General features: G+C 69.5%; 47 protein-coding genes and 1 riboswitch (2 of these 48 cut by a window edge). Of the genes, 28 read left to right on the top strand and 19 right to left on the bottom strand.

The window, feature by feature from the left end; translation table 11 throughout:
* On the top strand, positions 1-647 hold the 3' portion of the coding sequence (locus E1161_RS02500; protein ID WP_132619094.1) for an amino acid permease. It extends 865 nt beyond the left edge of the window; the window shows 647 of its 1512 coding nt (coding positions 866-1512); its start codon lies beyond the left edge, outside the window; it ends in the stop codon at positions 645-647.
* Positions 648-808: 161 nt separating this feature from the next.
* Here the strand turns inward: E1161_RS02500 and E1161_RS02495 are convergent, their stop codons facing one another.
* The gene (locus E1161_RS02495; RefSeq protein ID WP_132619092.1) at positions 809-3520 is read right to left on the bottom strand and encodes a lipase family protein; all 2712 of its coding nucleotides are present in this window, start codon (positions 3518-3520) and stop codon (positions 809-811) included.
* A 199-nt stretch (positions 3521-3719) separates the two neighbouring features.
* Here E1161_RS02495 and E1161_RS02490 point away from each other — a divergent pair, with 199 nt between their 5' ends.
* From E1161_RS02490 to secA, 7 genes are all read left to right on the top strand, one after another.
* The gene (locus E1161_RS02490) at positions 3720-4364 is read left to right on the top strand and encodes a dTMP kinase (protein WP_132619090.1); all 645 of its coding nucleotides are present in this window, start codon (positions 3720-3722) and stop codon (positions 4362-4364) included.
* 139 nt (positions 4365-4503) lie between these two features.
* Positions 4504-5181, top strand: a complete 678-nt coding sequence (gene mtrA / locus E1161_RS02485; protein ID WP_093413767.1) for an MtrAB system response regulator MtrA — start codon at positions 4504-4506, stop codon at positions 5179-5181.
* Between the two features lie 236 nt (positions 5182-5417).
* Positions 5418-7160, top strand: coding sequence for an MtrAB system histidine kinase MtrB (mtrB, locus tag E1161_RS02480; RefSeq protein ID WP_132619088.1), 1743 nt, complete (start codon positions 5418-5420; stop codon positions 7158-7160).
* Entirely contained in the window at positions 7160-8881 is a 1722-nt protein-coding gene (locus E1161_RS02475) for an LpqB family beta-propeller domain-containing protein (RefSeq protein ID WP_132619086.1), read from the top strand. The genes mtrB and E1161_RS02475 overlap by 1 nt, the downstream gene beginning before the upstream one ends.
* Positions 8882-9116: 235 nt before the next feature.
* Positions 9117-9800, top strand: coding sequence for a ComF family protein (locus tag E1161_RS02470; RefSeq protein ID WP_132619084.1), 684 nt, complete (start codon positions 9117-9119; stop codon positions 9798-9800).
* A 417-nt stretch (positions 9801-10217) separates the two neighbouring features.
* Positions 10218-10901 (top strand): ribosome hibernation-promoting factor, HPF/YfiA family, encoded by a 684-nt coding sequence (hpf, locus tag E1161_RS02465; RefSeq protein ID WP_132619082.1) that lies wholly within the window; start codon positions 10218-10220, stop codon positions 10899-10901.
* Positions 10902-11244: 343 nt separating this feature from the next.
* Positions 11245-14124, top strand: a complete 2880-nt coding sequence (gene secA, locus E1161_RS02460) for a preprotein translocase subunit SecA (RefSeq protein ID WP_132619080.1) — start codon at positions 11245-11247, stop codon at positions 14122-14124.
* A gap of 78 nt (positions 14125-14202) precedes the next feature.
* Here secA and E1161_RS28610 read toward each other — a convergent pair whose 3' ends face one another.
* Positions 14203-14277 carry a 50S ribosomal protein bL37 gene (locus tag E1161_RS28610; protein WP_372448851.1) on the bottom strand — a complete coding sequence of 25 codons (75 nt, stop codon included), beginning with the start codon at positions 14275-14277 and terminating at the stop codon, positions 14203-14205.
* Between the two features lie 184 nt (positions 14278-14461).
* Between E1161_RS28610 and E1161_RS02455 the strand changes: the two genes are divergently transcribed.
* Complete coding sequence (locus E1161_RS02455) at positions 14462-14677, top strand: biotin/lipoyl-binding carrier protein (protein WP_132619078.1); 216 nt, start codon at positions 14462-14464, stop codon at positions 14675-14677.
* A gap of 40 nt (positions 14678-14717) precedes the next feature.
* Complete coding sequence (locus E1161_RS02450) at positions 14718-16211, top strand: PAS domain-containing sensor histidine kinase (protein WP_132619076.1); 1494 nt, start codon at positions 14718-14720, stop codon at positions 16209-16211.
* 286 nt (positions 16212-16497) lie between these two features.
* On the opposite strand, the gene E1161_RS02445 is transcribed toward E1161_RS02450, so the two are convergent.
* Positions 16498-16752: a WhiB family transcriptional regulator gene (locus E1161_RS02445; RefSeq protein WP_093413759.1), complete on the bottom strand. Its 255-nt coding sequence runs from the start codon at positions 16750-16752 to the stop codon at positions 16498-16500.
* Between the two features lie 247 nt (positions 16753-16999).
* A complete protein-coding gene (locus E1161_RS02440) occupies positions 17000-17926 on the bottom strand; it encodes a diacylglycerol/lipid kinase family protein (RefSeq protein WP_132619074.1) in 927 nt (308 codons plus the stop codon).
* Between the two features lie 432 nt (positions 17927-18358).
* On the opposite strand from E1161_RS02440, the gene E1161_RS02435 reads away from it, so the two are divergent.
* Positions 18359-18787 (top strand): hypothetical protein, encoded by a 429-nt coding sequence (locus E1161_RS02435; RefSeq protein ID WP_132619072.1) that lies wholly within the window; start codon positions 18359-18361, stop codon positions 18785-18787.
* A gap of 4 nt (positions 18788-18791) precedes the next feature.
* Here E1161_RS02435 and E1161_RS02430 read toward each other — a convergent pair whose 3' ends face one another.
* The 4 genes from E1161_RS02430 to sodN form a co-directional block, all read right to left on the bottom strand.
* The gene (locus tag E1161_RS02430; RefSeq protein ID WP_132619216.1) at positions 18792-19259 is read right to left on the bottom strand and encodes a GNAT family N-acetyltransferase; all 468 of its coding nucleotides are present in this window, start codon (positions 19257-19259) and stop codon (positions 18792-18794) included.
* Between the two features lie 82 nt (positions 19260-19341).
* Entirely contained in the window at positions 19342-19929 is a 588-nt protein-coding gene (locus E1161_RS02425) for a histidine phosphatase family protein (RefSeq protein WP_132619070.1), read from the bottom strand.
* Between the two features lie 69 nt (positions 19930-19998).
* Complete coding sequence (locus E1161_RS02420; RefSeq protein ID WP_132619068.1) at positions 19999-20295, bottom strand: hypothetical protein; 297 nt, start codon at positions 20293-20295, stop codon at positions 19999-20001.
* Between the two features lie 322 nt (positions 20296-20617).
* Complete coding sequence (gene sodN, locus E1161_RS02415) at positions 20618-21025, bottom strand: superoxide dismutase, Ni (protein WP_132619066.1); 408 nt, start codon at positions 21023-21025, stop codon at positions 20618-20620.
* A gap of 79 nt (positions 21026-21104) precedes the next feature.
* On the opposite strand from sodN, the gene E1161_RS02410 reads away from it, so the two are divergent.
* Complete coding sequence (locus tag E1161_RS02410) at positions 21105-21419, top strand: S26 family signal peptidase (RefSeq protein WP_132619064.1); 315 nt, start codon at positions 21105-21107, stop codon at positions 21417-21419.
* Positions 21420-21471: 52 nt separating this feature from the next.
* Here the strand turns inward: E1161_RS02410 and E1161_RS02405 are convergent, their stop codons facing one another.
* A complete protein-coding gene (locus E1161_RS02405; RefSeq protein WP_132619062.1) occupies positions 21472-22083 on the bottom strand; it encodes a dTDP-4-dehydrorhamnose 3,5-epimerase family protein in 612 nt (203 codons plus the stop codon).
* 486 nt (positions 22084-22569) lie between these two features.
* Here E1161_RS02405 and E1161_RS02400 point away from each other — a divergent pair, with 486 nt between their 5' ends.
* Both E1161_RS02400 and E1161_RS02395 read left to right on the top strand, forming a co-directional pair.
* Positions 22570-23769 (top strand): NAD(P)-dependent malic enzyme, encoded by a 1200-nt coding sequence (locus E1161_RS02400; protein ID WP_132619060.1) that lies wholly within the window; start codon positions 22570-22572, stop codon positions 23767-23769.
* A 327-nt stretch (positions 23770-24096) separates the two neighbouring features.
* The gene (locus tag E1161_RS02395) at positions 24097-26919 is read left to right on the top strand and encodes a bifunctional diguanylate cyclase/phosphodiesterase (protein ID WP_235874722.1); all 2823 of its coding nucleotides are present in this window, start codon (positions 24097-24099) and stop codon (positions 26917-26919) included.
* Here E1161_RS02395 and E1161_RS02390 read toward each other — a convergent pair.
* Positions 26906-28444: a bis-aminopropyl spermidine synthase family protein gene (locus E1161_RS02390; protein WP_132619058.1), complete on the bottom strand. Its 1539-nt coding sequence runs from the start codon at positions 28442-28444 to the stop codon at positions 26906-26908. The genes E1161_RS02395 and E1161_RS02390 overlap by 14 nt on opposite strands.
* Positions 28445-28629: 185 nt before the next feature.
* Here E1161_RS02390 and E1161_RS02385 point away from each other — a divergent pair, with 185 nt between their 5' ends.
* From E1161_RS02385 to E1161_RS02370, 4 genes are read left to right on the top strand one after another with little or no spacing between them, the layout of a single operon-like run.
* Entirely contained in the window at positions 28630-29712 is a 1083-nt protein-coding gene (locus E1161_RS02385; RefSeq protein WP_132619056.1) for an ABC transporter ATP-binding protein, read from the top strand.
* On the top strand, positions 29709-30350 hold the full coding sequence (locus E1161_RS02380; protein ID WP_132619054.1) for an ABC transporter permease: 642 nt from the start codon (positions 29709-29711) through the stop codon (positions 30348-30350). Before E1161_RS02385 ends, E1161_RS02380 begins: the two co-directional genes overlap by 4 nt.
* Entirely contained in the window at positions 30347-31030 is a 684-nt protein-coding gene (locus E1161_RS02375; RefSeq protein ID WP_132619052.1) for an ABC transporter permease, read from the top strand. Before E1161_RS02380 ends, E1161_RS02375 begins: the two co-directional genes overlap by 4 nt.
* Positions 31027-31902 (top strand): ABC transporter substrate-binding protein, encoded by an 876-nt coding sequence (locus E1161_RS02370; RefSeq protein ID WP_132619050.1) that lies wholly within the window; start codon positions 31027-31029, stop codon positions 31900-31902. Before E1161_RS02375 ends, E1161_RS02370 begins: the two co-directional genes overlap by 4 nt.
* Before the next feature lie 32 nt (positions 31903-31934).
* Here the strand turns inward: E1161_RS02370 and E1161_RS02365 are convergent, their stop codons facing one another.
* Complete coding sequence (locus E1161_RS02365) at positions 31935-32717, bottom strand: IclR family transcriptional regulator (RefSeq protein WP_132619048.1); 783 nt, start codon at positions 32715-32717, stop codon at positions 31935-31937.
* A gap of 77 nt (positions 32718-32794) precedes the next feature.
* Here E1161_RS02365 and hutH point away from each other — a divergent pair, with 77 nt between their 5' ends.
* The 9 genes from hutH (at position 32795) to E1161_RS02320 (ending at position 42662) form a co-directional block, all read left to right on the top strand.
* Positions 32795-34330 carry a histidine ammonia-lyase gene (gene hutH / locus E1161_RS02360; RefSeq protein WP_132619046.1) on the top strand — a complete coding sequence of 512 codons (1536 nt, stop codon included), beginning with the start codon at positions 32795-32797 and terminating at the stop codon, positions 34328-34330.
* Positions 34327-35973, top strand: a complete 1647-nt coding sequence (gene hutU, locus E1161_RS02355; protein WP_132619044.1) for a urocanate hydratase — start codon at positions 34327-34329, stop codon at positions 35971-35973. Before hutH ends, hutU begins: the two co-directional genes overlap by 4 nt.
* Positions 35970-37154 carry an allantoate amidohydrolase gene (locus E1161_RS02350; protein ID WP_132619042.1) on the top strand — a complete coding sequence of 395 codons (1185 nt, stop codon included), beginning with the start codon at positions 35970-35972 and terminating at the stop codon, positions 37152-37154. Before hutU ends, E1161_RS02350 begins: the two co-directional genes overlap by 4 nt.
* A 4-nt stretch (positions 37155-37158) precedes the next feature.
* A complete protein-coding gene (locus E1161_RS02345) occupies positions 37159-38448 on the top strand; it encodes a formimidoylglutamate deiminase (protein WP_132619040.1) in 1290 nt (429 codons plus the stop codon).
* A 14-nt stretch (positions 38449-38462) separates the two neighbouring features.
* Entirely contained in the window at positions 38463-39623 is a 1161-nt protein-coding gene (gene hutI, locus E1161_RS02340) for an imidazolonepropionase (RefSeq protein WP_132619038.1), read from the top strand.
* 263 nt (positions 39624-39886) lie between these two features.
* Positions 39887-40537 carry a class I SAM-dependent methyltransferase gene (locus tag E1161_RS02335; RefSeq protein WP_268951361.1) on the top strand — a complete coding sequence of 217 codons (651 nt, stop codon included), beginning with the start codon at positions 39887-39889 and terminating at the stop codon, positions 40535-40537.
* Positions 40538-40573: 36 nt separating this feature from the next.
* On the top strand, positions 40574-40930 hold the full coding sequence (locus E1161_RS02330) for an ArsR/SmtB family transcription factor (protein ID WP_132619036.1): 357 nt from the start codon (positions 40574-40576) through the stop codon (positions 40928-40930).
* A complete protein-coding gene (locus E1161_RS02325; RefSeq protein WP_132619034.1) occupies positions 40923-41618 on the top strand; it encodes a cation transporter in 696 nt (231 codons plus the stop codon). The genes E1161_RS02330 and E1161_RS02325 overlap by 8 nt, the downstream gene beginning before the upstream one ends.
* 78 nt (positions 41619-41696) lie before the next feature.
* Positions 41697-42662, top strand: coding sequence for a zinc-binding dehydrogenase (locus tag E1161_RS02320; RefSeq protein WP_132619031.1), 966 nt, complete (start codon positions 41697-41699; stop codon positions 42660-42662).
* A 45-nt stretch (positions 42663-42707) separates the two neighbouring features.
* Here E1161_RS02320 and E1161_RS26990 read toward each other — a convergent pair whose 3' ends face one another.
* The 8 genes from E1161_RS26990 to E1161_RS02285 all read right to left on the bottom strand — a co-directional run bounded on the left by E1161_RS26990 (position 42708) and on the right by E1161_RS02285 (position 57048).
* On the bottom strand, positions 42708-42884 hold the full coding sequence (locus tag E1161_RS26990; protein ID WP_093413728.1) for a DUF6104 family protein: 177 nt from the start codon (positions 42882-42884) through the stop codon (positions 42708-42710).
* 200 nt (positions 42885-43084) lie between these two features.
* Positions 43085-46714 (bottom strand): multifunctional oxoglutarate decarboxylase/oxoglutarate dehydrogenase thiamine pyrophosphate-binding subunit/dihydrolipoyllysine-residue succinyltransferase subunit, encoded by a 3630-nt coding sequence (locus E1161_RS02315; RefSeq protein WP_235874735.1) that lies wholly within the window; start codon positions 46712-46714, stop codon positions 43085-43087.
* Positions 46715-47309: 595 nt separating this feature from the next.
* Positions 47310-51077, bottom strand: coding sequence for an ABC transporter ATP-binding protein (locus E1161_RS02310; protein ID WP_132619027.1), 3768 nt, complete (start codon positions 51075-51077; stop codon positions 47310-47312).
* A gap of 133 nt (positions 51078-51210) precedes the next feature.
* A complete protein-coding gene (locus E1161_RS02305) occupies positions 51211-52065 on the bottom strand; it encodes an ABC-2 transporter permease (protein WP_132619025.1) in 855 nt (284 codons plus the stop codon).
* A complete protein-coding gene (locus tag E1161_RS02300; protein WP_132619023.1) occupies positions 52065-53045 on the bottom strand; it encodes an ABC transporter ATP-binding protein in 981 nt (326 codons plus the stop codon). The genes E1161_RS02305 and E1161_RS02300 overlap by 1 nt, the downstream gene beginning before the upstream one ends.
* Before the next feature lie 134 nt (positions 53046-53179).
* A complete protein-coding gene (locus E1161_RS02295) occupies positions 53180-53695 on the bottom strand; it encodes a hypothetical protein (protein ID WP_132619021.1) in 516 nt (171 codons plus the stop codon).
* Between the two features lie 508 nt (positions 53696-54203).
* Positions 54204-55319 carry an alanine dehydrogenase gene (gene ald / locus E1161_RS02290; protein WP_132619019.1) on the bottom strand — a complete coding sequence of 372 codons (1116 nt, stop codon included), beginning with the start codon at positions 55317-55319 and terminating at the stop codon, positions 54204-54206.
* Positions 55320-55494: 175 nt separating this feature from the next.
* The gene (locus E1161_RS02285; protein ID WP_132619017.1) at positions 55495-57048 is read right to left on the bottom strand and encodes a helix-turn-helix domain-containing protein; all 1554 of its coding nucleotides are present in this window, start codon (positions 57046-57048) and stop codon (positions 55495-55497) included.
* 110 nt (positions 57049-57158) lie between these two features.
* Positions 57159-57254, top strand: a riboswitch (glycine riboswitch).
* Between the two features lie 149 nt (positions 57255-57403).
* On the opposite strand from E1161_RS02285, the gene gcvH reads away from it, so the two are divergent.
* A protein-coding gene (gcvH, locus tag E1161_RS02280) for a glycine cleavage system protein GcvH (protein WP_132619015.1) crosses the window boundary here: on the top strand, positions 57404-57671 show its 5' portion. 104 nt of this gene lie beyond the right edge of the window; only the first 268 of its 372 coding nucleotides appear in the window; its start codon is at positions 57404-57406; the stop codon falls past the right edge of the window.

The raw sequence follows: 57671 nt of genomic DNA, 5'->3' as shown, positions 1-57671 counted from the left end.
TCACGGTCCTCTACGTCGCGGTCGCGCTGGTCGTCACCGGCATGGTGCCCTACACCGACCTGGCGACCACTGAGGACGGCACCCGGGCGACGCTGGCCACCGCGTTCGCGCAGCACGGCGTGACCTGGGCGGCGGCGATCATCTCCTTCGGCGCGCTGGCCGGTCTGACCACTGTGGTCATGGTGCTGCTGCTGGGCCAGACCCGCGTGCTGTTCGCGATGTCCCGTGACGGCCTGATGCCGAAGAGCTTGGCCAAGACCTCCACCGCCGGAACCCCGGTGCGCGCGACGGTCCTGGTCGGCGTCGTGGTCGTCCTGGCGGCGGCCTTCTTCCCGGCGGACAAGCTGGAGGAGATGGTCAACGTCGGCACGCTGTTCGCGTTCATCCTGGTCTCGCTGGGTGTGATCGTGCTCCGGCGGACCCGTCCGGACCTGCCGCGCGGCTTCCGCGCCCCGCTGGTGCCGCTCGTGCCGATCCTGGCGATCCTGTCCTGCCTGTGGCTGATGCTGAACCTGACCGCCCTGACCTGGGTCCGGTTCCTGATCTGGATGATCGCCGGTGTGGTGATCTACTTCCTCTACGGCCGGTCGCACTCGCGCCTGGGCAAGGAGGGCGACGTCGCCAACGGCGGCTCCGTCACCAGCTAGCCCGAGCAACACCAGACAGCGGCGTCATCCTCAGGGATGGCGCCGCTGCTGCGTTCCCGCGCATCGGTCTCAGCCCAGGGACACCGGAGCTGCGGTCCTACCGGTGGAGCGATCCGGCAGCTCCCGGCGACCATGCCTCCGGGCGTGACCGCGCCGGGGTGTCAGCTGTCGGTGGAGCGGAGGGAGGCGCCGCGCTCCCAGGGCGCGATGCGACCCCGGGGCTCGGTGATCTCCGGGAGGACCGAAGGTTCCGAGCGTGCCTCGGAGCCCTGCTGCGCGGGCGGCTCCGGGACGTCCTCGGCGGGCTCCGGGGCCGGCTCCTCGTGGGACTGCTGCTCCGGGACCTCGGTCTCCGACCTCTCGCGGAACGGGATGACCGGCTTGGAGCGCTTGGTCCTGGCGGCCTCCGCCGTCTCACCCGGAGTGCGCCGGGGCAGGTCCTCGACCGGATCGGTGATCGATCCGCCGTCGTCACCCTGCGGGGACAGCGATGCGCCGAAGGCGTGCGGAACCGGAGCGGACGGGATCTGCTGGGCCTCGGGCGTCGACAGCGGCAGCGCGGCACCGCGAACCGGCCGCTCCAGGCCCGCGGCCATCGCCACGGCGCGATCCCACTCCGGATCGCCGCGGTAATCGGAATGCCCCAGCACGCCGGGAACCCAACGGCGGCAGGAGAACGGGCCCCGCTGCGGGTCCGGCAACCAGTGATCGCCGCCGAGCACCAGCGCACCGGTCGGCCCGCGCGTCGCCGCGGGCAGAGGCCCCTCGGTGCCGTCGCCGCGAAGGCCGACGCCGATCAGCATCCCGTTGTAGACCTGCCGGTTCCAGGTGGTCACAGCGCCGCCCAGCGGGTCGGTGCCGCGGCACAGCGACCGCCACCGGTCGCCCATCGAACCCGCCAGGTCCCGCAGCGCCGAATGCGGCACCACACCCGGGAAGGCGCGCGGATAGGCCCACTGCAACTGCGACCCGGCCGTCACCAGACCGACTCGCTCGCGGTCCTGCTCCGGCAGCTTCTCGAGCAGCCGCGCGGCTGCGACGGCGGCGAGCAGGCTGCCCTGGCTGTGCCCGACCAGCACCACGCGCGTGTCCGGATCGGCCAGGTGCTCGGCGGCCCGGTCGGCCAGCTCGGGGATCACCTTCAGCGCGTAGCACGGCGGCACCACCGGGTGCGCCTCGCGCGGCCAGAACAGCGCCAGGTCGCCCAGCACGCCCAGCACGCGCGCGGTGTCCCGCTTCGTCGCCGCCAGGAACACCGTGCGCAGCAACCCGACCGCCAGACCCGCCAGCGTCACCACGCCGATCGCGCTCAACCAGCCGACGCTGGCCATCCCGGCGAACCGGGCCGCCAGGCTCGCCGCGGTGCTGACCGTCAAGACCCCGGCGATCACCAGGAAGAGCTGGTGCGAGTACCGGCGCTGCACATCGGCGAGCTTCCAGGCGCTGGCGGCCTTGCGCTGGTCCTCCTTGCGGCCCGCGTGCAGCAGCGCGACCTCGTCCGGGATGGGGTCGCCGTCCTCGCTGCGCCGGAACCGGCGGACCAGCAGCCACGGCAGCGCCAGCAGCAGCGACGCGACCAGCAGCACCACGGCGCTGCCCCAGAAGAACGTCACGTCGTCGAACGCGGCGGGCAGCAGCAGCGGTGCGGCCCCGGGCGACTGCGGCACGCTCAGCGTTTCCCGGACGCTGAGCGCCAAGCCCGCGCCGAACCCGTTGCCGAGCATCGCCGCCAGCATCAGCACCGGCGCGCTCATCCACCCGCCCGCCCACGGCCGCAGCTGCTTCGGCGAGGACTTCCACTCGGGCCGCGCCAGCAGCGACGCCGGAACCAGCAGCACGGCGACCGCAACGCATGTCAGCACCAGCAGCGCGGTGATCGTGTCGATCGTCGAACCCGAACCGGGCAGGGGACCCCTGAGCTCACCCGGGAGCAGTGCGACGGAAGCGAACAGCACGCCGCCGACCGACATCAGCACCTGCCGCGTCCGCCGCCCCAGCAGCGCCCGGAAGACCATGCTGGTCTCCCGCATCCCGGCCGGATCGTCCAGCCCGGCGGTGCCCACGACGGAGAGGGCCAGCAGCGCGGCGGCGACCAGCCAGCGCGGATCGATACTCGGCGACAGCGGTCCGCCCAGCGCAACGAGCGCCACAGTGGACAGAGCGGCCATCACGTGCAGCGCCCGCAGGGCCGGGGTGTCCGGATCGGACACCACGTTCTCGCCCGGCAGCATGGGCGCCAGCGCGGAGTGCTGCGGGCTGTCCTTCTTGGGCGCGGACACCCGCCAGGACACGGTGGACAGCCGGTGCATGAGCAGCACCACCAGAGCCACCGGCACCAGCAGCACGGCCGACCGCAGCACGTCGACACCGCGCAGCGCGTCCGGCACGGAACCCATGCACTGAGCGCCGGGTGCGAGGCACTGCGCCGCCACCAGGTCCAGGGTGATCACGGTCAGCTGCGCGACCAGCAGCATCGTCAGCAGCAGCGCGGACAGCCGCAGCAGCCCGCGCAACACCGAGCCCAGCATCCGGCTCACCGGGTTCGCGGTGCGAGTCGGCGGCAACATCCAGTGCGCCATGTTGGCCAGCGCGAACGGGAACAGCAGGGCCCAGGTCGCCTTCGCCAGACCACCGGAGGTCATCGCGCCCCACACGTAGCCCTCGACGATCCGGGGCACCGAGCGGTCGCCGGCGTTGAGCATCGGACCCGGAACGGGGCGGCGCAGCCGGTCGGCCGGCCGCATGATGCGACCCACCCCGTCGCCGGCCACGTCCACCGACGCCACCGAATCGGTCAGCTCGTCGCCGGTGGTGCCGAGAATTCCGTGCACGCGCAGCTCAACGACGCGGGTGTCGGGCCCGGGTACTTGCACAGGATCCTCCCGAGCAGGTCGTGATCATCGAACGCCGAGGTGATTCTCCATCGTGGATGCACACATGGCGACCTCTACGATCATGATTGTGATCGTCCCGGCAGGGGGTGTCATGCATTCGAACTTTTTGCCACCGCGCTGCCGATGAGGGAGGACGGCGCCCGGCACCCGCGGACACCGTTCCGCTACCGTTTCCGACGTGGGACGACTCATCGTCATCGAGGGGCTGGACGGCGCGGGCAAGCGGACCCTGGCCCGGGGGATCACGGCCGAGCTGAACGCGCGCGGGTGCAGCGTGGCGAGCGCGGCGTTCCCGCGCTACGCCGAAGACGTGCACGCCGAACTCGTCGCTGAGGCGCTGCGGGGTGAGCACGGCGACCTCGGATCCTCCGTGCACGGCATGGCGGTCCTCTACGCCCTCGACCGCAGGGCAGCGGCCGACGCGCTGCGCGCCGACCTCGCCGCCCACGACGTCGTCCTGCTGGACCGCTACGTCGCCTCCAACGCCGCCTACGCCGCCGCACGGCTGCACCAGCACGCCGACGGTGAGGTCGTGTCCTGGATCCGCGACCTGGAGATCACCCGCTTCGGGCTGCCCGAACCGGACCTGCAGATCCTGCTCCGGGTGCCCGCCGAGGTCGCCACCGGTCGTGCCGAGCACCGCGAGCGGACCGAGTCCGACCGCCGCCGCGACCGCTTCGAATCCGACACCCCGCTCCAGTTGCGATGCGCCGAGGTCTACGCCGAGCTCGCCGACGCGGACTGGTGGACCCCGTGGGTGGTCGTCGACGGCGCCACCGACGTCGATTTCGCGGTCCTCGTCGACAAGCACGTCCTGGCGTGAAGGTTGGAACCGACACCACACGGAGGCTGCTCCATTCGGTGGTACCGGTTGCGCTGAACCGGCGTCGAGTTCGCTACCTGCGACGACACCCGGCGGGTGGATGCACGGACTCCAAGTGACAAGTGCAACGATGTGGCGCATGAAGGCACGCGTGCTCGTGGTGGACGATGATCCGGCCCTGGCCGAAATGCTGACCATCGTGCTCCGGGGAGAGGGGTTCGAGACCGCCGTCGTCAGCGACGGCACCAAGGCGATGCCCGCCTTGCGCGAGCTCAAACCCGACCTGGTACTGCTGGACCTGATGCTGCCCGGCATGAACGGCATCGACGTATGCAAGGCGATCCGGACCGAGTCCGTGGTGCCCATCGTCATGCTCACCGCCAAGAGCGACACGGTCGACGTCGTCCTCGGCCTGGAGTCCGGTGCCGACGACTACATGGTGAAACCCTTCAAGCCGAAGGAGCTCGTCGCTAGGTTGCGCGCCCGGTTGCGCCGCACCGACGCCGAGCCCGCCGAGGTGCTCACCATCGGCGACGTGATCATCGACGTGCCCGGGCACGAGGTCACCCGCGACGGCCAGCCGATCGCGCTGACCCCGCTGGAGTTCGACCTGCTGGTCGCCCTCGCCCGCAAGCCGCGCCAGGTCTTCACCCGGGAAGTGCTGCTGGAGCAGGTGTGGGGATACCGGCACGCGGCCGACACCCGCCTGGTCAACGTGCACGTGCAGCGACTCCGCTCCAAGGTCGAGCGCGATCCGGAACGCCCAGAGGTCGTGCTCACGGTCCGAGGCGTCGGGTACAAGGCCGGGCCCCCGTGATGTGCTGGGAGCTCTTCATCGAAGTCACCTCGAGCGGCGTTGCGGACAGCGGGACCTGAGACGCCGTCTGGACTCCGGCCGCCCATGGTGCATGCCACTGCACGGCGTCGGGGCGTCTTCGCCAGACGACCTCTCACAACCCGCGGCGGTGCGAGCTGCGAGGGTGGGGTGCGGAGGAAGCGGCTCTGCCGCTTGCACGCAGTGTCGGAACAGGTGCTGCCCGAAGGACGGTCACCGTGAGTGTGTGGACGCGCCAGAGCCGCTGGGTGCGGTTGTTGAGCAGTCGTGTCCGCGAGGAGACGCGCGCTCGCTGGCACCGATTCGAAGCGCTGTGGCGGCGGTCGATGCAGCTGCGCGTCGTCGTCAGCACCCTCGCGCTGTCGCTGGCCGTGGTGATCGTGCTGGGAATGGTGCTGCAGTGGCAGATCACCTCGCAGCTGCTGGAGTCCAAGGAGCAGGGTGCGATCTCGCAGGCCGAGGTGAGCCTGCCGATCCTGGAGCGCGAGCTCACCGCCGTCGACCCCAACTCCGACAGCGTCTCCGAGCAGCTGCAGGCCGCCCTGAACCGGCTGACGACCTCCTCCTCCGGCCAGTCCACCAGCGATGTCGCCGGCGCGTTCACCGCCGTGCTGGTGGACGGTCGAGCGCCCGGTGCGCGCAGCGCTCAGCCCGCCGCCGGCCCCATCGAGGACGTGCCCGAGGACCTGCGCGTGTTCGTCGAACGCGGCCAGCTCGCCACCAAGATCCACACGGTGCAGCGGGAGAGCACACCGGTCACGATGGTGATCGTCGGGACACCGGTGTCCAGCGCGACCCGCCCGTTGCAGATCTACCTGCTGTTCCCGCTGACCGCCGAGCAGCAGACCCTCGCCGGCCTGCAGCGGACCCTGCTGGTGAGCGCCGTGGTGCTGCTGGCGCTGCTGGGCGCGATCACCAACCTGGTGACCCGCCAGGTCGTGCGCCCGGTGCGGCAAGCCGCGCAGACCGCCGAGCAGCTCGCCGAAGGCGACCTGGACAAGCGGATGCGTGTGATCGGCGAGGACGACATGGCCCGGCTCGCCGAGTCGTTCAACGAGATGGCTGACAGCCTCAAGCAGCAGATCACGCAGCTGGAGGAGTTCGGCCAGCTGCAGCGCCGCTTCACCTCCGACGTGTCGCACGAGCTGCGCACCCCGCTGACCACGGTCCGGATGGCCGCCGACGTGCTGCACGCCTCCCGCGAGGAGTTCCCGCCCGGCCTGTCGCGCTCCACCGAGCTGCTGGTCGACGAGCTCGACCGGTTCGAGCTGCTGCTCGCCGACCTGCTGGAGATCTCCCGCCTCGACGCGGGCGTCGCCGATCTGGCCGCCGAGAGGCTCGACCTGCACGAGATCGCCGAGCGCGCCGCCGAATCCGTGCGCGCCATCGCCGACACCAGCGGCGTCGAGCTCCGCGTGCTCGCACCTGCCGACGGCACCGACCTCACCATCGTCGCCGACGCCCGCCGCGTCGAGCGCATCATGCGCAACCTCGTGGCCAACGCCATCGACCACGCCGAAGGCGGCCCGGTCGAGCTGCGCTTCGGAGGCAACGAACAGGCCGTCGCCGTCACCGTCCGGGACTACGGCGTGGGGCTGCGCAGCGGCGAGGCCGAGCTGGTGTTCACCCGCTTCTGGCGCGCCGACCCCTCCCGCAACCGGCGCAGCGGCGGCACCGGGCTCGGCCTGTCGATCAGCCAGGAGGACGCCCGCCTGCACGGCGGTGACCTCGACGCCTGGGGCGAACCCGGCGAAGGCTCCTGCTTCCGCCTGACGCTGCCGCGCAAACCGGGCAAGGAACCCGAGATCAGCCCGCTGTCGCTGCCGAGCACCCGGCGCATCGCCGCCCCTGAAGCGCTGCTGGCCACCGGCGTGGAACGGCCGTCCGAAGGGGACGGTGAGCAGGACGTCCGCGACAAGGGCCCCGCTCGCCTGACCGAAGAGTCGTGGGAGGAGAAGTGATGGGCGCCCACCGGTCACGCCGACTGGCGGCACTGCTGGTCCTGCTGCTGTCGGTGTCGGCATGCGCGTCGATCCCGGAAACCTCCGAGCCCAAGGCGGTCAAGGAGGTCGACGGCAGCAACACGACCATCCCGGTCAACCCGCCACCGGCCGACATCGACCCGCTGGCCCTGGTGCGCAGCTTCGTCGACAAGGCCGCTTCGCCCGCCAGCAACCACGAGTCGGCCCGCAAGCACCTGGCGGAGTCGATGGAGCGCAACTGGACGCCGCCGCCGGGCATGCTGATCGTGGAGAACGTCGACACCATCCCGGTCGCCACGCCGCAGCCGCTGCCCGAAGGTGTCCAGCTGGTGACGCTGCGGGCCGACCGGATCGGCAGGCTGCTCGCCGATTCCTCGTTCGTGCCGGAGACCGGCGAGTTCGCCGTGGACGTGCGGGTGGAGCTCCAGAGCAACGGCCAGTGGCGGATCACCACGCCGCCGCCGGACCTGGTCGTGAGCAAGACGTCCTTCAGCTCGATCTTCCGCCCGGTGCCGATCTACTTCCTCGACCACGACCTCACCGGCGTCGCCTCCGACCTGCGCTACGTGGTGGCTCAACCGGCCACCACGCTGCCGCGCCGGGTCATCGACCTGCTCACCTCCGGGCCGTCGGAAGGCATGCGGCAGGCGATGCGCACCGCCATCCCGCCCGGAGTGCACCCCAAGACCAACACCACCGAGGCCGCGGACGGCGCCATGGAGGTCAACCTCAGCGAGCTCGGGGACGTATCGCCCGACACGCGCAAGCTGATCGCCGCGCAGGTGGTCTACACGCTCGAAGGCGTGAGCAGCGCGCGCGTGCGCATCAAGGAAGAGGGCGTGCCGCTGCTGCCCGACGGCAAGGACCTGCGGCCCACCGACATGGAGCAGTACGAGGCCGACAACGTGCAGCGCCCGGACCTGCCCGGCCTGGCGGTGGTCGACGAGCGCGTCCTGGTGCTCGACCGGAACGCGCGGCCGATCCCCGGACCAGCCGGTTCCGGCGAGTACGACGTGGTGCGCGCGGGGCGGTCGCCGCACGGCGGCAAGCTCGCCGCGGTCACCCGCCGCCCCGGTGGTGTGGCGCTGCGCGTCGGCGACTTCGGCGAGCAGCTGGCCGAGCTGCCCACGATCGGCAACTACATGAGCAAGCCGACGTGGCGCGGCGAGGAAGAGGCGTGGACGGTCGTCGACGGCCGCGACGTGGTGCGCGTGGTCGACACCGGCGGCGAGTGGACCCCGCAGACCGTCGACACCCGCGCCCTGCCGACCGGGCGGCCCATCACCGACCTGCGGTTGTCCCGCGACGGCACCCGGATCGCGGCGGTCATCGACGGCAGCGTGGTGGTCGCCGGAGTCGCCGAGCAGGACGGCCACGCGGTGCTGCAACGGCCGGTGGTGTTGCGCGCTCCGCAGGGCATGCAGGTCACGTCGGTGGAGTGGCGGCAGGACGAGTCCCTCGTCGCGATCACCGACAGCAACAACTACCCGGTCTACGATCTGTCCGTGGACGGCTTCCGCTGGGAGCCGTACACGGCGGCGAACCTGGGGCAGCCGCTGACCGCGGTCACCGTCGGTCCGGGAGGCCAGGTGGTGGTCGCCGATCGCCACGGCATCTGGCAGTCGCAGGACACCGACGACGTCTGGTCCTTGACCGACGCGCCGATCGGGGGCGCGTCCATCCCGTTCTACCCGGGCTGACGTCCTTCTCATCCGTGGTCGACCTGCTGGGCGGTGCGTAGCGGAGCCTCGGCGACGTGCGGGCTCCGCGCACGACTCGTGCCTGTCCGAACGCACGGCGTCGCGACGTGCTCGCCACAGCGCAGCTCAGAACCCCCGGAGGTGTCGGCGGCGAGGGTGGTGGATGAGGAACCGGCTTCGCTGATCACCGACGCGCGCCGGTGAGTCGGATCGCCGATCGGGCCATGATCGGCCGGTGCTGTCCTCGCTGCGCGACGCGATCTCCGGTCTGGCCGACCTGCTGCTGCCGCTGCACTGCGTCGGCTGCGACGTCGCGGGCACCGCGTGGTGTCCGCGCTGCGCGGGCAGGCTCGGCGGGTTGCGCCGGGTGGACCGGCCGCTGTTCGGGAACTCGCCACCGGTGTTCGCCCTCGGCCGATACCGGGGCGTCGCCCGGCGCGCGGTCCTGGCCTACAAGGAGGACGGCCAGCGCGCGCTCGCCGCTCCGCTGGGCACGCAGCTGGCCACGGGGCTGCGCTCGATCACCGTCGACCGGTCGCTGGAACCCGGGTGGTGGCTGGTGCCCGCGCCCTCGCGCGCGATGGCCTCGCGGCGGCGCGGAGGTGCTCACATGGCCCGGCTCGCGCACTTCGCGGCGATCGAGCTCAGCGCCGCGGGGATGCCGACGCGCGTTGCCGACTGCCTGCTGACCGGCCCAGGTGCCGCGGATTCGGCGGGGCTCACCCCGCAGCAACGCCTCGACAACCTCTCCGGCCGGGTGCTGGTGCGCCCTGGTCGGCTGCCGCCGGACGGGGCGCAGGTCGCGTTGCTCGACGACGTCGTGACGACGGGGGCGACGGTGACCGGCGCTGCGGCCGTGCTCGGCGGAGCCCGACGCCCGGTCGCGGTGGCGCTCGCCCTGACCGCGACGGCCGGCTGATCTCGTCGAGTGATTCCGCCACACCTGATCGGCCCAGGAACTGATCGGCGGCCGTGTTCGTTCTCCGGGTGTGAGCTGGCTGAAGGGGCAGAACGCCACCCCGCGCAGAGCTACTGAGCTTTCTACCCGAACGGGTGAACCACCCGTTCGGAGCCTCGCTTCGGCCAAGCCTGGCACGCTGCGTGATCTGCTGCTTTCGGCAGCAAACATCACTCTCGGTGGATGCTTGACTTCGCCCGTCTGAGGGGGTGTCACAAATCGATAAACCGAGCTAACGTGACGAACCAATCCAGCCAACTGAGGCGGAGGGAAGGAGCGAAAAGCCATGTCCCTGGCGCCTGAAGCGAGCTGATCTCCTTTCCAGGCGCCCCCCGTGCACACCTCGCCTACGGAGCTTGCAAGGAACGGAGGTCGTGAATGGATATCGTCGTCAAGGGTCGTAACGTTCAGGTTCCCGATCACTACCGGGAGCACGTCAACACCAAGATGACCCGGCTTGAGCGGTACAACCGGAAGGCCATCCGGGCGGAAGTGGAATTGTTCCACGAGAAGAATCCCCGTCAAGCCAAGAACTGCCAGCGAGTCGAGATCACACTGAAGGGCAAGGGCGCTCCCATTCGAGCCCAAGCCTGTGCAGGCGACTTCTACGCCGCGCTCGACGCCGCGACGACCAAGCTGGAGAGCAGGCTCCGGCGCATGCACGACCGTAGGAAGGTGCACTACGGACAGCACAACCCGACTTCCGTGGCAGAGGCGACCGCAGCGATGGCGGACCGGCCCGTGGCGACCGGCCCGGTCGGGTCAGGCTCCGGTGGAGCCGAAGGCCGAACCGCGCTGCTCGAAGCGCCCCAGGAAGCTCCCGCGCACACCGCCGAGGTGCCGGGACAGCGCATGACCGAAGAGGACGGCTACGCCCCCGGCCATGTCGTGCGCGAGAAGGAGCACTCGGCCAAGCCGATGACGGTCGACGAAGCCCTCTACCAGATGGAACTGGTGGGGCACGACTTCTACCTCTTCTCCGACGCCGACAGCGGCCGTCCCAGCGTCGTCTACCGCAGGAAGGGATTCGACTACGGCGTGATCCGACTCGCCGAGGCTTGAGAACCATCTGGGCGCCTTGCGCGGCGGACCTGAGACGTCGGCTGGACCGGGGGTGCCACTCCCGAGCCACTTCGGAGTGGTCGTCCTCGCACTCACAACCCGCGGCGCTGGTAGCTGCGGGGTGGGAAGGCTGACGCAGGGTGCCTGGCGCCAAAGGGCGAGTCTGCGCCACGCCCGACCCACACGGCCGTCCCCCGCGTACGGTGGTTCGCGGGGGACAGCCGTGTGTTGCGGTCCGCCAACGCTGCATCGGACTACGGCACACCCCCACAGCCAGCTCTAATACGATGGTTACAAAGCGTCCGTGACGGACGCGTCACGATCAGCTAGCGAGGTCGACCGGATGGTCCTGTCCCGACTGCTCCGCGCCGGCGAGGGCAAGATGCTCAAGCGCCTGCGTGCCATCGCAGCGCACATCAACGAGCTCGAAGACACCGTCGTCGGTTTGTCCGATACCGAGCTGCGGGGCAAGACAGAAGAGTTCAAGCGCCGCCACAGCGAGGGAGAGTCGCTCGACGAGCTGCTGCCCGAAGCCTTCGCGGTCGCCCGCGAAGGTGCCAAGCGCACCCTCGGCCAGCGGCACTTCGACGTGCAGCTGATGGGCGGTGCCGCCCTGCACCTGGGCAACATCGCCGAGATGAAGACCGGTGAGGGCAAGACCCTGACCTGCGTCCTGCCCGCCTACCTCAACGCCATCACCGGCGGAGGCGTGCACGTGGTCACAGTCAACGACTACCTCGCCAAGCGCGACGCCGAGTGGATGGGTCGCGTGCACCGCTTCCTGGGCATGGAAGTCGGCGCGATCCTCGCCGAGATGACCCCCGAGCAGCGTCGTCAGGCCTACGCCGCCGACATCACCTACGGCACCAACAACGAGTTCGGCTTCGACTACCTGCGCGACAACATGGCCTGGAGCCTCGCCGACTGCGTGCAGCGCGGCCACCACTTCGCCGTGGTCGACGAGGTCGACTCCATCCTCATCGACGAAGCCCGGACCCCGCTGATCATCTCGGGCCCCGCCGACCAATCCTCCCGCTGGTACCAGGAGTTCGCCCGGCTCGCGCCCATCCTCAAGCGCGACGCGCACTACGAGGTCGACGAGCGCAAGCGCACCGTCGGCGTCACCGAAGAGGGCGTGTCGATCATCGAGGACCAGCTCGGCATCGAGAACCTCTACGAGGCCGCGAACACGCCGCTCGTCGGCTACCTCAACAACGCGCTCAAGGCCAAGGAGCTCTACCAGCGCGACAAGGACTACATCGTCCGCGACGGCGAGGTGTCCATCGTCGACGAGTTCACCGGCCGAATCCTCGCCGGTCGCCGCTACAACGAGGGCATGCACCAGGCGATCGAGGCCAAGGAAGGCGTCGAGATCAAGGCCGAGAACCAGACGTTGGCCACGATCACGCTGCAGAACTACTTCCGCCTCTACGACAAGCTGGGCGGCATGACCGGTACCGCCGAGACCGAGGCGGCCGAGTTCCACGCCACCTACAAGCTCGGCGTGGTGCCCATCCCCACCAACGAGCCGATGGCCCGCATCGATCAGGCCGACATGGTCTACAAGGGGGAGCCCGCCAAGTTCGAGGCCGTGGCCGAGGACATCTCCGAGCGCCACGAGAAGGGCCAGCCGGTCCTGGTCGGCACCACCAGCGTCGAGCGCTCCGAGTACTTGTCGAAGCTGCTGACCAAGCGCGGCATCCCGCACAACGTGCTCAACGCGAAGAACCACCAGCGCGAGGCCGCGATCATCGCCGAGGCCGGTCGTCTCGGCGCCGTCACGGTCGCCACCAACATGGCCGGTCGCGGTACCGACATCGTGCTGGGCGGCAACGTCGACCACCTCGCCGACGCCGAGCTGCGCGAGCGCGGCTTGGACCCGGTGCAGAACCGCGAGCAGTACGAGGCCGAGTGGCCCGCCGTCGTCGAGAAGATCAAGGCGCAGGTCGACACCGAAGCTGACCGGGTCCGCGAGGCCGGCGGCCTCTACGTGCTGGGCACCGAGCGGCACGAGTCCCGCCGCATCGACAACCAGCTGCGCGGTCGTTCCGGCCGCCAGGGCGACCCCGGCGAGTCCCGCTTCTACCTGTCGCTGGGCGACGAGCTCATGCGCCGGTTCAACTCCGCCATGGTCGAGACCGTCATGACGCGCCTGAAGGTGCCCGACGACGTCCCGATCGAGCACAAGATGGTGTCCCGCGCGATCCGCAGCGCTCAGACGCAGGTCGAGCAGCAGAACATGGAGATCCGCAAGAACGTCCTCAAGTACGACGAGGTGATGAACCAGCAGCGCACCGTCATCTACGACGAGCGCCGCCGCGTCCTGGCCGGTGAGGACCTGCAAGAGCAGATCATGCACATGCTCACCGACGTCATCAACGCCTACGTCGACGCCGAGACCTCCGCTGGCTACGCCGAGGACTGGGACTTCGAGAAGCTCTGGAAGGCGCTGGGCTCGCTGTACCCGGTCGGCCTGAGCTGGGAGAAGCTGGTCGAGGAGGACGACGACCTCAGCAAGGAACACCTGCTGGAGCTGATCACCGCCGACGCCAAGGACGCCTACGCCAAGCGCGAGGCCGAGGTGGACGGCAAGGTCGGACCCGGTGCGATGCGGGAGCTGGAGCGGCGCGTGCTGCTCAGCGTCCTGGACCGCAAGTGGCGCGAGCACCTCTACGAGATGGACTACCTCAAGGAGGGCATCGGCCTGCGCGCCATGGCGCAGCGCGACCCGCTGATCGAGTACCGCCGCGAGGGCTTCGACATGTTCGGCGGCATGTTGGACGCGTTGAAGGAGGAGTCGGTCGGCTTCCTGTTCAACGTCCAGGTCGAGGCCGCCGAACCCGAGCCCGCACCGGAACAACCGGCTGTGCCGGTCTCGGTGAGCCAGGCGGGCAGCGGTGTCCCCGAGGTCCCGCAGACGCCGCAGGTCCCGCAGGGGGGCGCTCAGCCCCAGGGCGCGCGTTCCCGGCGGGCCAAGCCGGCTTCGGCAGGTCCGGCCCTGAGCCAGCTCGCCGGAAGTCCCGGCGAACGCGAGCAGACCCCGCCCGCACTGCGCGGCGGCGGTTTGCAGGGCCCCGGCAACCAGCGGCTGAGCTACTCCGGCCCGGACGAGACCGGTGAGGTGCAGAAGATTTCCGAGCAGGACGCCCCGGAGTCCCGGAGCGGCACTCGCCGCGAGCGCCGCGCGGCCGCCCGAGCCGACAACAAGAAGAAGAAGCGCTGACGAGCCGTTCACGCGAAGGGCCCCGGACCGTGTGGTCCGGGGCCCTTCGCTTCTCGGGTGCGGCGGTTGCCGCTGCGATCACGAGTTGGGGCGCTTGCCGTGGTTGGCCTTGTTCTTGCGCCGGTCCTTCTTCTTGCGCGCGCGCTTGCCCATAAGGCGACTCCCTCGAAGTTCGAGTTCCGCTCCAGCCCGGTGACCGCGAGTGATCAACTGACACCCGGTCTCCGCTGGGATTTCGAGGTTCCAGTCTGCCATGTCCGGAACCTGCCGTCGGTGGGTGGTGGCGGTCGTGGTTTCCTAAGCAGGGGCCGAAGTCGGCCGCGACTAGGAGGAAGAGATGGCCGAGGAGATCCGCGCCGAGGTGGTGGCCAACGTCATGGCGGTGTCGATGTCCGAGGGCGACGCGGTCCACGACGGTGACTCGCTGGTGCTCCTGGAGTCCATGAAGATGGAGATCCCGGTGCTCAGCGAGGTTTCCGGCAAGATCAGCACCATGGCGGTCAAGCCGGGTGACGTCGTTGCAGAGGGCGATCTGATCGCTGTCGTCGAGTGACGACCCGCTTCGATCCGAGCAGCCGACCCGGAGGACCGCCTTGTCCACGCTGAGTGATCTCCTCGCCGAACACACGGGACTGTCCGGCACTGCCGCCGACCACCTGCAGCTCGTGGTCGCCGAGTGGCAGTTGCTGAGCGACCTGTCGTTCGCGGATTTCCTCATGTGGGTGCCGATCGGCCCCTCGGAGGCACCGGAGGACCGCTTCCTGTGCGTCGCGCAGGCCCGTCCCACCACCGCGCCCACCGCGCACCCGGAGGACGTGGTCGGCTCCGAGGTCACCCAGGACGACCACCCGCAGCTCCGGCGGGCCGCCCTGGAGGGCCGGATCTGCCGCGAGGAGGACCCGCGCTGGCACCTGGGGGTTCCGGTTCGGCGCGAGACGATCCCGGTGAAGCTGGGCGAGGAGATCGTGGCGGTGCTCAGCCGGGACACCAACCTCGCCGTGCCGCGAGTGCCCAGCCCGTTGGAGATCTCCTACCTGGGCAGCGCCGCCGACCTCTGCCAGATGGTCGCCGACGGCACGTTCCCCACGCCGGAGCCGGCACCCGACGTGCACACCAGTCCGCGCGTCGGTGACGGCCTGATCCGGCTGGACAACTCGGGCACGGTCGTGTTCGCCAGCCCCAACGCGCTGTCGGCCTACCACCGCATGGGTCACGCGGCCGATCTGGTGGGCGCCCAGCTGGCGCCGTTGACGCGGTCGCTGCTCAACGACCCGTTCGACGCGGACGAGGTCTCGCAGCGGGTCCGGCGGGCGATGGGCGGCGAGCCCAGCATGCGCATCGAAGCCGAGGCGCGCGGTGCGACGGTGCTGTTCCGAGCGCTGCCGCTGCGCCCGCGCGGCCAGTCGGCCGGCGCGCTGGTGCTGGTCCGCGACGTCACCGAGGTCAAGCGGCGGGACCGGGCGCTGATGTCCAAGGACGCCACGATCCGCGAGATCCACCACCGCGTGAAGAACAACCTGCAGACCGTGGCGGCGCTGCTGCGGTTGCAGTCGCGCCGCACCGGCAACAACGAGGCTCGGCTGGCGCTGGACGAGTCGGTGCGGCGGGTGACCTCGATCGCTTTGGTGCACGAGACGCTGTCGATGTCGGTGGACGAGCGGGTCGACCTCGATGACGTGGTGGACCGGGTGATCCCGATGATGAGCGACGTCGCCGTTGCCGAAACGGGGGTGAAGGTCAGCCGCGGCGGGAAGTTCGGGGTTGTGTCGGCGGAACTGGCCACGCCGCTGGTGATGGTCCTGACCGAGCTGGTGCAGAACGCTTTCGAGCACGCCTTCCCGGAGGGCCAAGGCGGGGAAGTGGTCGTGCAGGCGGAGCGTTCGGCGCGCTGGCTCGACGTCGTCATCTCGGATGACGGTCGTGGCCTGCCGAAGGGCTTCTCCCTCGAGCGCGCCGAACGTCTCGGCCTGCAGATCGTGCGGACCCTGGTGGAGTCTGAGCTCCGCGGGTCTCTGAGCTTGCGTGGCCGTGGTCATCAACGTGGTACCGAGGCGGTTCTGCGGGTGCCTCTGAAGTACCGACGGTGACGGCCCGTTTGCACTGGGCGCCACGCTGGTGCGTCGATCACTCGGGTGACATCCCCACGCGCCGGGGACGTCTGGCCGATCGGGTCGGTTTCCCCGCTTCCGGCTGCCCCGTGGTGATTGGGGAGATCGGCTGGAACGTGCGGGACCGACATCGACGCTGATCGGCCGGAGCTGCTAGTCGGGGTCGGGTCAGTTCATTCGGTGCGAGGCCGTGTGCGGCCGGGGCGAGACGGGCGGTCGGTCACCGGGGGTGCGACCGACCGACCACGTCTCAGCGAGCTGCCACTCAGGCGTTGGTGCGCGCCCGGGTGCGAGCGTTGCGCCGCTTGAGGGCACGCCGCTCGTCTTCGCTCATGCCGCCCCAGACACCGGCGTCCTGGCCGCTCTCGAGTGCCCAAGCCAGGCACTGAGAAGCAACCGGACAACGGCGGCATACGGCCTTCGCCTCGGCGATCTGCAGCACAGCAGGACCGCTGTTCCCAACCGGGAAGAACAGCTCCGGGTCCTCGTCACGGCAAACCGCATCGTGGCGCCAGTCCATTGTTCCTTGCTCCTCGCTAGGCGCGCCCATGCGCGCCGATAGTTCGTTCGGGGTGTTTGTGAATGCTTTCACGGAGTCCGTGTGCTTGTGAATGCTTTCACGAACTGCCGCGATGTCAAGAGGTCGATCTCGGGCGGTGAGCGAACTCACCTGAAAGATCGACGAGACTTGACCAGGGGTTTCGGTGTGCTCCCGAACTTAGACGGGGGTCATGAGTCGGCAGCGACGTCCATCCGTGACCAGAAGGTTATACAGCGACGCGGAGAGCGTTCGGGACTGAGGAGAACTCGATCGCCGATCGTTCACCCAGGCAATCGCCGTCCACCTGCAGGCGCAACGGCTCCGTACAGGCTACGCGTAGATGGGGCACATCCGCAGCCTGAATTGAATTTCTTCCGTGTGGTTTCCCTCTACCGCGTAGCATCTCCGCTACGTGTCGCAACACGGGGTAGGCAGTCATCTTCTTCAGCGCGAACACGCCGAGACCGGTGTCGAAGCTGGTCTCGGGGCTCATGCGCACCGGCGTCGAACCCAGGTAGGTCCACGGGTCGGTGTTGGAGACGAACACACTGTGTAGTAGCTCACTCGGGTGATCGTCACCGATTTGCAAGCTCAGCTTCGGTTCCCCGCGGGCCATCCGAACGTAGCAGGTGAGGGCAATCCGGGCATACAGGGCGGGGGTGGCCTCGTGGCCTCGCGACCTCTGGTGCTCCATCTCGGCGACGACCTCGGCGTCCCAGCCGATGCCGGCGTTGAAGGTGAACCACCTCTCGTCGGCCTTGCCCAACCCGACCTGGCGGGTGCTGCGATCGGCCAGCGCGCGCATCAGGTGGTGCGTGGCGTCGACCGGGTCCTTGGGGACCCCGAGCGCGCGGGCGAAGACGTTCGCCGAACCACCGGGGACCACGCCCAGCTTCGGCATCGAGGGGTCGCCGGGCTCGGCGACCTCGAACATGCCGTTGACCACTTCGTTGACCGTGCCGTCGCCGCCGTGCGCGATGACCAGGTCCGCGCCGTCCCGGACGGCGTCCCTCGCGGCCTCCGAGGCGTGCCCGAAGTGCCGCGTCTCCACGACGTCCAGCTTCAGCACACTGGCCAGGGCGGCGGCGAGCACATCGCGGCCACTGGCTGTGGTGGAGGTCGCCTGCGGGTTGACGACGAGAACGGCGCGCACAACCGAAGCCTAAGCGAGACGGTTTCGTGTCCGTCGGGCGCGGGGGCCAGGTTCCGCGTGCCGCGAAGTCTCAACTGGGCTGTCCGGTCACCTCCGAGTCCGATGCGGACGGGACCGGCCGAGGTGCGCGGCACGGGCGGACGCGGCGACGGAACGCGCCAGGAGCGGATGCGCCATGCCGCTGACCACCGTTTTCCGGTCACAACCGGATGCGTAACCCCGGAACGCACCCGACTGTTGTGCACCGGCTGCCGACGTGCACGCGGCGAGATCGACGGACACCCCGATATCCGCGAACGCCGCTTCAGCCATGAGTCGATCATGGCGGCTCGGGGCCTGCGGCAGCTATGCGGCGATCGGGCGGTATTACCATCGAAAGTGCACACGCAGAGTCACTTGCGGGGTCGTGGCCCCGTTCGAGGAGAGGGCCCCTTGTCTACCGAGACCGTTCCCCGCACGGTGCGCATCGCTGGAGTGCTGACCACCTTGCAGGCGGTGGCAGCTCTGGTGTTCGTCGTGGCGCTGCTGGTCCGCAGCGCCTCCAGCGACCTCGGCGGCGTCGGTCAGCTCGAACGCGGCGAGACGTGGGGCGAGGCGGGCTACTACGCGCTGCTGGCCTCCGGTGTGCTGGCAGCGGGCATCGGTCTGATCAAGGGCAAGCACTGGGCTCGCACACCCGCCCTGCTGCTGCAGCTGCTGTTGCTCGGCACCGCCTGGTACGCGACCGGCCCGTCCGGGCGGCCGCTGATCGGCCTGATCATCGCCGTGCCCGCCGTGGCGGTGCTGTGGTTCCTGTTCAACCGCGAGGGCCGCGAGTGGGCGTTCCACGCCTCGATGGCCCCCGACGCCCGCGAGGACTGATCGGTCAGCCCCCGAAGGAGCGCAGGGCGTCCCCGGTGAGTCGGTAGACGCTCCAGCCGTCCATCGGGAAGGCGCCCTGGGCCTCGTAGAAGGCGATCGAGGGCTCGTTCCAGTCCAGCACCGACCACTCCAGCCGCGCGTACCCGCGCTCGACGCAATAGCTCGCCAGCGTCCGAAGCAGCTGCTTGCCCAAGCCCGACCCCCGGTGCTCCGGCCGCACGTAGAGGTCCTCCAGGTAGATCCCGTGCACGCCTTCCCAGGTGGAGAAGTTCAGGAACCACAGGGACAGCCCGACGACAGCACCGCCCACTTCGGCCACGTGCCCGAACAGCGCGGGATCAGGCCCGAAAAGCGCTGTCCGCAGCTGCTCCTCCGTCAGGTGGCAGGAATCGGGCTCCTCCTCGTACCTGGCGAGCTCGTGCACCAGCTCCACCATGGCCGCCACGTCGTCCTCGCGAGCCCGCCGGATCATCCCGTCCTCCACTGCCAACCAACCGACCTCGGTGCTTGCAGGCCATTCTGCGCGGTGGTGCGGTGGGGACGGAGGCAGGTGCTCAGCCCTGCTGCCAGGCGGGGATGTTCGACCGCTGGATCTGCGGAACTCCCCGGTCGTGGCCGAGGACGGTGATCCCGGCGGCATCGAGGGCGAAGTGGACCCCCGAGGCGATGGGCAGGTTGAGCCATCGGGCGATCAGGCACCGGCTGAAGTGGCCGTGCCCGACGAGCACCACATCGGTGTCGGTCCCGCGCACGCGCTCCAGCAGACCGTCGGCACGAGTGGCGATGTTGGAGGCCGTTTCACCGCCGGGGCAAGGATGGCTCCACACAGTCCAGTCCGGAACGGTCTCGCGGATCTGATCGGTGGTCAGGCCTTCGTAGTCGCCGTAATCCCACTCCACCAGCAGCGGTTCGGTCACCACGTCGGCGAGCCCGGCGAGGTCCGCGGTGCGCTGCGCCCGCTTGCGCGGACTGCACAGCACCGTGACGGGGCCGGCGGGGCGCAGGGCGGTCAGGGCCTGCCCCGCCTGGCGTGCCCGCAGCTCGCCCTCGACGGTGAGGGGGATGTCGGTGCGGCTGGTGTGCTGGCCGGTCAGGGACCACTCGGTGGTGCCGTGCCGGAGGATGTAGACGCGCTGCTCCACGGATGGCAGCGTACGGATCCGCGGCGCGTCCGCAGCGCGACGTCGCCCACGTCACGGAGTCCACATCGTTCAGTGCTCGTCGTAGTGCTCCCCGTGGGCGGCGTGGCGGTGCCCGTCGTGGACGTAGTCGACGTGGTCGCCGTGCGGAACCGCGACGTGCCCGCAGTTCTCGCCGTGAACGTGGTCGTGGGACCCGTGCTCCTGATGTCCGCCGGCCTCGCACTCGTCGTAGTGCCCGTCGTGCGCAGCGTGCAGGTGCCCGTCGTGGGCGTAGTCGACGTGGTCGCCGTGCGGCACGGCGACGTGCCCGCAGCCGGGCCCGTGCGCGTGGTCGTGACCGGTGTGCTCTCGGCATGCGGTGGTCATGAGGTCTCCCCAACTCCGCGAGACGTCGGTGTCCGTGCAGGCCAGCCTATGGCTGCGGTGAACGCCTCGCATGATCGTCACCGGCGGCAGCGAGGGGACCTACCCGCACTGCGGTGTGAGCATGGGAACCTTTCGCGCACCACGGCAGTGACGGTGGGAACCGTTCGCGCACTGCGGTGGTGGGCGTGGGAACCGTTCGCGCAGTTCGCGTCGACGCGAGCATGGGAACCTCTCTGTCACCTGCGGTCTCGGGCCGAGGGCGCGAAAAGGAAAACGCCGACCAGCGTTTCCGCTGGCCGGCGTTCTCGAAGGTCGATGGAGATCAGCCCTTCTTGGTCTCCCAGAAGATCTTGTCGATCTCGGCGATGTAGTCCAGCAGCTCCTGGCCCTTGGCCGGGTCCATCGAACCCTTGGTGCCGGTGGCGCCCGCGGCCTTGGTGGCCTTGTTGACCAGCTCGTGCAGCTGCGGGTACTTCTCGAAGTGCGGCGGCTTGAAGTAGTCGGTCCACAGCACCCACAGGTGGTGCTTGACCAACTCGGAGCGCTGCTCGGCGATCAGAATCGCACGAGTGCGGAACTCCGGGTCCTCGTTGCCCTGGTACTTCTCCTGGATCGCCTTGACCGACTCCGCTTCGATCCGCGCCTGCGCGGGGTCGTAAACGCCGCACGGCAGGTCGCAGTGCGCGGTCGCCTCCAGGCGGGGGCTGAGGATGCGCGACAGGAGTCGCATGATTCCTCCCTGACAAGTGAGTGCTCCGACGAGGCCGACCCTACTCTTGAAGATCCTCGTCGTCCTACTGGAGGTGCCGGTGAAATCGCTCGGACCGTGGCCGTTGCGCAGGTTGCGGGTGCGCGGACCGTCGATGGTTCCCACACTTCGGGACCAGGACGTCGTGGTGTTCCGGACCGGTGATCTTGCCCGTGCGGGTGATGTCGTGCTGGTGCGGTGGCAGCAACGTCCCCATCAGCTGTCGGTCAAGCGCGCCGTGCGCCGCGAGGCCGACGGCTGGCACGTGGAGGGCGACAACGGTTTCGGTTCGACGGACTCCCGCGACCTCGGCCCCGCGCAGGTGCTGGGCGTCGTGCGCTGGCGGTTGTGGCCATCGCCCGGCCGCGTGCGCTGAGGATGGGAACCTCTGTGCCATTCCGTCGGGCGTGACAGGAAGGTTCCCGTCCTCATTGCTCGGTGCGCAGCGACTCGTAGTGCGCCAGGCAGGTGTTGAAGTCGGGGAGCAGGCCGCTCTCGGCGGCTTCGGCGAGAGTCGGGGCTTCGCGGTCCTTTTGGGACAGGATCGCCGGACCGGTGAGCGCGCCGTCCCAGGGCAGGCCGAGGTCCGGGTCCATCGGGTTGATGCCGTGCTCGCCGGAGGGGTTGTAGCCGGTGGAGCACAGGTAGGTCATCACGGTGTTGTCGGTGAGGGCCAGGAACGCGTGCCCGAGTCCTTCGGCGAGGTAGAGGGCGCGGTACTCGGTCGAGTCGAGGCGGATGGCCTCCCACTGGCCGAAGGTGGGGGAGCCGACGCGGATGTCGACGACCACGTCCAGCAGTGCGCCCTGCGGGCAGTAGACGTACTTGGCCTGGCCGGGTGGGGTGTCGGCGAAGTGCACGCCGCGGATGACGTCGCGGGCCGAGACGCTGTGGTTGGTCTGGGCCAGGGTCATCGGGTGGCCGGTGGCTTCGGTGAACGCCTCCTCCTGGAACGGGGCCACGAACAGGCCGCGGTTGTCGGGGAAAGCCTTTGGGGTGAATTCGAACGCCCCGGTGATCTCAAGTCGACGTACCTGCACGAGTGCCGAGCCTAGGAGGTGTGACCGGGGCCGGTTCGGTGGGGCGGTGGTGACAAGAAGGTTCCCGTGTTCGATCGCATCGCGGAAAACCAGAGGTGGGCACTCGCATTTTCCAAACAGTTTCGATTCAGATGGCAATACCGGACACTTGTACCGCACAACTGCGAAATGCAAACAGGACGGCCGTACTGCATCTCGTGGTCGAAAAATATGACGCGCGTACTGTCCCAATTCGTAAAAATCTCGCCTTTTTGCTGGTGAGGCTTGTGATCCCTGTCGCTGACATTGCTTCAAAGGGCTGGCACACTAAACGCACCGCAGCGTCCGCCGAGCCGTTGTCCGAACAGGATGGCCGGTATCGGTATTTCGATAGACGTCTTCTTCACCGGTACGCCCGGGAAGCCGGCGTTGACAGCGACCGCTCGAGGTCGCATCCGCCCGGCTCGATAGTGCTCGGGCCGCAGGCATGGCAATAGGAGGGACGCCGTGACCACCATCAACGAGGGCACCGCCAATGGAATCGGTGCCGAGCTGACCCACGAAGAGATCTTCGCCGCGCACGAAGGGGGCAAGCTCACCGCTGCGGTGACCGCCCCGCTGGACAGCGCGCGCGACCTGTCGATCGCGTACACCCCCGGGGTGGCGCAGGTCAGCCGGGCGATCGCAAGCGATCCGTCCCTGGCTGATCGCTACACCTGGACTCAGCGCCTGGTGGCCGTGGTCAGCGATGGATCCGCGGTTCTCGGTCTGGGCGACATCGGACCGAAGGCATCACTGCCGGTCATGGAGGGCAAGTCCGCCCTGTTCAAGACCTTCGCCGGGCTCGACTCGATCCCGCTGGTCCTGGACACCAAGGACGTCGACGAGATCGTGGAGACCCTGGTCCGGCTGCGTCCCTCGTTCGGTGCGGTGAACCTGGAGGACATCTCCGCGCCGCGCTGCTTCGAGCTGGAGCGCCGGGTCACCGAGGCGCTGGACTGCCCGGTCATGCACGACGACCAGCACGGCACCGCGGTCGTGGCGCTGGCCGCGCTGCGCAACGCCGCCCGCGTCGCCGGTCGCGAGCTGGAGTCGCTGCGCGTGGTCATCTCCGGCGCGGGCGCAGCGGGCGTCGCCTGCGCGAGGATCCTGCACACCGCGGGCGTCGGCGAGATCATCGTGCTCGACTCGCGCGGCGTGATCAGCGCCGATCGTGACGGGCTCACCCCGATCAAGCAGGAGCTCACCGAGTTCACCAACCCGCGTGGCATCTCCGGCGGCCCCGCCGAAGCGATGCGCGGCGCGGACGTGTTCATCGGTGTCTCCATGGGCCAGGTCCCCGAGGAGCACGTGGCCCTGATGGCCAAGGACTGCATCGTGTTCGCGCTGTCGAACCCCGACCCGGAGATCCACCCCGACGTCGCGGGCAAGTACGCGTCGGTGGTCGCCACCGGGCGCAGCGACTTCCCGAATCAGATCAACAACGTGCTCGCGTTCCCAGGCATCTTCAAGGGAGCGCTGGATGTGGGCGCGCGGCGCATCACCGACGGCATGAAGGTCGCCGCTGCCGAGGCCATCGCGGCCGTGGCCGCCGACGACCTCAGTGCGGACTACATCGTCCCGTCGCCGCTGGACCCGCGGGTCGCACCCGAGGTCAGCGCGGCGGTGTCCAAGGCCGCTCGTGCTGGAGGTGTGGCGGCCACGTGATCAACGAGCACTGTCGCAGGCCGATGGGTCGGCGGTAGGTTCTACACCGGCGTCGAGTGGGGCCGGGAGAGTCCTCAAGGGCTCTCCCGGCCCCACTCGTAGGTGACATCGGGAAATCGACTTCACGAAGATTTCGAAATCGGCGTCATCATGTCGGGCAAAGGCTGTCACCTCTTCAGGGAACTGGCCTCAGGGCCCAGCACCATGGCGATACCGACCGTGCGCAGAGCGGTAGGGTCAGCAATACGAGTCGTTGTGGTGTGCATCACTAGGTGGTTCGTCATCGGGGCCGTAATCGGCGGCCGTTGCGGCTGCAACGCGGGAGGGGTGCTGTTGACCGAGCGGAGCGAGCGGACCCGGATGCCATCGGCACCCGGGGGCCTCGGCCTGGCCGGCACCCCAGCGAGCGTGCAGGTCCCGAGAGTGGCGCTTCCGGACGCCCCCGCACTGCTGAGCAACCAGGACGGCCAGGTCGTCGCCGCCACCGGGCATGCGGCCAAGCTGGCCGGCCACGCCGACCCGAGCGCCCTCGTCGGCAACCAGCTCGCCGACCTCATCGACCGCGAAGGCCGCGAGACCTGGCTGCGCGGTCCGCAGCGACGCGCCCCCGTGCGGCTCCAGACCTGGCCGCACCCCGACGACACGACGCTGCAGGTCACCCTGCTCGTCGACGTCTCCGACCTCGCCGATGGCGAACCCGGCACCGAGGTCGGGCCGCGCGACTCCGAAGAGCGCTACTGGCTCATCGACGCTCAGAGGCTCGCCAAGGTCGCCAGCTGGGTCTACTACCCCGACACCGGCAAGATCTACCGCAGCCCGCTGCTCGCCGATTTCCTCGGAGCGGGCGGGGCCGACCACGCCGACGACGTCACGGCGATGATCTCCACCACCCACCCCGACGACCGCGAACGCGCCGCGCAGTTCTACACCGACGTGCTCACCGCCGCCGAGGGCGAACTGCTCGAAGCCGAACTGCGCAACCTGCACGGCACCCGCGTCTTCCTGTGCACCGGGCGCGCCGAGTACGACCGCGCAGGCCAGATCGTGCGAGTCCAGGGCACCGTGCAGGACGTCACCGAACACCGGGCCCTCGAACGGCAGCTGCGCGACGAGCGCCGGCGGCTGCAAGACGCCCAACGCATCGCCCGGCTCGGCACCTGGGAAGTCGATCCGCGCACCAACGTCATGCGGCTGTCGAGCATGCTCTACGAAATCCTCGGCCAGCCCGTCTCCACCACCGGAACCTTCGACCGCTACCTCGACCACGTCCACCCCGACGACCGCAATTGGGTCCGCCAGGCGTGGCGGCCGCTGGTCGAACGCGGCGCACCCGTCGAGATCGAGCACCGCTACCTGCGCAACGGCGACACCACCCGCATTCTGCGGATCCACGGCACCAAGATCGTCGACGCCGACGGCAGGGACCTCTTCGTCGGCACCGTGCAGGACGTCACCGAGCAGCGGGCCGTGGTCACCCGCATGGAACGCTCCAGCCAGCGCTTCTCCGACCTCGTCAACATCACGCCGGTCGGCATCGGGCTGTTCGACCACTCGGAACGCATCGTCAACGCCAACGAAGCCCTCTGCGACCTGCTCGGCCACCGGCTCGACCAGATGCGCGGGCTCAGCATCCGCGACATCACCCACCCCGAAGAGGCAAATCCGAACCTGCCCGCGCCCGACGAGCACGCCGGGATCCGCCGCCGCGCACCGCAACGCGTCATGGTGCGCGCCGACGGCGAACCCGTCTACTGCGAGCTGCACACCTCCACCTCGGTGCAGGACGACGGAACCGAGTTCTGGCTCGTGGTGTTCCAGGACATCACCGAACGCCGGCGCGCCGCCGAAGCCCTGCGCTACCAGGCCACCCACGACGACCTGACCGGGCTGCCCAACCGCACCGCCGTCAAGGAACTGCTCAGCAGGCTCCTGGGCCGGGCCGACTCACCCGGCATCGCGGTGCTGTTCTGCGACATCGACAACTTCAAGCGGGTCAACGACTCGCTCGGTCATGACGCGGGCGACGAACTCTTGGTGGCCCTGGCACGGCGCCTCGAAGGCGGCCTTCCCGTGGAGTGCACGGCGGCACGGCTCTCCGGCGACGAGTTCGTCATCATCTGCTCCGACGTCGAAGCCAGCGGCGGTGTCGACCAGCTCGCCACCCGTGTGTCGGCGCTGCTGCGCACCGCCGTACCCGTGCACGGCCAGCTGGTCCGGGTCTCCTCCTCGATCGGCGCGGCCGTGCCCAACGGTTCCAGCTCGGGCGGCGAAGACCTGCTGCGCTTCGCCGACGCGGCCATGTTCGAAGCGAAGCGGCGCGGCACCGGTAAGGTCTCACTGGCCAGCCCGGCCCTGATGGCCGCCGCCGACCGCCAGCTGCACCTGGAAGGCCAGCTCCGCGAAGCGCTCAGCAACGACGGGCTCGCCCTGCACTACCAGCCCGTCGTCGACGCGGAAGGCACCGTCGTCAGCGCCGAGGCGTTGATCCGCTGGCCGCACCCCGAACGCGGGATGCTGTCCCCCGACGCGTTCCTCCCGGTGGCCGAACAAGGGGACCTCCTGCGCGAACTCGACCGCTGGGTCCTGCGCACCGCGCTGCGCGAAGCGACGTCCTGGCCGGTCCGCAACGGCCGCCCCGTCAGCATCGCCGTGAACCTCGCAGGCCTGGTGCCCGGCGGCCCAGACTTCGTCGACTCCGTCGCCGACATCGTCGCTGGAACCGGCATCTCCTGGGACCGGGTGATCCTGGAACTGGTGGAGACCTCGCTGGTCGACCTGCCCTCCCGCACCCGGCACGAGATGGGCGAACTCGTCTCCCGCGGCGTGCGGTTCGCCGTCGACGACTTCGGCACCGGCTACTCGTCGCTGGCCCGGCTCAAGGACCTGCCCGCGCAGATCATCAAGGTCGACCGGCGGTTCGTCGCCGGAGTCGGCGGAGACGCCTCGGACTTCGCGGTCGCTCGCGCCGTCGTCGACATGGCCTACGCGATGGACCGGCAGTGCGTCGCCGAAGGCGTCGAGGACGCCACCCAGTTCCGGCTGCTCCGCGGTATCGGCGTCGAGTCCTACCAAGGCTGGTTGTTCTCCGGCGCCGTGCCCGCGCCGAAGTTCCGCGAAATGCTGGCGAGCGGGCCCCTCACCGTCCCGTGATCGCCCGCAGCACGTCGGCGATCCGGTGGCGCGGCAGGTCGATCAACCGCAACTCCAGGTCGTCGGGGTGTGGTGCGAGTTCGGCGACCTCCTCCCGCGCCTGGCGCTTGGTGAGGTCCCCGCGCTGCGCGATGAGAGCTTCCCGCCAGATGTTGCCCAGCTTGCCGTGAGCGCGCTGCAGCACGAAATCGATGGCGGACCCGGTTCCCGCGCGTTCGGCGACCACGATCGCGTGCTTGCCGTCCGGGGTGCTGCGGTGCAGCTTCAACCGGTACTTGGCCGCGACCAGGTCGCGCAGCTCTGACTGGGCGCGTTCGCTGGTGATGTCGGGATGGTTGTTGGCCACCACGAAGGCCACCTTCTGGGCGCTGCACGCCAACAGCATCCGCAGCAGCCACGGCCCCGGATCGGCGCGGAGGTCGAAGGCCGCCGCTGCGCTCTGGCGCACCGGACGAGTCCAGCTCGCCCGGCGCAACTCGGTGACCGGGGCGCCGAGCCGCTCGGCAACCGCCTCGGGCAACGCCGCCGGAACCTCACCCGAAGCCTCCACCGACTGCGGGCCGTGCGTGTAGATCGCCTGGTCCTGGCGGAGCGCCAACTTCCGGGTGTGCGAGGTCGGCTGGCACACGTACAGGTCGCTCGCGCTGCCGATGGCCTGTGCGCCGTAGTAGCGGTTGAATTGCGGGAGGATCGCTTCGAACGCGAAGCCCAGTCGCAGCAGCTCCTGCTGGACCTTCAACCCCAGAGCCGGGGTGCGCGGGCTGTAGCCGTAGGCCAGGAACATCCGGCTGTGCCCCGGAGCCAGGCACTCAGCGGCCCTGGTGGAGAACAAACCGATGCCCTCCGGGGTGTAGGGCGGGTCGGTGAACACCGCGTCAGCCCAGCCCTCCACCGCCGGCGGCAACCCGAAGCGCAGGTCGGCGTGCGTGGTGCCGATGGTGAACCCGCGCTCGGCCGCGACGGTGTCGATGTGGCGGAGGATGCGCTCGTCCAGGTCCACGACGCGCACCTGCGCAGACGGCGCCACCAGCGACAGCGCCAACGACGTCAGGTCGTGATCGCCCAGGCACAGGACATTCTTGCCGTCGAGGTCGTAGTTGTCGCGCAGCCACGTCGCGCGGCGCAGAGCGGTCTCCGGAGTCGCGGTGACGTGGTCCAGCGCCGCCTCCGGGCGAGGCCCGGAGGCGACGAAACCCCGCATCGCCTCCAACGCCTCGGTGTCGAGCCCTGCCTCGATGTCCTCTACCGACGAGGTGTCGACGAGGGACCACTCCTGCCGGTAGAGCGAGAGGAGGGAGTCCTTGATGCGGTGGGCACCGCCTTCGTCGAGGTCGTCACCGACTGCGGTGAGCACCTGCTCGACCGTCCGGCGCGACACCCCGGTTCGCCTGATCAGCTCGTCCAACGAGCGCGGGCCTGAGACGAGTTCGGCCAGCACGCGGCAAACGTGGTGGCCGAGGAGGCCGTGCTCGGCGTGGAGCGCTCGAACGGCTTCGATCGGAGTGGGTGGCTGGGCGTTGTCCATGGGATCGCCCAGCTTAATCGGTGCGAGAAACCCTCGACGGTCGCGTTCGTGTCACAGTCGATGGCTCATCGCCCTGCGGTTCGCATGATGGGAGCAGATCACGCGTCGGTCTCAGTCGAGCGCGGGAAGGGAACCATCCGGCTAGGGTCGGCCGGGTTCGGGGGTCCGCGCGAGAGGGGGCTCGGTTGATCGAGTTCCAGTCCGTCCGCAAGCAGTACCCGAACGGCACCGTCGCCGTGGAGGAGCTCAGCCTGTCCGTCGAGACGGGGACGATCACCGTGCTGGTGGGGCCTTCCGGCTGCGGCAAGACCACCCTCATGCGGATGGTCAACCGCATGATCGACCCCTCCTCGGGCACCGTCTCCGTCGACGGCACCGACGTGCGCGACCGCGACCCGGCGCAGCTGCGCCGCGGCATCGGCTACGTCATCCAGCAGGCAGGACTGTTCCCGCACCGAACCGTGCTGGACAACATCGCCACCGTCCCGATGCTGGCCGGGAAGACCCGCCGCGCCGCGCGCGAGCACTCCAGCGAGCTCCTGGACCTCGTCGGCCTTCCCGCGGACCTGGGCAAGCGGTACCCGGCGCAGCTCTCCGGCGGTCAGCAGCAACGAGTCGGAGTGGCGCGAGCGCTGGCCGCTGACCCGCCCGTGCTGCTGATGGACGAGCCCTTCAGCGCCGTCGACCCGGTCGTCCGCGAAGGCCTCCAGGACGAGTTGCTGCGCCTGCAGGACGAGCTGGACAAGACCGTCCTGTTCGTCACCCACGACATCGACGAGGCCATCAAGCTCGGCGAGAAGGTCGCCGTCCTGCGCCAAGGCGGTCACCTCGCCCAGTGCGCGCCGCCCGACGACTTGCTGTCCTCACCCGCCGACGACTTCGTGACGTCCTTCGTCGGCCGCGACCGCGGTTACCGCCGGCTGTCCTTCGTGGACTCCGCGCGCCTGCGTCCGAAACCCGTCCCGACGGTCCGGTTGGGAGAAAGGGTCCCCTCCACCGACCAGTGGCGGCTGGCGGTCGATGAAGGTGACCGTCCACGCGGCTGGCTGCCCCCGGGCACCGACTCCGACGGCGACCTCGCAGAGCACACCCTCGTGGCCGGCGGTTCGCTCCACGTGGAGCACGGGAACCTCCGTGGCGCTCTGGACGCCGCTCTGTCCGCGCCGTCCGGTCTGGGCGTCGTCGTCAACGCCGACGGTGGCGCGGTCGGCGTCGTCACGGCCGACGAGGTGCTGTCGTTGCTGGATGAGCACCGGGCGGCGACGTGATCGACTTCTTCAGCTCCCCGAGCAACCGCGAACTGGTGGCCACCCAGCTCGCCGAACACCTCTACCTGTCGCTGCTCCCGTTGCTGCTCGGAGTTCTGCTGGCACTCCCGCTGGGACGCCTCGCCCAACGCGTCCGATGGCTGCGCGGTGCCCTGCAGAACACCGCGAACGTCTTCTACACCATTCCATCCCTGGCGTTGTTCGTGATCCTCCCCGGCCTGATGGGAACCCCACTGCTGTCGCCGCTCAACGTGATCATCGCGCTGACCCTCTACACGGCGGCGCTGCTGGTGGGACCGGTCCGCGACGCGCTGGACTCCGTGCCCGGGCACATCGTCGCCGCCGCGACCGCCATCGGATACCGCCCGGGCCGGCGGCTGTTCGCGGTCGAACTCCCCTTGGCGGTGCCAGTGCTGGCCGCCGCCGTGCGGGTGGCATCGGTGAGCAACATCAGCCTGGTCAGCGTGGGTGCGCTCGTCGGAATCGGTGGGCTGGGCAGGCTGTTCACCGACGGGTTCCAACGCGACTACCCGCAGCAGATCATCATCGGCATCGTGCTGACCCTGCTGCTCGCACTGGTGGTGGACCTGTTGCTGGTACTGCTGTGGCGGCTCGCGACCCCGTGGGCGCGCCGATGATCGGCGATCTGATCGCGTGGCTCGGCGACCCCGCGCACTGGAGCGGACCAGGCGGGATCTCCGCGCAGACGCTGCTGCACCTCTACTACTGCGTGCTGTCGGTCCTCGTCGCCGCGCTCATCGCCGTCCCGCTCGGCGTCTACATCGGACACACCGGCCGGGGTTCGGTGCTGCTGGTGGGGTTCAGCAACGCGATGCGGGCGCTGCCCACCCTCGGCGTGGTCACGCTGCTGGTGCTGGGCTTCGGCCTCGGAGTGGCACCTGCGCTCGCCGGCCTGGTGATCCTCGCGATCCCGGCGATCCTCTCCGGCGCCTACGCGGGCGTTCGCAACGCCCCCGCCGACGCCGTCGACGCGGCCAAGGCAATGGGCATGCGACCGATCCAGGTGCTGTGGCAGGTCGAGCTGCCGACCGCGCTCCCGCTGGTGCTCGGCGGCATTCGCAGCGCGATGTTGCAGGTCGTGGCCACCGCCGCCGTCGCGGCCTACGTCGGCCTGGGCGGGCTCGGGCGAATCCTGCTCGACGGCTTGAAGATCAGCGACTACGCGCAGATGGCTTCGGCCGCGATCGTCATCGCGGCCCTGGCGGTCCTGCTCGACGTGGTGTTGGCCGGGCTGACCCGGTTGGTGGTGCCGCGCGGTCTGGTCCTGGCCGCCCGACGAGGAGGTAACGATCGATGAGACGACTGCTGGCGCTCGCCGCTGCGGCACTGGTGCTGGCCGGTTGCGGCTCGCAAGACCCGCTGGAAGCCGGAAAGGCCCAGAGCGGGCAAGTGGTGATCGGTTCTGCGGACTTCGCCGAGAGCGAGCTGCTGATGCACGTCTACGCCGAGGCGCTCAAGACCACCGGAGCCGACGTGCAGACGAAACCCCGCATCGGCGCCCGCGAGTTCTACGTCAACGCCGTCCGCAACGGTGAACTCACGCTCGTGCCCGAATACACCGGCAACCTGCTGGAATTCCTCGACCCTGCCTCCAGCGCCACGGAGTCGCAGCAGGTCTACGACCAGCTGCGCGGCAAGGTCGGCAACGACATGGAACTCCTCGACCAGTCCCCGGCCGAGGACTCCGACGTCCTCACCGTCACGAAGGCCACCGCCGACACCGGTCTGCGCTCGATGGCCGATCTCGGACCGCGCTGCCGCGACATCGTCCTCGGAGCCCCCGCCGAGTGGAAGTCGCGGTGGGAGGCCAAGATCGCGCAGGACTACGGCTGCACCTTCAAGGAGATCCGCAGCGTCGAAGCCGGCACGATCACCGTCAACGCACTCACCTCGGGCGAGATCCAAGCCGCGAACCTGTTCACCACCTCGTCGCAGATCACCACCAACGACCTGGTCAAGCTCGACGACCCGAAGAACATGTTCCCGGCACAGAACGTCGTCCCCCTCGCGGGCAAGGGCAAGTTGACCCCGCCCCAGGTCGAGGCCGTCAACAAGGTCTCCGAAGCGCTGACCACCGAAGAGCTCACCGAGCTCAACAAGCGGCTCGAAGTGGACAAGGCCAATCCCGCCGACGTCGCCAAGGAATTCATCGCCACCGCTGGTCTCTGACCGCCTTGACCGGCCTCCCCAGCGGCGGCCGGTCAAGCGCTGCGGCCGCTGATCCGTCCGGTGAGCTCGGCGGCGGCCTCACCGACGTCGGCAGCCAACCCAGGCCAGGTCTCGCCGCACCCGGCGCCCTCGCAGGAATGGCGAAAGGTGACCCCGATGGCGGCGATCGGCCGGGCCGTGTGGTCGAAAACCGGGCACGCGACCGAGGCGAACCCGGGCGTGACGACACCGTCCTCCACCGCCCACCCCCGGCGGCGTTCCTCGGCCAGCAACCGGCGCAGCTCCGGCAGGTTGCGAGGGCCCCGACCCGTGCGCAGCACGAAGCGCTCGCTGGAAGGGAACATCGCGCGCACCTGCGCCGCCGGGAGGTGCGCCAGCATCGCCCGCCCCGACGCCGGGAGCTGAGCGGGCAACCGGACACCGACGTCGGTGACCAGTGTTTGCGGTCGTGAAGGTCGCTCCTTGAGCAAGTAGAGGAGTTCGGCCCCGTGCAGCACCCCCAACTGCGCGGCGCGCCCCACCCGGTCCACCAACCGCCGCAGGACCGGGCCCGCCAACCGTTCGAGCGGATCGTGCCGCAAGTAGGCCGAACCCAGCTCGAACGCCGCGACACCCAGCCCGTAGCGGCGCTCCTCCGGCAGGTGCACCACGAAACCGCCCGCCACCAGCTCCGCCAACAAGTGATACGTCGTCGACCTCGGCAAGCCCAGCTCGCGCGCCAGCACGCCCGCCGACACCGGGCCGGCCCGCCCTGCCAGCGCCCGCAAGATCGCCAACCCGCGCCGCAGCGCGGGCACGTCACTGCTGTCACCCACGCCCAAAGTCTGGCATCCCAGACGAAGTCCCTCCATCAGGGCTTCTGCCAGGGGCTTCCGCGAGCTGAGATGGGGACATGCACAACGAGTTGTTCCTCGGTCCGCAGCCGCTGTCGCGCGCGGAAGTCGTCTCGGTCGCGCGCGGGGGGAGCACCGTGCGGCTCAGCGAGCTCGCCGAACAAGGCATCGTCGCCACCCGCAAGCACATCGAAGAACTGGCAGCCGAAGAACGACCCGTCTACGGGGTCTCCACCGGCTTCGGAGCCCTCGCCGTGCGCCACATCCCCAGTGAGCGAAGGGCGGCCTTGCAGCAGTCCTTCGTCCGCTCCCACGCGGCGGGCGCCGGCGACATCGTCGAACCCGAAGTCGTGCGCGCGCAGATGCTGCTGCGCCTGCACACCATCGCCACCGGTCACACCGGGGTTCGACCCGAAACCGCCCACGCCCTGGCCGCGATGCTCAACGCCGGGATCGTTCCCCTCGTGCATGAGCACGGCTCCCTCGGTTGCTCCGGCGACCTCGCCCCGCTCGCGGCCGTCGCCCTGGCGCTCACCGGTGAAGGCGAGGTCCTCGACGCCTCCGGCCGGCGACGCCTGGCCGCCGAAGTGCTCACGGAAGCCGGCATCGCGCCCGTCGTGCTGGCCGAGAAAGAAGGGCTCGCGCTCACCAACGGCACCGACGGCATGCTCGGCATGCTGGTGCTCGCGCTGCGTGACATCAACGCCCTGGTCGACGTCGCCGACCTCACCGCCGCGATGAGCGTCGAGGCACTGCTCGGCACCGACCGTCCCTTCGCCGCCGACCTCCAAGCACTCCGCCCGCACCCCGGCCAAGCCGTCTCGGCCGAGAGGATGGCCGCCTTCCTCTCGCACTCGCCGATCGTGGCCAGCCACCGCGGGCCGGACTGCCCACGCGTCCAGGACGCCTACTCGTTGCGCTGCTCACCGCAGGTCCACGGCGCCGCCCGCGACACCGTCGGCCACGCCGAGACCGTCGCCGATCGCGAGCTCGCGTCCGCCATCGACAACCCCGTCGTGCTTCCCGACGGCCGCATCGAATCCAACGGCAACTTCCACGGAGCCCCGCTCGGACACGTGCTGGACTTCCTGGCCATCGCGTTGGCCGACGTGGCCAGCATCTGCGACCGGCGCACCGACCGGATGCTCGACGTCGCCCGCTCCCACGGACTCCCGGCGTTCCTCGCCGACGACCCCGGCGTCGACTCCGGACACATGATCGCCCACTACACGCAGGCCGGGATCGTCTCCGAACTCAAACGCCTCGCCGTGCCGGCCTCCGTGGACTCCATCCCCACCAGCGCCATGCAGGAAGACCACGTGTCCATGGGCTGGGCCGCCGCCCGCAAGCTGCGCCGCGCCGTCGACGGCCTGACCACGGTGCTGGCCATCGAACTGCTCACAGCCGCTCGGGCCCTCGACCTGCGCGCACCCCTGGAACCCGGCCCCGCCACCGGTGCGGTCCGCGACCTGCTGCGCCGCGACGTGCCAGGACCGGGCCCCGACCGGCACGTGGCACCCGAGATCGCCGCGGCAGAACGACTCATCCGCGGCGGCGAAGTCCTCGCCGCCGCCGAATCAGGGAGGGATCGATGACCGACGTGCGCGCCCCACGCGGCACGACGCTGACCGCCCGCAGCTGGAGCACCGAGGCACCGCTGCGGATGCTGCAGAACAACCTCGACCCCGACGTCGCCGAACGCCCGCAAGACCTCGTCGTCTACGGCGGAACCGGCAAGGCCGCCCGGAACTGGGCCTGCTACCAGGCGATCGTGCGCGAACTGACCACGCTCGGCCAGGACGAGACGCTGCTCGTGCAGTCCGGCAAACCCGTCGGCGTGCTGCGAACCCACGAGTGGGCGCCGCGCGTGCTCATCGCCAACTCCAACCTCGTCGGCGACTGGGCGAACTGGTCGGAGTTCCGGCGCCTCGACGAACTCGGCCTGATGATGTACGGCCAGATGACGGCCGGATCTTGGATCTACATCGGAACACAAGGGATCCTTCAAGGCACCTATGAGACGTTCGGGGCCATCGCGACCAAGCGCTTCGGCGGAACGCTTGCCGGAACGCTCACCATCACCGCGGGACTCGGCGGCATGGGTGGAGCGCAGCCGCTGGCGGTCACCATGAACGAAGGTGTCGCGCTGGTCGTGGAATGCGCCCCGGAACGCGCCCACCGCCGCGCCCGCCAGGGCTACCTCGACGAGGTCGCCGACTCCCTCGACGAAGCCATCGACAAGGCCGTCGCAGCCAAGCGTGACCGGCGCGCCTACTCGGTGGCCGTCATCGGCAACGCGGCGCAGCTGCTCCCCGAGATGCTGCGACGCGGAGTGCCGGCGGACATCGTCACCGACCAGACCTCGGCGCACGACCCGCTGTCGTACCTCCCGCTGGACGTGGACCTTTCCGACTGGGGCGATTACGCGGCCCGCAAACCCGACGAGTTCACCACCCGCGCACGGGATTCGATGGCCCAGCAAGTCGAGGCGATGGTGGGATTCCTCGACGCAGGCGCCGAGGTCTTCGACTACGGCAACTCGTTGCGCGGCGAAGCCCAGCTCGCCGGATACGACCGGGCGTTCGCCTACCCGGGCTTCGTCCCCGCCTACATCCGCCCGCTGTTCTGCGAAGGAAGAGGACCCTTCCGCTGGGCGGCGCTGTCCGGTGACCCCGCCGACATCGCCAAGACCGACAAGGCCGTGCTGGAGCTCTTCGGAGACGACGAGCACCTCGCCCGATGGCTCCGGTTGGCTGACAGGAAGGTTCCCTTCCACGGCCTTCCCGCCCGGATCTGCTGGCTCGGTTACGGCGAGCGCGCTGCCGCGGGCCTGCGGTTCAACGAGATGGTCGCCTCCGGCGAGCTCGCCGCACCCGTGGTCCTCGGCCGCGATCACCTCGACTGCGGATCGGTCGCCTCTCCCTACCGCGAGACCGAGGCGATGGCGGACTCCTCCGACGCGGTCGCCGACTGGCCGCTGCTCAACGCCCTGGTCAACACCGCATCTGGCGCGACTTGGGTGTCGCTGCACCACGGTGGCGGCGTCGGCATGGGACGTTCCCTGCACGCTGGTCAGGTCACGGTCGCCGACGGCACCGAGCTCGCCGCGCAGAAGCTCCAGCGGGTGCTCACCAACGACCCGGGCATGGGGGTGATCCGGCACGTCGACGCCGGTTACGAACGTGCCGAAGAGATTGCTGCCGAGCGCGGCGTGCGGACACCGCTGGTGAGCCGATGAGCGGGCTCAACGCCATCGCCGGGATCGGCGCGGATCAGCGGCGCGGTGGCTACTCGCGGCACGTCTTCGACGACGCCGAGCGGCACCTGCGCGAATGGTTCATCGAGCAGGCCGAGAACCGCGGGTTCGCGGTGGAAACCGATGCCAACACCAACATCTGGGCCTGGTGGGGAGAGCCGGGACCGGGTGCTGTCGTCACCGGCAGCCATCTCGACTCGGTGCCCGGCGGTGGCGCCTTCGACGGCCCCCTCGGTGTGGTCAGCGCGCTCGAAGCGGTGGACATTCTGCGGGAACGAGGTTTTCAGCCGCGCGCACCGCTGGCCGTGGTGGTCTTCGCCGAAGAGGAAGGCGGCCGCTTCGGGGTGCCCTGCCTCGGGTCCCGGCTGATGGCGGGAACCATCCACCCGGATCACGCGCGCAACCTGCGCGACGCCGACGGAGGCACCCTCGCCGAAGCGATGCGCTCCTTCGGCGCGGACCCCGCCCGCATCGGCCGGGACGAGACCGCTCTCGCGCGCATCGGAACCTTCGTGGAGCTGCACGTCGAGCAGGGCAAGGGCCTGATCGACCTGGATCGTCCCCTAGGGGTCGCCGACTCGATCCTCGGACACGGCAGGTGGCGGTTCCGCTTCAGCGGTCAGGGAAACCACGCCGGCGCCACGCTCATCGATGACCGGAACGATTCCATGCTCCCCGCAGCGCACCTCGTCCTCGCCGCCCGCCGCACGGCGGCCGCGACGCCCGGAGGTCGCGCGACGGTCGGCAGGCTCGTCCCCACCCCGGGCGGCACCAACGTCATCGCCTCGACAGTGGACGTCCACCTCGACGCGCGCGCTCCCAGGGGGGTGCGATCCATGGTCGACGACCTGGCCGGGCAGGCGGAGCAATTCGCCGCGCAGGAAGGGTGCCAGGTGCAGGTCGTCGAGGAATCCTTCGGCGACACCGTCCAATTCGACCCGGCGCTGCGCGACCGACTGCGCGGTGTCCTCGACGATGTCCCTGTCCTGCCCACCGGGGCCGGCCACGACGCGGGAGTGCTCGCAGCCGAGAAGCCGACCGCGATGCTGTTCGTGCGAAACCCGACCGGGATCAGCCACGCCCCCGAAGAACACGCGACCGCCGAGGACTGCGAGGAAGGTTCCCATGCCCTCGCCCGCGTCCTCGCAGACTTGGCGGGGTGAGGGGATGTTCTGGTGCGAATGGGCGTGGCTGCCCGAAGGCCCGTGCCGCGACGTGCTGTTCGAGGTCGAGTCCGGGCGGATCACAGCGGTGCGGCAAGCCGAAGCACCCGGTGGTGCCCGGAGGCTTCCCGGCCTGGTGCTGCCCGGCCTGGCCAACGTGCACTCCCACGCCTTCCACCGGGCTCTGCGCGGTGACACCGCACGCGGCACGTTCTGGACGTGGCGGGAACAGATGTACCGGGTCGCGGCGAAGCTCGACCCGGACAGCTACTACCTGCTCGCGCGCGGCGTCTACGCGGAGATGGTGCAGGCGGGCATCACCGGTGTCGGCGAGTTCCACTACCTGCACCACGCGCCCGGCGGTTCCCGCTACCGCGACCCGAACGCGATGAGCCACGCGCTGGCGCAAGCCGCCCACGACGCCGGGATCAGGTTGACGCTCCTGGACACTTGCTACCTCGCGGGCGGTTTTGATCGTGAACTCGACGAGGTTCAGCAACGGTTCTCCGACGGCGACGCGGCTGGGTGGGGCGAACGCGCGGAGTCCTTCACCGCGCAGGACGTGCTCCTGGGGGCTGCTGTGCACTCGGTTCGCGCGGTGCCGGCCGAGGCGATCGGGGAGGTCGCAGGGTGGGCGTGTGACAGGAAGGTTCCCCTGCACCTGCACGTGTCCGAGCAGCGCGCCGAGAACGAGGCGTGCTTGGCGGCCCACGGTCGAACCCCGGTGCAGCTGCTGGCCGAGCGCGGTGCTCTCGGTGAGGACGTCACCGCCGTGCACGCCACGCACCTCGCAGCCGGGGATGTGGGCCTGCTGGGCGGCAGCGGAACCGGGGTGTGCCTGTGCCCGACGACCGAGGCGGACTTGGCTGACGGGATCGGTCCTGCCGGGGCTCTGGCAGTGGCGGGGAGTGCTCTGTCACTGGGCAGCGACGGGCACTCGGTCATCGACGTCCTCGCCGAGGCGCAGGCCGTGGAGTCCTACCAGCGGTTGGCGACGGAGACCCGCGGACACCACGGGCCGGACGAGCTGCTCGCGATGGCCACAGCGCACTCCGCCATCGGGCGTCCCGATGCGGGCCGGCTCGAAGCGGGAGCCCGTGCGGACTTCGTCGCGATCGACCTCGACACACCGCGCTTGGCCGGTGTCGCGCTGCCGGTGGTCCCGGCCGTGGCCCGCGCCGAGGACGTTCGCGAGGTGATCACCGATGGCAGGACCGTGGTCACCGGTGGAGCCCACACCACCATCGATACCGCGCGTGAACTGCGCGAATCCATCACTGCACTTCGAGCGTGAGGAAATGGGCGGCGATGCCATCCACTGTTATCACTGGGATAGGTGAACTCACGACCAATGACGACGCGCTCGGCACCATCGCCGACGCGGCAGTGGTCATCGACGGCGACCGGGTCGCCTGGGTCGGTCACGCCGGATCCGCGCCGGACGCGGACGAGCGCGTCGACGTCGAGGGGCGGGCGGTCCTGCCCGGCTGGGTGGACAGCCACACCCACCTCGTCTTTGCCGGCGATCGCACCGCCGAGTTCGCCGCCCGCATGTCCGGCCTGCCCTACCAGGCGGGCGGAATCGCGGTCACCGTCAACGCCACCAGGCAGGCCACCGACGCCGAACTCGCGGGCAACCTGCGCCGTCATCTCGAGGAGGCCGCAGCTCAGGGCACGACCTGCGTGGAGACCAAGACCGGCTATGGGCTGACCGTCGAGGACGAGCTGCGCGCAGCGAAGATCGCAGCCACCGTCGCCGACGAGGTCACCTTCCTCGGGGCCCATCTCGTCCCGCCCGGAGCCGACGCGGCCGACTACGTGGACCTGGTGTGCGGGGACATGCTCGACGCCGTCGCCGATCACGTCGGATGGTGCGACGTGTTCTGCGAGGAGGGGGCCTTCGACGCCGACCAGTCCCGCCGAGTGCTGGTGGCTGCCCGCCAGCGCGGCCTGGGACTGCGGGTGCACGGCAATCAGCTCGGGCCCGGGCCGGGAGTGACGTTGGCGGTCGAGGTGGGAGCGGCCAGCGTCGACCACTGCACCCACCTGGTGCCTTCGGACGTGGACGCGCTCGCAGCTTCTGACACCGTCGCGACCTTGCTGCCTGCCTGCGACCTGTCCACCCGCCAGCCGCTGCCGGACGCCCGCGCACTGCTCGACGCCGGGGCCACCGTGGCGCTCGCCAGCAACTGCAACCCGGGCTCGTCCTACACCTCGTCGATGGCCTTCTGCGTGACGACCGCGGTACTGCAGATGCGGGTGAGCGTGGCCGAAGCTGTGCGCGCGGCCACCTGGGGTGGGGCGCGTGCGCTGCGACGCGAAACCGGGGACGGTGCCGTCGGCGTGCTGCGCCCGGGCGCCCGGGCCGACCTCCAAGTGCTGGACGCGCCGAGCACGACTTGGCTGGCGTATCGGCCTGGTGTTCCCCTGACCCGCGCCGTGTGGCGCAAAGGCGACCGCATTCGATGAGGCCACCTCGGTGGGTCGGCGTCGCGGTTCTCGCCTCGACACCTCTTGATCGCGAGCATGGGAACCTTCCTGTCAACACGGCCGCTGGTTCGTACACTGCGCACATGACCTGCGGTTCGAGACTGCCGTGAACGACCGCGAGCGGATTCGATCGGTGTTCGCCGAGGACGCCGGCCTCTAGACCGGTGCCGCCCGGGCTACCCGGCGCAGCTGTTCGACGTGCTCACCGCGGCTGTCGGTGAAGGGGGCCGGGTGCTCATGAGATCGGATGCGGCACCGGGCAGGCGACCGTGCCGCTGGCTGCCCGCGGGTTCGCGGTCACCGCTGTCGAACCTGCGACTGAAATGGCTGAGATCGCCCGGCGTCACCTCGCTGATTGCGTGTCCGCGCGGGTGGTGGTCGCCGCGTTCGAGGAGTGGCCGCTCCCGCCGGTGGGGTTCGACCTGGTCGTGGCGGCGGCCTCGTTCCACCGGCTCGACCCCGAGGTGCGCATGGTCAAGGCGGCCGAAGCGTTGCGTGCTCGGGGTGCGCTCGCCGTGTTCTCAACGCACCACATCGCCGGCGGGAGCGACGAGTTCTTCGCGCAGGTCCAGCAGTGCTATGAGCGGTACTACCCCAACACCGAACCGGGGCAACGCCTTCCGGTTTCCGACGAGATTCCGGACGATTCGGAGGAGTTCCACCGCTCAGCTCGGTTCAGCCCGCCGGAGTTCCACCGCTACGAGTGGAAAGCCCGATACACGACCGACCAGTACCTCGGTCTGCTGATGACCTACTCGGGGCATCGGGAGATGCCGCCCTCGGCACGGGACCGGCTCTTGGACTGCATCGGGGAGCGCATCGATGGTGATCACGGCGGCGTGATCACCAAGCGGTACGTGACGCAGCTCGCCCTGGCGAAGCGTCTGGGTTGATCGGTCTTCATCGGTAAAAATTGATAACATCGCCGAATGACGATCGAACGTGTGGAGCTGGACGCGGCGGCGGCACTGTTCCACGGACTGTCCGACGGCACGCGGTTGGCCATCGTGCGACGTCTTGCCGGAGGTGAGGCGCGGGTCGCCGATCTCGTGGGACATCTCGGGCTGGCGCAGTCGACCGTGTCGGCGCACGTGGCCTGCCTGCGGGATTGCGGCCTGGTCGACGGCCGTCCACAAGGGCGGCAGGTGTTCTACTCGCTCGCCCGGCCGGAACTGATCGAGGTGCTGACAGCCGCCGAGGCCCTGCTCGCGGCGACCGGGAACGCGGTCGCCCTCTGCCCCAACTACGGCACGGAGACGCTTCGCGACGAGGCTCGGCATGTGTGACGACGGGCAGCAGCACCGCCCAGCGCACGTCAACGAGGCCGGTGCCGACGCCTGCGGCGACCAGTGCTGTGCGCGAACGGCGACCGTCAGCGCGGACGCGCGGCGCCGTGCGCTGCAGCGGCGGGTGCGATGGCTGGTCGGCGCCACGATCTCCTACAACGTGATCGAAGCGGTCGTGGCCATCAGCGCAGGCGCTGCCGCGTCCTCCACCGCGCTGATCGGGTTCGGCCTGGATTCAATCATCGAGGTCGCCTCCGCGGTCGCGGTCGCTTGGCAGTTCGCCGGTTCCGACCCGGAGGCGCGTGAGCGAACCGCGCTGAAGGTGATCGCCGTGTCGTTCTTCGCGCTGGCGCTCTACGTGGCTGTGGAATCCGTGCGCAGCCTGTTCGGCGGGGAGGCTGCTCAACACTCCACCGCCGGCATCGTGGTCGCCTCCCTCTCCTTGCTGATCATGCCGCTGCTGTCCTACGCGCAACGGCGAGCAGGGCACGAACTCGGATCGGCGAGCGCCGTCGCCGACTCCAAGCAGACCTTGATTTGCACCTACCTGTCCGGAGTGCTGCTCTTCGGGCTCGTCCTCAACAGCCTTCTCGGCTGGTGGTGGGCCGATCCGCTGGTCGGGTCGGTGATCACGGCCGTCGCGGTCAACGAAGGCCGGCGAGCCTGGCGCGGTGAGCACTGCTGCTGATCCTCCCACTGCCCTTGACCTCCAGTTAACTCGAAGTCAGAGGGTGGGCAGGAGTCGATCGAGAGCGGAGTGATCAGCATGCGTGCGGTGCAGGTGACGACATTCGGGGGACCGGAAGTCCTGTCGATGATCGAGGAGGTCGATCCCGTGCCACGGTCGGGTCAGGTGCTGGTGCGGATGGCGGCCGTGGACGTGCTGTTCCTCGACACGCGGCTCCGCCAAGGCTGGGGGCGGAAGTACTTCGAGGTGAATCCGCCCTACATACCCGGAGACGGCATCGCCGGTGAAGTGGTCGCGCTGGGCGCGGACGTCCAGTCGGCGTGGCTGGGCAAGAAGGTGGTCGCCAGCACCGAGCACAGCGGAACCTACGCCGAACTGGTCACGGTCGAAGAAGCAGAACTCGCGCTGATCCCCAGCGGACTGGACGAGCAGGCAGCCGTGGTGCTCCTGCACGACGCCACCACCGCCATGCGACTGATCGACCACGCGGCCGTGCGCCCGGGAGAACGAGTGCTCGTCACCGCGGCCGCGGGCGGAGCCGCGTCCATCATCGTCCAGCTGGCCAAGGCCGCAGGGGCCCAGGTCATCGGCGCTGCACGAGGCGCGGAGAAGCTCGACCTGGTGCGCGAACTCGGCGCCGAACCGGTCGACTACAGCGCACCGGACTGGGTGGAGGGGGTCCGCGAACTGACAGGCGGCGTCGACGTCGTCTTCGACGGCGCCGGCGGCGCGTACGGGCGAGCCGCGTTCCAGTCAGCCGACAACGGCGCGCGCGTCATCACCTACGGCGCCTCCGACGAGGACTTCGCCGAGATCGACGCCGACGAAGCGCGGCGGCGCGACGTGACCACTACCGGGCTCCTCGAGATCCAGCAACTCTCACGCCACCAGCGGAAGGACGTGCTCATCACGGCACTGGCAGAAGCCGCCGCCGGACACATCACCCCAACCATCGGACGAACCTTCCCACTCGAGTGCGCCGCTGACGCGCACACCGCCATCGAGCAGCGCGAGATCGTCGGGCGCGCAGTGCTGCGCCCCTGATGGTGGGCCCGGCCGCGCGTCCGGGGGTGCGCGGCCGGGGCTGCCTCACTCGTCGTCGGCGTCGTCGCGTGCGAGGAAGGTCGCCAAACGCTCAGTGGCGTCCTCGAAATCGGGGTTGAGGTCCACGAAGGCCCGCATCCGGTCAGCGACCCACGCCAAGGTGACCTCGTCGTCACCGCGACGCTCTTCGAGTTCTTCAATGCCGCGGTCGGTGAAATACACCGCTTCCTCCTAGTGCTCCGTCGATCTTCGACGCGGTGTGGTTGGGTACAGCAGGGTACGAAACGGCCCTCCACCACAAGCGATGCGCCCCGGTCGAAGTGAGCGGGAGGTTCCCGTGCGCACTCCGCCGACGGCACCCGAGCACGAAAGAGCGGGCCGCCGGCTCCCGAAGGAACCGGCGGCCCGCCTCAGCGAGAAGATCAGGCGAACGCGGTCTGCACGACCTCGGCCTGCTCGACTTCGTGGACCTTGGCCAGACCGGTGGCCGGAGCGGCCATCGGACGACGCGAGACCCGCTTGAGCTTGCCGACCAGCTCCGGGAACTGCTCGTTCAGCGCCAAGCCCAGGAACGGCCACGCACCCTGGTTGGCCGGCTCCTCCTGCGTCCAGCGGACCGACTCCAGGTTCGGGTACCGCTCGAACAGCGCGCCCAACTTGCGGTGCGGCAGCGGGTAGAGCTGCTCGAGCCGCGCGACCGCGGTGTCGGTGATGCCGTTCTTGTCGCGGTGGGCCGCCAGCTCGTAGTAGAGCTTGCCGGTGCACAGCACCAGCTTGGTGACCTGCGACGGGTCCGGCTGGGTCGGGTCGTCGATCACCGAGGTGAACTTGCCCTCGGTGAAGTCCTCGACCGGGCTCGTGGCGGCCTTCAGGCGCAGCATCGACTTCGGCGTGAACACCACCAGCGGACGGTGGATGCCGTCCAAGGCGTGCCGACGCAGCAGGTGGAAGTAGTTCGCCGGGGTCGACGGCATCGCGACCGTCATCGAGCCCTCAGCGCACAGCTGCAGCCACCGCTCGATGCGACCCGAGCTGTGGTCCGGGCCCTGGCCCTCCTGGCCGTGCGGGAGCAGCATCACCACGTCGGAGCGCTGGCCCCACTTGGCCTCACCGGACGAGATGAACTCGTCGATGATCGACTGTGCGCCGTTGAAGAAGTCACCGAACTGCGCTTCCCACAGCACCAGCGACTCGGGGTTGCCCACCGAGTAGCCGTACTCGAAGCCCAGTGCGGCGAACTCCGACAGCGCCGAGTCGTAGACCAGGAACTTGCCCTGCTCACCCGAGAGGTTCTGCAGCGGCGTGTACTCCGAGTCGTTCTTGCGGTCGATGAGCACCGAGTGGCGCTGACCGAACGTGCCGCGGCGGCTGTCCTGACCGGTCAGGCGGACCTGGCGGCCCTCCATCACCAGCGAGCCGAACGCGAGCAGCTCGCCGAAGGCCCAGTCGATGCCGCCCTCGCGGCCCATCTTGGCCCGACGCTCCAGGACCGGCTTCACGCGCGGGTGCGGGGAGAAGCCGTCCGGCAGGTTGATCTGCGCCTCGGAGATGTGCTCCAGGGTCTCCTGCGAGATCGCGGTGGACAGGCCACGCGGCACCTGCTGCTCGGCCTCGACCGACGGGCTCGGTGCCGGCGGGTGCTTCTCCAACTCGCGGACCTCGTTGAACACGTGCTCGAGCTGCGCCGCGTAGTCCTTGAGGGCCTTCTCCGCCTCGTCCACGGTGATGTCACCGCGGCCGATCAGCGACTCGGTGTAGACCTTGCGGACGCTGCGCATCTTGTCGATCGCGTCGTACATCTTCGGCTGCGTCATCGACGGGTCGTCGCCCTCGTTGTGACCACGACGGCGGTAGCAGACCATGTCGATCACGACGTCCTTGCCGAACGCCTGGCGGTACTCCACGGCCAGCCGCGCGACCCACACGCAGGCCTCGGGGTCGTCACCGTTGACGTGGAACACCGGCGCGCCGATCATCTTCGCGACGTCGGTGCAGTACTTGCTGGAACGCGAGTGCTCCGGGGCCGTCGTGTAACCGACCTGGTTGTTGACGATCACGTGGACCGTGCCGCCGGTGCGGTAGCCGCGCAGCAGCGACAGGTTCAGCGTCTCGGCGACCACGCCCTGACCGGCGAACGCGGCGTCGCCGTGCAGAAGCACCGGCAGCACCGTGAAGCCCTCCTGGCCCTTGTCCAGGATGTCCTGCTTGGCGCGGACGATGCCTTCCAGCACCGGGTCCACGGCTTCCAGGTGGGAGGGGTTCGAGGTCAGCGACACCTTGGTCTCGCCGTCACCGAACATCCGGAAGTACTTGCCCTCGGCACCCAGGTGGTACTTCACGTCACCGGAACCGTGGGCCTGACCCGGATCGAGGTTGCCCTCGAACTCGCGGAAGATCTGCGAGATCGGCTTGCCGACGATGTTGGCCAGCACGTTCAGGCGGCCGCGGTGCGGCATGCCGATGACGACCTCGTCGAGCTCGTTCGCAGCGGAGTTGTCCAGCACCGCGTCCAGCAGGGGAACCACGGTCTCGGCGCCTTCCAGCGAGAACCGCTTCTGCCCGACGTACTTGGTCTGCAGGAACGTTTCGAAGGCCTCAGCCGCGTTGAGCTTCGACAGGATGTACTTCTGCTCGGTCGAGTCCGGCTTGGTGTGCGGCTTCTCGACTCGCTGCTGCAGCCATTCGCGCTCGTCCGGCTCCAGGATGTGCATGTACTCCACACCGACCGTGCGGCAGTAGGAGTCGCGCAGCACGCCCAGCACGTCGCGCAGCTTCATCTTCTCGCGGCCGGCGAAACCGCCCACGGCGAACTCGCGGTCGAGGTCCCACAGCGTGAGGCTGTGCGACAGGACGTCGAGGTCCTCGTGCCGGCGCTGCCGGTAGTTCAGCGGGTCGATGTCGGCCATCAGGTGACCGCGGGTGCGGTAGGCGTCGATGAGCTCGAGCACCCGGGCGGTCTTGTCGACCGCGCCCTCGGGGATGTCCTGCGTCCAGCGCACCGGCTCGTACGGGATGCGCAGCGACGCGAAGATGTCGTCGAAGAACCCGTCCTCGCCCAGCAGCAACTGGTGCACGCGGCGCAGGAAGTCGCCGGACTCGGCACCCTGGATGACGCGGTGGTCGTAGGTGGACGTCAGCGTCACGATCTTGCTGATGCCCATGTCGACCAGCGTCTTCTCGCTGGCGCCCTGGAACTCGGCGGGGTAGTCCATCGCGCCGACACCGATGATCGCGCTCTGACCCTTGGTCAGCCGCGGCACCGAGTGGTTGGTGCCCGACGGGCCCGGGTTGGTCAGCGAGATCGTGGTGCCGGAGAAGTCGTCCGCGGTCAGCGCGTTGCTGCGCGCCTTGCGGATGATGTCCTCGTAGGCCTGCCAGAACTGGTAGAACGTCATGTCCTCACAGCCCTTGATGGAGGCGACCACGAGGTTGCGCGAACCGTCCTTGCCCGGCATGTCGATCGCCAGGCCCAGGTTGATGTGCTCCGGCGTGACCGCTGCGGGCTTGCCCTTGGCGTCCTCGCCGTAGTGGCGGTTCATGTTCGGGAAGTCCTTGACCGCCCTGATCAGCGCGTAGCCGATCAGGTGCGTGAAGGAGACCTTCCCGCCCTTGTTCCGCTTGAGGTGGTTGTTGATGACGATGCGGTTGTCGAACAGGAGCTTGGCGGGCACCGCGCGCACGCTCGTCGCGGTGGGGACCGTCAGCGACTGGTCCATGTTCTTGGCGATCGCGGCCGCAGCGCCGCGCAGGGTCTTCACATCGCCCTCTGCCTGGGGCTGCTTGACCGGGGCGGCCTTGGCGGCCTGCTGCGGAGAAGGCTTCGGGGCGGCGGCGGGCTTGGCCGCGGGTGTGGCAGCCGCTGGCGCGGGTGCCTGACCGTTGGTCTCACCGGCGCGAGTCGCCGTGGCCGTCGGTGTCGGCGGCGCCGCAGTGCCGGCCGCAGCAGCGGTAGCGGTGTTCTCGTTTGTAGCCTGACCCGACTTGTAGTCGGCGAAGAATTCGTGCCACGCCGAGTCTACGGAAGTGGGATCTTGGAGGAACTTCTCGTACATCTCCTCGATCAACCACTCATTGGGGCCGAACTGTGACGCGGGGCTGCTGGACACGGCTGGCGTTCGCCTCGATCCATATGCTCGTGATTTACAGACACACTCGGGTACCAGGCTAGCCGCCCGATTCGCGAGGTTGACACACAGGACGGCCGTTCGGCTGATCGACTCTCCTCACAGAATCGATCAGGATCGTCCGGCCAGGGGGGATGTACCCCCGTTCGGGCCATCCGACCGAACATCAACCGCCCCTGGTGTGCGTCGTTCGCTGATCAGCGCCGCTTGGCACTAGTCCATACGGGTTGTCGTACCCGTTCATTATGGCGTTTCACCGACACGCTGTGCTCTCAACTCGTAGCCGGACCGGTTCGCATCCTGGGATCGGCCCCGCGCCGTCGGCCTCATCGCCCGGTTTGCCTGGTCAGAAACGCCCGACGAGTGCCTGTTCGGCTTCGTTGCGCGCACGTGGCGACACGTGGCGTGGCGATCGTGACGGAGAAGTTCCCTTCCTCACACCTGGAAGCGACCTCGCGGTGTCATGCGAGCAATCTTCCCGTCAGCTCGCCGGGTGGAGGAGGTGAGGTGAAGGGTCCCTTCCTCACGCGATGTTGCTCGTCTCCGCGGCATCGTCCACCCCGCCGCCGTGGGCGTCGGCCGCCCGCCACAGCCGGGCGTAGTGGCCGCGACGGGTCAACAGCTCTTCGTGCCCGCCCTGCTCGACGATGTGCCCGCCATCGACCACCACGATCCGGTCGGCGCGGGCAGCTGTGCCCAGCCGGTGCGCGACGACGAAAGTGGTGCGTTGAGCGGCGAGCTGATCGCTGGCGGCCACCACCATCGACTCGGTCGCAGGATCCAGCGCGGCCGTGGCCTCGTCCAGCAGCAGCACATCGGGGTCCACGAGTTGAGCCCGGGCCAGCGCGACCAGCTGGCGTTGACCGGCGGACAGCCCCCGGCCGCGCTCACCGACCTCCTGGCGGAACCCGTGCGGCAGCATCGAGATCCCCGGAAGGGCTCCCACCGCGCGGGCAGCCGCCTCCACCTCGGCCGGCCCGGCGTCGGGACGGGCGTAGGCGATGTTGTCGGCGACGGTGCCGGTGAACAGGTGCCCTTCCTGCGGCACCACTGCTAGCCGCTGGTGGAACGCGGCCAGGTCGTAGCCGCGCACGTCCGTCCCATCGACCAGCACCGCGCCCTCGGAGACGTCGTAGAACCGCGCGATCAGCTTGATCAAGGTCGACTTGCCCGCACCCGTGGCACCGACCAGCGCCACCGTCTCGCCAGGTCGCACCCGCAGGTTCACCTCCCGCAGCGCGTACTGCTCGGTGCCGGGGTAGCGGAACGAAACCGCCCGCAACTCCACCTCGCCGCGGAACCGTTCGGGCACCGCCACCGGCTCGGTGGCGGCAGGCACCGACGTCGGCGTGCGCAGCAGGTCGCCGATGCGCCGCAAACCCACCCTGGCCTGCTGATACCCGTCGAAGACGCCGGACAGTTGCTGCACAGGTGAGAAGAACAGGCTCAGGTACAGCAGGAAAGCGACCAGCACACCGGCCGTCAGCGCGCCCGAAGCGACCCGCGCAGCGCCGACCCCCAGCACCGCCGCCTGCGCGATCTCCGACAGCAGCGCCACGAACGGGAAGTAGGTGGCGATGTAGCGCTGCGCGCGCAGCCGGGAACGCCGGTAGGCGTCACTGCGCTGCGCGAACGCCTTCGCCGCATGCCCCTCGCGGCGGTGCGCTTGGGCCACCCGCATGCCCGAGACGTTCTCCTGCAGGTCTGCGTTGACGGTGCTGACCCGTTCCCGGGCCTCGGCGTAGGCGGTGGAGGAGACCCTGCGGAAGATGATGGTGGCGACCACCAGGACAGGCAGCACCGCCATCGCCACCAGCGCCAGCGACGGGTCGGTGATCAGCAGGGCTCCGGCGATGCCCAGCAGCGTCAGCACGCTGACGACGAACGTGGCCAGGCCCGTCTGCAGGAACGTCGACAGCGCGTCGACGTCGGTGGTCATGCGGGTCATGATCCGTCCGGCCAGCTCCCTCTCGTAGAAGTCCAGCCCGAGTCGCTGCAGGTGCGCGAAGCTGCGCAGCCGCAGCACGTAGAGGAGGGTTTCGCCGGTGCGTGCGGTGATCACCGTCTGGAGCCTGATCACCAGCCACCCGCCGGCGACCAGCAGTCCCGCCAGCCCCGTGGCCAGCCACAACGCGTTGAGGTGCGCGTTCCCGACGCCGCTGTCGATGCCGTGCCGCACCAGCGACGGCAGCAGCACCGAGGTCAGCGCGTCGCCGGCGACGAGGGCGATCGTCAGCAGCAGCCCCCACCGGATCGGCCGGAACAGCCGCGCCAACCGGAACTCCGGGTCCGGGGCGGTGGGATCGGTTCCCGTCACCTGAGGCAGGTCGCGGGTCGGCGGCAGACCGCGGATGCCCTCCACCAGCTCCGGCGTGGGGGGAGTCGACGTGGTGCTCATGCCGTGGCGGCCCGCTGTAGCCACCAACGGACCTTCGGCCGACCACTCCGGCGGCTGCTCCTGCGGCCACAGCTCTGGGGTGATGCCGTCGGGGGAGGCCTCGGCGTGCTGGTCGCGCGGGTCGTCGATCGTTTCCCCCGGCCCCGCCAGCAGCGAGCGGAACAGCTCACACCGATCCCGCAGCTCAGCCTCGGTGCCGATGTCCACGACGCGCCCCTCGTCGAGCACGGCGATCCTGTCCGCCAGCGCCAGCGTCGAGCGGCGGTGCGCGATGAGCAGCGTGGTGCGCTGCGCGGTCACCGAACGCAATGTGTCGTGGATGGCGGCTTCCGTCGCCGGATCGACAGCCGACGTCGCATCGTCGAGCACCAGCACCCTGGGGTCCGACAGCAGCGCCCTCGCCAGCGCCACGCGCTGGCGCTGCCCACCGGACAGCGTCAGGCCGCGTTCGCCGACCGCCGTGTCGTAGCCGTCGGGCAGGCCGGTGATGAACTCGTGAGCTTCCGCGCCCTTGGCGGCGGCGATCACGTCGTCCTCGCTCGCGTCGGAACGCCCGAAGGCGATGTTGCCGCGAATGGTGTCGGAGAACAGGAACGCTTCCTCGAAGACCACCCCCACCGCGCTGCGCAGGGAATCCAGCCGAAGGTCGCGGATGTCGGAGGTCTCGTCGGTGTCCGTGGAGCCGATCGCGATGCGCCCCGAGTGGACGTCGTAGAACCGGGGAAGCAGCAAAGACACCGTCGACTTGCCCGACCCCGCTGGCCCCACCAGCGCGACGGTCTCGCCCGGGCTGACGCGCAAGGTCACGTCCTGGAGCACCGGCTGGTCCCGGGTGTAGCCGAAGCTGACCTCGTCCAGCCGGACCTCCAGCGGGCCCTCGGGCAGCGAGCGGGCGTCCGGCTTCTCCTCGACCTCGGGTTGCGAGTCGGTGAGCTCGTGGATGCGCTCCACCCCAGCCCTCGCCAGCTGGGCCTGGATCATCACGTTGGAGAGCATCCGGGCCGGACCGGACAGCATCGCCACGTAGCCGGCGAATGCGACGAAGGTTCCCAAGCTCACCTGACCTTGGAACACCAGCCAGCCGCCCAGACCCAGCACGCCCACCTGACCGGCCGCGGGAAGCGTCGCCAGGCTCGCTGCGGGAAGAGACGTCATCCGAGCGGCTCGCAGCCGCTCGGCGAACAGTCGCCGAGCCCGCGAGTCGAGCCGGCCGACCTCACGCTCCTCCTGGCCGAAGCCCTTCACCACGCGCACACCGGTGACGGTCTCCTCGACGTGCTGGGCGATGTCGGCTGCGCGCTGCTGAGCCGACCAGGTGGCGGGGAACAGCTTCTTCTTGCTGCGCGCGGTGACCACGGCGATCAGCGGCGCCACGACGAGCGCCACCACGGTCAGCAGCGGCGACAGCCACAGCATCGCCGCGATCGCGAACACGGCCAGCACCGCTGTGCCGGCCGCCAGCGGGAGCATCGACAGCAGCGAGTGCACGAGCTGCAGGTCGCTGATGGAACGCGACACCACCTGCCCGGTGCGCAGCGCGTCCTGCTTGCCGCCGTCGAGACGCTGCATGGCGGCGAACACCGCCCGCCGCAGGTCGTGCTGCACGTCCAGCGCCAGCCGGCCCGCGCTGTAGCGGCGGACGAAGGCGGCGGCGAACCGGAACACGCCCAGCACCAGGAGCACGACCACGATCCACCACAGCCGCTCGGTGCTGCGCGCCACGGCGTCATCGACCGCGAGCTTGGTCAGCAGCGGGACCAGTGCCTCCAACCCCACCGCGGTCACGGAGGCGCCCATCGCCAACACCAGTGCGACCGGGTGGCGCCGACAAGCGGCGAAGAGGCGACGGATCCAGCCGCCGGGGGAACGGCGGGGATTTTCGGAGTCGCTCACCCCGCCAGGTTAGGCCCCGGCACCGACGGTGCAGGACCGAATCCTGCGGTATGACCGGCGCCAACGGGTGAGGATGGGAACCTTTCTGCCATTCGGTCGACGCGGTGCCCGGGTGACAGCAAGGTTCCCTTGCTCACGCCACGTCGCGCCGCGCGCCCACGAACCAACCGCCGGCCACGAAGACCGCGGTGTAGCCGAGGAACGTCAGCAGGCTGGCCCACCACGGGTGCCCGTAGCTGCCGCCGAAGAACAGGTGCAGGAGTTCGAACGCGGCGCGCGGTGTGTTCGGTTCGTTCGGGCCCGCAACCGCGGAGACGAACAGCGGTACCGCCAGGTTGGACACGATGCCGTTGCCGGCTGAGCCGGGCAGGTAGGGCTCGATCCCGGACACGGCGCTGTCGATCAGGCTGATCGACAGGATGAACTCGACCACGAACTTGTAGACCAGCGGCAGGATGACCACCAGTACGGCGTTGGCGATCAGCGCGCCGAAACCGACCCCGAGCAGCGTCCACAGCAACATCGACAGCACGCCCGCTCCGCCGACGCCGAGCCAGCTGGTGAACCCGCCGAAGTTGCTCATGTCGTGGCCGGCACCGAGCAACGCGCCGAGGCTGGCGAACAGCACGTTCGCCAGTCCGTAGAGCACTCCGATGCCTGCGCAGACGATCAACTTCGCCCACAGCACGGAGCTGCGCGGGTTGGCGGTGAGGTACGTCGTGGTGATGGTCTTGGCGCGGAACTCGCTGGCGAAGGCCATCGCGCCGAACAGGAGCGCGAAGATCGTGCCGAAGTTCGTCGACAGCGCCACCGACAGCAGACCCAGTGGGAGTGACGCGCTGAACTCCTCGACCATGTCGATGACCCCGCCGAACGCGGTGCCCAGCCAACCGGCGGCGAACCCCAGCACCACCACGGGGATCAGCAGCGCCCACCACAGGCTGGTGGTGAAGATTTTCCGGTACTCGGCCTTGATCAGCCCGATCATCACACGCTCCCGCCATCGCCCGGCTGCCCCGGCCCGACCCACGTCTGCGATGTCGGCGGAACATGTTGCGGAACACCCGCGCTTTGCCCCTGGGTGAGGTGGAAGAACAACTGCTCCAGATCAACGCGCTCGTCCTGCATCCCGTAGAGCGCGACCCCGGCCTGCAACGCCAGGTCGGCCACGGCGCGGGAGTCGGCCCCGAGGACGGCCAGCCGCCCGTCCGGGAGGTATTCGACCCCGTAACCGGCTGCCTGGACCTCGGCGACCAGAACCTCCGGGGAGTCGGCCTGCACCAGGGCTCGTGACTGCTGAGCGGCGCGGAGCTCTTCGATGTGCCCGTCGTAGACGCACCGGCCCTGGCTGATGATCACCAACCGGTCCACGGTGTGCTCGATCTCGCGCAGGAAGTGGCTGGACATCAGCACGGTCCGGCCTCCGGCCGCGAAGGTCTGCAGGAAGCCCCGCAGCCACGCGATGCCCTCGGGGTCCAGTCCGTTCGCGGGTTCGTCGAGGATCAGGATCTGCGGGTCGCCGAGCAGCGCGGTGGCCAGTGCCAGGCGCTGCCGCATGCCCAGCGAGAACCCGCCGGTCTTGCGGTCTCCGGCGGCCGCGAGCCCGACCAGCTCCAGGGCCTTGTCGACCTGCCCGTCTGGGATGTTCATGGCGGCCGCGTAGCAGCGGAGGTGGTGGCGTGCGGTGCGGCTCGGGTGAGATCCGTGCGCGTCGAGCACGGCGCCGACGACCCCACCGGGGTTCGCCAGCCGGTTGAACGGCAGTCCGTTGATGGTCGCGGTGCCCGACGTGGGCGTCACCAGTCCGAGGATCATGCGCAGTGCGGTTGTCTTGCCCGCCCCGTTGGGGCCTAGGAAGCCCGTGATCGCCCCGGGATGCACCGTGAAGCTGAGGTCTTGCACCGCGTGCACGGGGCCGAATCTCTTGTTCAGCCCTTGCACGTGGATGCGACCGCTGCCGTCGTGCACACGCCCTCCCACGTCCGGTCACCCGTCAGTGTGTCACCGCTGATGGCTCCATCCTGCCGGACAGGGGGAGGAGTGGAGGTGTGGTGTCGTGGCCGCTGCGGGTCGCGGGCGCCGGACGCGGGGAGTTCAGCAGGTCACGAGCGTTCGACCACCGCTGCGCGGTAGATCCTGCTGTGGTTGGTCTCAAGCCGTTCGGCTAGCGGCGGTGGGGTCGTGGGCGCGGTCGTGAGGTCGGGGCGGATGAACTCGTCGGTGTCCCAGTCGGACGGCCCTGGGCCGGTGGCGGACACGATCGGCTCCGGGATCACCGCGACGGCGGGTTCGGAGTTCCGGGAGCGGTGGGAGCGGGTGCGGCGGCGGAGCCTGGCACGGCGCTCCGGTGATCCGGAGCGTTCGGTGATCAGCTGGTGGTGCGCGGCCTGCCACACCTTGCAGGGCCACGGTCTGCGGCGCAGCGTCCCCCGGCAGGACGGGCAGCGCCCGTCGGAGTCCGGCTCGTGATCGTCTAACAGGTTTCGAAGGGCTTCGGTAAAGCGGTACAGCTCGGTTCGGGCAATCGGTAGCAGCACTTCGGGGGTGTCTTCGCCCATCGCTCGGTCCAAGGCGTCGATCCGATCGAGAACCGCCTTGCGCAGTGCCGTGTCCGTCACGTTTTTCTCCCACCCGTCAGCGCGTTTCCTGCGTCGGAGTTCCCGCTGGAGAGCGACGGTTGATCCGTCACCACGCCGTTACTCCGATGGGTGACATCGGCATCGAGGGTTCACGCCTGCACGGCAGCCCGACCAGACTCACCCCATCGAGTGGTTATCGATTCGGCTGGCAATTGGCGGCGAAGTGCTCGCTCACGTCGTCGGCAAACCGGCGATCTTCCCCTACACTTGAAAGTGGCGGCCTGCTCCCGGTGACCCCCAGGCTGGTTGAGCGGGCCGCCCCTGATTTCTTTTTCACGGTGAATCCGATTCCTGGATGCGGGAATTCCACTGCATTCGCGACCTCGGTTACCGACCAACCAATTCGAATTGGAACTCGGCGCAAATTCCCGGCGAGCCCGTCGCTGTTGATGTGCGCAGGGGAACCTTCCTGCCACAGCAGGGCGGACGAACTGCGGAGAAGGGAACCTTCCGCGCAGCCCGTCCGCTCACCAGGCGCTGGGAGGCATCAGTCCAGGACGCTGCTCAGCGCCACGGCGGGGCGGTCGTGCGCCTCTGCGACGGCCTGGTTGACCAGACCGCCTGCGTGGGTGTTGAGACCGCCGGCAAGCGCGGCATCCGCGCGGCACGCCTGCTGCCAACCGGCGTCGGCGATGCGCAGCACGTAGGGCAGCGTCACGTTGGTCAGCGCGTGCGTGGAGGTGGTGGGCACCGCGCCCGGCATGTTCGCCACGCAGTAGAAGACCGAGTCGTGCACCCGGTAGGTAGGGTCGTCGTGCGTGGTCGGCCGGGAGTCGGCGAAGCATCCGCCCTGGTCGATGGCGATGTCGACCAGCACGCTGCCGGCCTTCATCTCCGAGACCAGGTGGTTGGACACCAGTTTCGGGGCCTTCGCGCCGGCGATCAGCACCGCGCCGATCACCAGGTCGGCAGCGCGCACCGACTGCTCGACCGTGTAGCGATTGGACGCGACCGTGCGGATTTGGCCGTGGAAGTCGCGGTCGATCTCGCGCAGCTTGTCGACGTTGGTGTCCAGCAGCTCCACCTCGGCACCCATCCCCAGGGCCACCCGAGCCGCGTTGAGGCCGGCGACCCCGCCGCCGATCACCACGACCCGCGCCGGGTGAACTCCGGGAACTCCGCCGGGCAGCACACCCCGACCACCGCTGGGCCGCATCAGCGAATGCGCGCCCACCAGCGGCGCCAACCGCCCGGCGACCTCGCTCATCGGCGCCAGCAGCGGCAGCCCGCCGTCTTCGGTCTGCACGGTCTCGTAGGCGATGCCGGTGATGCCCGAGGTCAGCATCGCGTCGGTCAGCTCAGCGGAGGCGGCCAGGTGCAGGTAGGTGAACAACACCTGGTCGCGGCGCAGCCGCGGGTACTCCTCGGCGATCGGTTCCTTGACCTTGAGCACGAGGTCGCCTTCGGCCCACACGTCGTCGGCCGTGGCCAGCACCTTCGCGCCGGAGGCGAGGTAGTCCTCATCGGGAACGGAGGAGCCGGCCCCGGCATCCGCCTCGACGAAAACGTCGTGACCACGGGCGGTCAACTCGTGCACACCGGCTGGGGTGATCGCGACCCGGTACTCGTTGTTCTTGATCTCGCGAGGCACTGCGATCTTCACCGTGGGGTCCTTTCGTCGTGTGGAACAACGATCGGACGGCGTGACGCACAGCGCATCATTTCCACGGCATGAGATTGGTCGTGGGTGTTTGTGCCACCAGCACAACGTCCGTCGGTGCACGCGGCAGGGCACGAGTGGAACCCCGTGCGCGCGATCGCCGCGACCGCGCCCGGGCTCAGCCGTGCTGCGCCCAGCGTTCGGCCAGCAGCTGCACCAGTAGCGCGGACCGGACGTCCGGGTCGTCGAGATCGACCTCCACCAGCTGGCCGATCCGCTTCATCCGGTACCGGAGGGTGTTGGGGTGCACCCGGAGTTCACGGCCCGCCTGCCGCGGGTCTCCGGGGTGTCGCAGCCAGGCGTGCAGGGTCGCCTGGTAGTCGGTGCCCTGCCCGCGATCGTGCTCCCGCAGCACCGTCAAGGGGCCCAGCGTCGCAACACCGGCGTCAGTGGCGGCACCTGCCATTCGGCTGAGGACCAGCAGGTGCCACAGGTCCTCGTAGACCGCGACGGGTTGCCGCACCAACCCCGTGCGCAGCATCCCGATCAGCTCATCGGCCTGAGCTCGGGAAAACGCGATGTCGGTGACCGCCACGGAAGTTCCCACTGCGACGAGCGGGCGAGGGGACAGGTCGTGCGACAGCAGTGCCTGCCGGAGCTCCGGCCAGCCGCCCCCGCGAGCCCGGTCGGGAACCAGCGCGTAGAGCACGGTGCCGATCTCGGTGACCAACGGCCGTCGTCCGATGCCCCGCGTGATCCACTCCCACATCGCCAGCCGCTGTCCCTCGGCCGGCTCGTCGGAAGCGGGCATCTCGATCGCGATCACGCGATGCTCCTCGTTGGGCACCGCCAGTTCGCTGGCCGCCGCCCGCCAGCCGTCACTGCCGTCGAGCAGCAGCCGCACCTGCTCGGCCGTTCTCCGTCGCTGCACGTCGGCGACCGCGCGCCAGCGCAACAACTGCAGAGCCACTAGCGGTGCGGTGTCGGCGAAGGCGGTCGCCCGCTCCTCCGATACGGGGCCGGGCACCACCGCCCACATCGAGCCCAGGAGCTCGCCGCCCATCCTGATCGGCATCACCAGACGCGGCAGCGTCCCGTCCTGCTGAGCGGGCACGAAGATCGCCGAACTGCCCTTCGTGAGCTGCCGGAACGTGCCGCGGGCGCGGAACTTGGCGAGCACGTCGTCCGGTTGTTTGCGGCCCATGATCGTGGAGACCCGCGCCGGGTCGGTCAGGTCCTGCCTGGCCGAGTACGCCAGCACCTGCGAGTGGGCGTCTTCGATGGTCACCGGCGCGTCCACGACGTCGGCGACCGCGTCGGCGAGCCTGAACAGGTCCGCGACACCGATGCCGCTCTCCTCCGCCTGCCTGATCCCGCCCGCCAGGGCCGCGCGGATCAGCCACACCAGCTGCGCCCACGCGGTACCGGGGCGCACCTCGACCAGTGCCACGTCGGCGCCGCGCACGGCTTCCACGACAGCGGCCTCGGCCGACACCGGTGGCTTGAGCAGCACCGCGGCCGCGCCCTGCTCGCCGCAGTCGCGCACCAGCCGCACCGCCTGCTCGACGTCGCTGATCCCGACCCCCAGCACCAGGTCGCCGCCGGTCGCCGCCGTGGCCTGATCCGGCTCGGCGATCACCACGTCGCCGGCGACGGTGTTGGGTTCCGGGCTGATGACTGTGCGCAGCAGTGCCGGGCCCACCCTCTCGACCAGTGCCCGGATGTCGAGCATCGAAGGGCCCTCCTCGACCAAGGACGTGCCGGCGGAGATCACATGTGCATTGACAGTCTCGCTGGCCCGTTTATCGTTGCTGAGCAAGTCGACAATCGCATACCGGCCATCGACCCCGTGCGGGAGAGACCCTGCCAGCAGCGCAGGGCGCCGAAGGAGCAACACTCCCCAGCAAACTCTCAGGCACCCATGACCGCTCGGGCTAGGCAACTCTGGAAAGCGTCCGTCGCCACCGACGGGCCACCCACGGTGCAAGCCGTTCGCACGGCGAAGCTCTCAGGTTCCGCAACAGAGGGGGAGGCCCAGCCGAAACCGGGGACGAACGTCCCTTTGATACCGCTATGGAGCCTCCCTCATGTCGCTGCCCACGAACCTGTCCTATACCGAAGAGCACGAGTGGATCGAGGACCGCGGCGAGATCGCGCGCATCGGCATCACCGAGCACGCCGCAGGCGCCCTGGGTGACATCGTCTTCGTCCAGCTCCCCGAGGTCGGCGACAAGATCGAGTCCGGCCAGGCGTGTGGTGAGCTCGAATCCACCAAGTCCGTCAGTGACCTGTTCGCGCCCGTCACCGGCGAAGTCGTGGCCATCAACGAGTCCGTTGTGGACGACCCGGCCGTGG

This window comes from Saccharopolyspora aridisoli (assembly GCF_004348445.1).
GTDB lineage: Bacteria > Actinomycetota > Actinomycetes > Mycobacteriales > Pseudonocardiaceae > Saccharopolyspora > Saccharopolyspora aridisoli.
This window is presented reverse-complemented; position numbering and strand designations above follow the sequence as displayed.

Excerpts from the sequence above, each read along its gene's own strand:
- E1161_RS02420 (WP_132619068.1), bottom strand. The coding sequence starts at position 20,295 with ATGACCACCGCATGCCGAGAGCACACCGGTCACGACCACGCGCACGGG.
- E1161_RS02305 (WP_132619025.1), bottom strand. The coding sequence starts at position 52,065 with ATGATCGGGCTGATCAAGGCCGAGTACCGGAAAATCTTCACCACCAGC.
- mtrA (WP_093413767.1), top strand. The coding sequence starts at position 4,504 with ATGAAGGCACGCGTGCTCGTGGTGGACGATGATCCGGCCCTGGCCGAA.
- E1161_RS02375 (WP_132619052.1), top strand. The coding sequence starts at position 30,347 with ATGATCGGCGATCTGATCGCGTGGCTCGGCGACCCCGCGCACTGGAGC.
- E1161_RS02330 (WP_132619036.1), top strand. The coding sequence starts at position 40,574 with ATGACGATCGAACGTGTGGAGCTGGACGCGGCGGCGGCACTGTTCCAC.
- E1161_RS02315 (WP_235874735.1), bottom strand. The coding sequence starts at position 46,714 with ATGTACGAGAAGTTCCTCCAAGATCCCACTTCCGTAGACTCGGCGTGG.
- hutU (WP_132619044.1), top strand. The coding sequence starts at position 34,327 with ATGACCGACGTGCGCGCCCCACGCGGCACGACGCTGACCGCCCGCAGC.
- E1161_RS02345 (WP_132619040.1), top strand. The coding sequence starts at position 37,159 with ATGTTCTGGTGCGAATGGGCGTGGCTGCCCGAAGGCCCGTGCCGCGAC.
- E1161_RS02455 (WP_132619078.1), top strand. The coding sequence starts at position 14,462 with ATGGCCGAGGAGATCCGCGCCGAGGTGGTGGCCAACGTCATGGCGGTG.
- sodN (WP_132619066.1), bottom strand. The coding sequence starts at position 21,025 with ATGCGACTCCTGTCGCGCATCCTCAGCCCCCGCCTGGAGGCGACCGCG.
- E1161_RS02430 (WP_132619216.1), bottom strand. The coding sequence starts at position 19,259 with ATGATCCGGCGGGCTCGCGAGGACGACGTGGCGGCCATGGTGGAGCTG.
- E1161_RS02350 (WP_132619042.1), top strand. The coding sequence starts at position 35,970 with ATGAGCGGGCTCAACGCCATCGCCGGGATCGGCGCGGATCAGCGGCGC.
- E1161_RS02325 (WP_132619034.1), top strand. The coding sequence starts at position 40,923 with ATGTGTGACGACGGGCAGCAGCACCGCCCAGCGCACGTCAACGAGGCC.
- E1161_RS02320 (WP_132619031.1), top strand. The coding sequence starts at position 41,697 with ATGCGTGCGGTGCAGGTGACGACATTCGGGGGACCGGAAGTCCTGTCG.
- E1161_RS02370 (WP_132619050.1), top strand. The coding sequence starts at position 31,027 with ATGAGACGACTGCTGGCGCTCGCCGCTGCGGCACTGGTGCTGGCCGGT.
- secA (WP_132619080.1), top strand. The coding sequence starts at position 11,245 with ATGGTCCTGTCCCGACTGCTCCGCGCCGGCGAGGGCAAGATGCTCAAG.
- hpf (WP_132619082.1), top strand. The coding sequence starts at position 10,218 with ATGGATATCGTCGTCAAGGGTCGTAACGTTCAGGTTCCCGATCACTAC.
- E1161_RS02475 (WP_132619086.1), top strand. The coding sequence starts at position 7,160 with ATGGGCGCCCACCGGTCACGCCGACTGGCGGCACTGCTGGTCCTGCTG.
- hutH (WP_132619046.1), top strand. The coding sequence starts at position 32,795 with ATGCACAACGAGTTGTTCCTCGGTCCGCAGCCGCTGTCGCGCGCGGAA.
- E1161_RS02390 (WP_132619058.1), bottom strand. The coding sequence starts at position 28,444 with ATGGACAACGCCCAGCCACCCACTCCGATCGAAGCCGTTCGAGCGCTC.
- hutI (WP_132619038.1), top strand. The coding sequence starts at position 38,463 with ATGCCATCCACTGTTATCACTGGGATAGGTGAACTCACGACCAATGAC.
- E1161_RS02445 (WP_093413759.1), bottom strand. The coding sequence starts at position 16,752 with ATGGACTGGCGCCACGATGCGGTTTGCCGTGACGAGGACCCGGAGCTG.
- E1161_RS02285 (WP_132619017.1), bottom strand. The coding sequence starts at position 57,048 with ATGCTCGACATCCGGGCACTGGTCGAGAGGGTGGGCCCGGCACTGCTG.